52 protein-coding genes (1 of these 52 cut by a window edge) are annotated in these 56,869 nt (G+C 72.7%); 35 read left to right on the plus strand and 17 right to left on the minus strand.

The genetic code is table 11. From position 1 onward, the window contains the following. Positions 1-1,253: serine/threonine-protein kinase (locus KBY32_RS35470; RefSeq protein WP_247689814.1), on the minus strand; the 1,253-nt coding region annotated here is incomplete at its 3' end. A 231-nt stretch (positions 1,254-1,484) separates the two neighbouring features. Here KBY32_RS35470 and KBY32_RS21580 point away from each other — a divergent pair. Further along, on the plus strand, positions 1,485-2,204 hold the full coding sequence (locus KBY32_RS21580; protein ID WP_210981241.1) for a hypothetical protein: 720 nt from the start codon (positions 1,485-1,487) through the stop codon (positions 2,202-2,204). Between the two features lie 77 nt (positions 2,205-2,281). On the opposite strand, the gene KBY32_RS21585 is transcribed toward KBY32_RS21580, so the two are convergent. Further along, positions 2,282-2,863, minus strand: coding sequence for a biotin transporter BioY (locus KBY32_RS21585; RefSeq protein ID WP_210981242.1), 582 nt, complete (start codon positions 2,861-2,863; stop codon positions 2,282-2,284). A gap of 464 nt (positions 2,864-3,327) precedes the next feature. Between KBY32_RS21585 and KBY32_RS21590 the strand changes: the two genes are divergently transcribed. From KBY32_RS21590 to KBY32_RS21625, 8 genes are all read left to right on the plus strand, one after another. Then, positions 3,328-4,566 carry an ROK family transcriptional regulator gene (locus tag KBY32_RS21590; RefSeq protein WP_210981243.1) on the plus strand — a complete coding sequence of 413 codons (1,239 nt, stop codon included), beginning with the start codon at positions 3,328-3,330 and terminating at the stop codon, positions 4,564-4,566. A gap of 225 nt (positions 4,567-4,791) precedes the next feature. Continuing rightward, positions 4,792-5,856 (plus strand): ABC transporter substrate-binding protein, encoded by a 1,065-nt coding sequence (locus tag KBY32_RS21595; RefSeq protein ID WP_210981244.1) that lies wholly within the window; start codon positions 4,792-4,794, stop codon positions 5,854-5,856. A gap of 5 nt (positions 5,857-5,861) precedes the next feature. Continuing rightward, positions 5,862-6,701: an ABC transporter permease gene (locus KBY32_RS21600; protein WP_210981245.1), complete on the plus strand. Its 840-nt coding sequence runs from the start codon at positions 5,862-5,864 to the stop codon at positions 6,699-6,701. Then, complete coding sequence (locus KBY32_RS21605; RefSeq protein ID WP_115508649.1) at positions 6,677-7,390, plus strand: ABC transporter ATP-binding protein; 714 nt, start codon at positions 6,677-6,679, stop codon at positions 7,388-7,390. The genes KBY32_RS21600 and KBY32_RS21605 overlap by 25 nt, the downstream gene beginning before the upstream one ends. Before the next feature lie 50 nt (positions 7,391-7,440). Continuing rightward, on the plus strand, positions 7,441-8,781 hold the full coding sequence (locus KBY32_RS21610; protein ID WP_210981246.1) for an LLM class flavin-dependent oxidoreductase: 1,341 nt from the start codon (positions 7,441-7,443) through the stop codon (positions 8,779-8,781). Between the two features lie 44 nt (positions 8,782-8,825). Then, a complete protein-coding gene (locus tag KBY32_RS21615; RefSeq protein ID WP_115508647.1) occupies positions 8,826-9,722 on the plus strand; it encodes a TauD/TfdA family dioxygenase in 897 nt (298 codons plus the stop codon). A 121-nt stretch (positions 9,723-9,843) separates the two neighbouring features. Further along, a complete protein-coding gene (locus KBY32_RS21620; protein ID WP_210981247.1) occupies positions 9,844-11,235 on the plus strand; it encodes an amino acid permease in 1,392 nt (463 codons plus the stop codon). 105 nt (positions 11,236-11,340) lie between these two features. Continuing rightward, positions 11,341-11,982, plus strand: a complete 642-nt coding sequence (locus KBY32_RS21625) for a superoxide dismutase (protein ID WP_210981248.1) — start codon at positions 11,341-11,343, stop codon at positions 11,980-11,982. A gap of 205 nt (positions 11,983-12,187) precedes the next feature. Here KBY32_RS21625 and KBY32_RS21630 read toward each other — a convergent pair whose 3' ends face one another. Beyond that, complete coding sequence (locus tag KBY32_RS21630; RefSeq protein WP_210981249.1) at positions 12,188-12,838, minus strand: histidine phosphatase family protein; 651 nt, start codon at positions 12,836-12,838, stop codon at positions 12,188-12,190. Next, positions 12,835-14,301 (minus strand): FGGY-family carbohydrate kinase, encoded by a 1,467-nt coding sequence (locus KBY32_RS21635; protein ID WP_210981250.1) that lies wholly within the window; start codon positions 14,299-14,301, stop codon positions 12,835-12,837. Before KBY32_RS21635 ends, KBY32_RS21630 begins: the two co-directional genes overlap by 4 nt. Positions 14,302-14,472: 171 nt before the next feature. Between KBY32_RS21635 and KBY32_RS21640 the strand changes: the two genes are divergently transcribed. Genes KBY32_RS21640 through KBY32_RS21685 form a run of 10 tightly spaced genes read left to right on the plus strand, consistent with a single transcriptional unit; the run spans position 14,473 to position 24,379 of the window. Next, positions 14,473-15,894: a sugar ABC transporter substrate-binding protein gene (locus KBY32_RS21640; protein WP_210981251.1), complete on the plus strand. Its 1,422-nt coding sequence runs from the start codon at positions 14,473-14,475 to the stop codon at positions 15,892-15,894. Between the two features lie 3 nt (positions 15,895-15,897). Further along, on the plus strand, positions 15,898-16,779 hold the full coding sequence (locus KBY32_RS21645; RefSeq protein ID WP_210981252.1) for a carbohydrate ABC transporter permease: 882 nt from the start codon (positions 15,898-15,900) through the stop codon (positions 16,777-16,779). Further along, complete coding sequence (locus KBY32_RS21650) at positions 16,776-17,606, plus strand: carbohydrate ABC transporter permease (RefSeq protein ID WP_055623876.1); 831 nt, start codon at positions 16,776-16,778, stop codon at positions 17,604-17,606. Before KBY32_RS21645 ends, KBY32_RS21650 begins: the two co-directional genes overlap by 4 nt. Further along, a complete protein-coding gene (locus tag KBY32_RS21655; protein ID WP_210981253.1) occupies positions 17,603-18,688 on the plus strand; it encodes an ABC transporter ATP-binding protein in 1,086 nt (361 codons plus the stop codon). Before KBY32_RS21650 ends, KBY32_RS21655 begins: the two co-directional genes overlap by 4 nt. Continuing rightward, positions 18,685-19,509 (plus strand): DeoR/GlpR family DNA-binding transcription regulator, encoded by an 825-nt coding sequence (locus KBY32_RS21660; protein ID WP_210981254.1) that lies wholly within the window; start codon positions 18,685-18,687, stop codon positions 19,507-19,509. Before KBY32_RS21655 ends, KBY32_RS21660 begins: the two co-directional genes overlap by 4 nt. Continuing rightward, a complete protein-coding gene (locus KBY32_RS21665; protein ID WP_210981255.1) occupies positions 19,487-20,566 on the plus strand; it encodes an ABC transporter ATP-binding protein in 1,080 nt (359 codons plus the stop codon). The genes KBY32_RS21660 and KBY32_RS21665 overlap by 23 nt, the downstream gene beginning before the upstream one ends. Continuing rightward, positions 20,563-21,591, plus strand: a complete 1,029-nt coding sequence (locus tag KBY32_RS21670; RefSeq protein ID WP_210981256.1) for a 2-hydroxyacid dehydrogenase — start codon at positions 20,563-20,565, stop codon at positions 21,589-21,591. The genes KBY32_RS21665 and KBY32_RS21670 overlap by 4 nt, the downstream gene beginning before the upstream one ends. Before the next feature lie 20 nt (positions 21,592-21,611). Next, the gene (locus KBY32_RS21675; RefSeq protein ID WP_210981425.1) at positions 21,612-23,036 is read left to right on the plus strand and encodes an FGGY-family carbohydrate kinase; all 1,425 of its coding nucleotides are present in this window, start codon (positions 21,612-21,614) and stop codon (positions 23,034-23,036) included. Between the two features lie 51 nt (positions 23,037-23,087). After that, positions 23,088-24,146: a glycerophosphodiester phosphodiesterase family protein gene (locus tag KBY32_RS21680; RefSeq protein WP_210981257.1), complete on the plus strand. Its 1,059-nt coding sequence runs from the start codon at positions 23,088-23,090 to the stop codon at positions 24,144-24,146. Then, positions 24,146-24,379: a hypothetical protein gene (locus tag KBY32_RS21685; RefSeq protein ID WP_210981258.1), complete on the plus strand. Its 234-nt coding sequence runs from the start codon at positions 24,146-24,148 to the stop codon at positions 24,377-24,379. Before KBY32_RS21680 ends, KBY32_RS21685 begins: the two co-directional genes overlap by 1 nt. 3 nt (positions 24,380-24,382) lie before the next feature. Here KBY32_RS21685 and KBY32_RS21690 read toward each other — a convergent pair whose 3' ends face one another. Further along, entirely contained in the window at positions 24,383-25,021 is a 639-nt protein-coding gene (locus KBY32_RS21690; protein ID WP_108706897.1) for a DsbA family protein, read from the minus strand. Positions 25,022-25,183: 162 nt separating this feature from the next. Between KBY32_RS21690 and pepN (KBY32_RS21695) the strand changes: the two genes are divergently transcribed. Both pepN (KBY32_RS21695) and KBY32_RS21700 read left to right on the plus strand, forming a co-directional pair. Continuing rightward, complete coding sequence (pepN, locus tag KBY32_RS21695; RefSeq protein WP_210981259.1) at positions 25,184-27,766, plus strand: aminopeptidase N; 2,583 nt, start codon at positions 25,184-25,186, stop codon at positions 27,764-27,766. Positions 27,767-27,975: 209 nt separating this feature from the next. Next, positions 27,976-29,028 carry a hypothetical protein gene (locus tag KBY32_RS21700; RefSeq protein WP_210981260.1) on the plus strand — a complete coding sequence of 351 codons (1,053 nt, stop codon included), beginning with the start codon at positions 27,976-27,978 and terminating at the stop codon, positions 29,026-29,028. Positions 29,029-29,107: 79 nt separating this feature from the next. Here KBY32_RS21700 and KBY32_RS21705 read toward each other — a convergent pair whose 3' ends face one another. The 4 genes from KBY32_RS21705 to KBY32_RS21720 form a co-directional block, all read right to left on the minus strand. Next, entirely contained in the window at positions 29,108-30,304 is a 1,197-nt protein-coding gene (locus KBY32_RS21705; protein WP_210981261.1) for a serine hydrolase, read from the minus strand. Positions 30,305-30,410: 106 nt separating this feature from the next. Beyond that, complete coding sequence (locus KBY32_RS21710) at positions 30,411-30,626, minus strand: hypothetical protein (protein ID WP_210981262.1); 216 nt, start codon at positions 30,624-30,626, stop codon at positions 30,411-30,413. Positions 30,627-30,645: 19 nt separating this feature from the next. After that, on the minus strand, positions 30,646-33,021 hold the full coding sequence (locus KBY32_RS21715) for an ATP-binding protein (RefSeq protein ID WP_210981263.1): 2,376 nt from the start codon (positions 33,019-33,021) through the stop codon (positions 30,646-30,648). 167 nt (positions 33,022-33,188) lie between these two features. Continuing rightward, complete coding sequence (locus KBY32_RS21720) at positions 33,189-33,920, minus strand: Crp/Fnr family transcriptional regulator (RefSeq protein ID WP_210981264.1); 732 nt, start codon at positions 33,918-33,920, stop codon at positions 33,189-33,191. A gap of 236 nt (positions 33,921-34,156) precedes the next feature. Between KBY32_RS21720 and KBY32_RS21725 the strand changes: the two genes are divergently transcribed. The 3 genes from KBY32_RS21725 (at position 34,157) to KBY32_RS21735 (ending at position 38,812) form a co-directional block, all read left to right on the plus strand. After that, on the plus strand, positions 34,157-34,888 hold the full coding sequence (locus KBY32_RS21725; protein WP_210981265.1) for a hypothetical protein: 732 nt from the start codon (positions 34,157-34,159) through the stop codon (positions 34,886-34,888). Positions 34,889-34,898: 10 nt separating this feature from the next. Further along, complete coding sequence (locus KBY32_RS21730) at positions 34,899-35,318, plus strand: hypothetical protein (RefSeq protein WP_210981266.1); 420 nt, start codon at positions 34,899-34,901, stop codon at positions 35,316-35,318. Between the two features lie 206 nt (positions 35,319-35,524). After that, positions 35,525-38,812, plus strand: a complete 3,288-nt coding sequence (locus tag KBY32_RS21735; protein ID WP_210981267.1) for a S8 family serine peptidase — start codon at positions 35,525-35,527, stop codon at positions 38,810-38,812. Positions 38,813-38,866: 54 nt separating this feature from the next. Here KBY32_RS21735 and KBY32_RS21740 read toward each other — a convergent pair whose 3' ends face one another. After that, on the minus strand, positions 38,867-39,625 hold the full coding sequence (locus KBY32_RS21740) for a hypothetical protein (RefSeq protein WP_210981268.1): 759 nt from the start codon (positions 39,623-39,625) through the stop codon (positions 38,867-38,869). A gap of 1 nt (position 39,626) precedes the next feature. Further along, the gene (locus KBY32_RS21745) at positions 39,627-40,184 is read right to left on the minus strand and encodes a sigma-70 family RNA polymerase sigma factor (protein WP_370592164.1); all 558 of its coding nucleotides are present in this window, start codon (positions 40,182-40,184) and stop codon (positions 39,627-39,629) included. 339 nt (positions 40,185-40,523) lie between these two features. Here KBY32_RS21745 and KBY32_RS21750 point away from each other — a divergent pair, with 339 nt between their 5' ends. Then, positions 40,524-41,540: an aspartate-semialdehyde dehydrogenase gene (locus tag KBY32_RS21750; protein ID WP_210981269.1), complete on the plus strand. Its 1,017-nt coding sequence runs from the start codon at positions 40,524-40,526 to the stop codon at positions 41,538-41,540. 66 nt (positions 41,541-41,606) lie between these two features. Here the strand turns inward: KBY32_RS21750 and pepN (KBY32_RS21755) are convergent, their stop codons facing one another. After that, positions 41,607-44,186 carry an aminopeptidase N gene (pepN, locus tag KBY32_RS21755; protein ID WP_210981270.1) on the minus strand — a complete coding sequence of 860 codons (2,580 nt, stop codon included), beginning with the start codon at positions 44,184-44,186 and terminating at the stop codon, positions 41,607-41,609. A 112-nt stretch (positions 44,187-44,298) separates the two neighbouring features. Here pepN (KBY32_RS21755) and KBY32_RS21760 point away from each other — a divergent pair, with 112 nt between their 5' ends. Beyond that, positions 44,299-44,772, plus strand: coding sequence for a DUF1203 domain-containing protein (locus tag KBY32_RS21760; RefSeq protein ID WP_210981271.1), 474 nt, complete (start codon positions 44,299-44,301; stop codon positions 44,770-44,772). A 17-nt stretch (positions 44,773-44,789) separates the two neighbouring features. On the opposite strand, the gene KBY32_RS21765 is transcribed toward KBY32_RS21760, so the two are convergent. Next, complete coding sequence (locus KBY32_RS21765; RefSeq protein ID WP_210981272.1) at positions 44,790-46,250, minus strand: FAD-dependent monooxygenase; 1,461 nt, start codon at positions 46,248-46,250, stop codon at positions 44,790-44,792. Positions 46,251-46,412: 162 nt separating this feature from the next. On the opposite strand from KBY32_RS21765, the gene KBY32_RS21770 reads away from it, so the two are divergent. After that, on the plus strand, positions 46,413-46,991 hold the full coding sequence (locus KBY32_RS21770) for a TetR family transcriptional regulator (protein WP_210981273.1): 579 nt from the start codon (positions 46,413-46,415) through the stop codon (positions 46,989-46,991). A gap of 116 nt (positions 46,992-47,107) precedes the next feature. Here the strand turns inward: KBY32_RS21770 and KBY32_RS21775 are convergent, their stop codons facing one another. The 3 genes from KBY32_RS21775 to KBY32_RS21785 are packed head-to-tail and all read right to left on the minus strand — an operon-like array spanning position 47,108 to position 49,803. Further along, positions 47,108-47,383, minus strand: a complete 276-nt coding sequence (locus tag KBY32_RS21775; protein WP_055623897.1) for a hypothetical protein — start codon at positions 47,381-47,383, stop codon at positions 47,108-47,110. Between the two features lie 50 nt (positions 47,384-47,433). Further along, positions 47,434-49,542, minus strand: a complete 2,109-nt coding sequence (malQ, locus tag KBY32_RS21780) for a 4-alpha-glucanotransferase (protein WP_210981274.1) — start codon at positions 49,540-49,542, stop codon at positions 47,434-47,436. Beyond that, a complete protein-coding gene (locus KBY32_RS21785; RefSeq protein WP_055623899.1) occupies positions 49,543-49,803 on the minus strand; it encodes a hypothetical protein in 261 nt (86 codons plus the stop codon). Between the two features lie 176 nt (positions 49,804-49,979). Here KBY32_RS21785 and KBY32_RS21790 point away from each other — a divergent pair, with 176 nt between their 5' ends. From KBY32_RS21790 to KBY32_RS21810, 6 genes are read left to right on the plus strand one after another with little or no spacing between them, the layout of a single operon-like run. After that, positions 49,980-50,579 (plus strand): RNA polymerase sigma factor, encoded by a 600-nt coding sequence (locus KBY32_RS21790; RefSeq protein WP_210981275.1) that lies wholly within the window; start codon positions 49,980-49,982, stop codon positions 50,577-50,579. Continuing rightward, entirely contained in the window at positions 50,576-51,484 is a 909-nt protein-coding gene (locus tag KBY32_RS21795) for a zf-HC2 domain-containing protein (protein ID WP_210981276.1), read from the plus strand. The genes KBY32_RS21790 and KBY32_RS21795 overlap by 4 nt, the downstream gene beginning before the upstream one ends. Positions 51,485-51,526: 42 nt before the next feature. Beyond that, positions 51,527-52,288, plus strand: a complete 762-nt coding sequence (locus tag KBY32_RS21800; RefSeq protein ID WP_247689817.1) for an ABC transporter ATP-binding protein — start codon at positions 51,527-51,529, stop codon at positions 52,286-52,288. After that, complete coding sequence (locus KBY32_RS35475; protein WP_247689818.1) at positions 52,285-52,878, plus strand: hypothetical protein; 594 nt, start codon at positions 52,285-52,287, stop codon at positions 52,876-52,878. The genes KBY32_RS21800 and KBY32_RS35475 overlap by 4 nt, the downstream gene beginning before the upstream one ends. Positions 52,879-52,904: 26 nt before the next feature. Further along, positions 52,905-53,615, plus strand: a complete 711-nt coding sequence (locus tag KBY32_RS35480; RefSeq protein WP_247689885.1) for a hypothetical protein — start codon at positions 52,905-52,907, stop codon at positions 53,613-53,615. Beyond that, positions 53,612-54,211, plus strand: coding sequence for a hypothetical protein (locus tag KBY32_RS21810; RefSeq protein WP_210981277.1), 600 nt, complete (start codon positions 53,612-53,614; stop codon positions 54,209-54,211). Before KBY32_RS35480 ends, KBY32_RS21810 begins: the two co-directional genes overlap by 4 nt. 111 nt (positions 54,212-54,322) lie before the next feature. Here KBY32_RS21810 and KBY32_RS21815 read toward each other — a convergent pair whose 3' ends face one another. Continuing rightward, a complete protein-coding gene (locus tag KBY32_RS21815) occupies positions 54,323-54,859 on the minus strand; it encodes an HNH endonuclease (protein WP_019760491.1) in 537 nt (178 codons plus the stop codon). A 327-nt stretch (positions 54,860-55,186) separates the two neighbouring features. Here KBY32_RS21815 and KBY32_RS21820 point away from each other — a divergent pair, with 327 nt between their 5' ends. Further along, a complete protein-coding gene (locus KBY32_RS21820; RefSeq protein ID WP_210981278.1) occupies positions 55,187-56,281 on the plus strand; it encodes a mechanosensitive ion channel family protein in 1,095 nt (364 codons plus the stop codon). Positions 56,282-56,387: 106 nt separating this feature from the next. Then, positions 56,388-56,869, plus strand: the beginning of a protein-coding gene (locus KBY32_RS21825) for an MFS transporter (RefSeq protein ID WP_210981279.1). Its footprint extends 784 nt past the window's final position; the window shows 482 of its 1,266 coding nt (coding positions 1-482); the start codon lies at positions 56,388-56,390; the stop codon falls past the right edge of the window.

A 56,869-nucleotide genomic window follows, 5' to 3' on the forward strand; every position in this document is an offset into this window, starting at 1 on the left:
GGCGCCGGGGGTGCCGGGGTCGAGGCCTGGTGGTCCGGCTCGGAGTCGGGCGCCCGCCTGGTCGGGACGGCGTCGTGCACGTCGTTCGGCAGGCGGGGGTCGGGGGCCCGGGGGGCGTCCGGGGTGGGCGGTGCGGGTGTGGCCACACCGGATGCGGACTCCGCACCGGGCGGCCCCGGCACAGAGGGCCCCTCGGCGATCGCACCCGGCTCGGGCGCGGGGACTCCGGCCCAGGTCGGCGCCGTACCGGAAGTTTCCGGTGTCTCGGAAGGTACGGCCTCCGGCGCCGGTGGCGCGGCGCCCACCAGACCCTGTCCAGATACGGCGTTCCCCCGCGCCGCGGTATCGGTGCCCTGGCCGCCCGCCTGCTCCAAAGCCGGGTGCGGCGCGGGGGCGAAGCCCTCCGTCGTCGAGAGGGCGGCTGCCTGGGGAGCGTCGGGGCGCGGAGGCGGAACGGCCACGGGGTGGACCGGGACTGTGGGTGTCGGGGGTGGGGAGGCCACCGGGTGCAGGGAGGACTCCAGGGTGTCCAGGGTTGGGCGGGCGGAGGGGTCCTTTTGGAGGAGGGCCGTGAGGATGGGGCGCAAGGGGCCTGCGGTGGACGGGAGTTCGGGCTCCTCGTAGAGGACCGCGTGCAGTGTCGCCAGTGTCGTGTCGCGGGAGAAGGGGGAGCGGCCGGCCAGGGCCGCGCACAGGGTCGCGCCCAGGGACCAGACGTCCGACGGCGGCCCCTGACGGCGCCCGGAGATGCGCTCGGGCGCCATGTAGTCGGGGGAGCCGACCAGCATGCCGACCATCGTGAGCGCCTTGGCGTCCTGGATGGCCGCGATGCCGAAGTCCGTCAGGACCACCCGCCCGCGCCCGCGTGCGGCCTCCGTCTCGACCAGGACGTTCCCCGGCTTGATGTCCCGGTGCAGCACACCGCGCGCGTGCACCTGCCGCAGAGCCGCCACCAGGCCGAGGCCGATCCTGGCGGTCTCGGCGGGGCCCAGCGGGCCGTCCTCCGCCATGATGCGTTCCAGGGAGCGGCCGGCCACCAACTCCATGACGATCCAGAGGTGTTCACCCTCGTCGACGACGTCGTAGACCCGTACGACATGGGGATGGTCGATCCGGGCCGTCGCCCGCGCCTCGCGCAGGGTGCGTTCACGGCGGGTGCGGGTGTCCTCGGGATCGAGGCCGTCTATCCGCATTTCCTTGACGGCGACCAGCCGGTCGAGCATTTCGTCGACCGCCCGCCACACCCGCCCCATTCCCCCCTGGCCGATACTCTCGACCAATCGATAGCGCCCCGTCACCAGTAAACCCGGAACCCCACCGCTTCTCGTATTCCCCGGCAATCCGCTGCACCCCCTCGATGCCGCATCGGACATCCGCCATTGAAACACAATGGTCACACTTCAGGCCGTACCAGCATAGTGCGGAGAAATCTTGTGGTAGCTCTTCAAGTACTGCGAATTCAGGCGCAGGCAAGGGGGACGAACATGAGTTCTCGTCGCACGACGGCCATCGCGGGATCGCTGGTCGCGACATCTTTCTCGGCAGTGATGATTTTCTCGTTCACCGCCAGTGCGGATGACCAGGGACCCGGCAGCAGCAAGGGGGGAAAGGTCATCGACGAGGCACCGGCGGGAGTGAAGCTCACCACCGAACTGCCCGAGAAAATCTCGGTGGACAACAGTTCGCAGAAAACCGGGATCACTGCCACCGTCAAGAACGAAGGGACCAAGGACAGCGGAAAGATCCAGCTATTGGTCGTCGGGTTCGACGGCCTGACGGTCAAGAATGTCGAGGGCTGCTCGGCCATCGACAAGGCCGCCCTCCCCGAGGGCTCGAACAGCGGTTTCGCCTGCCCGCTCGACAATCTCCCCGCGGGAGGGTCGAAGTCGTACGCCGTGGACGCGACGTTCGACGTACGCAAGGAGGGCAAGATCTGCCTGCCCGTCCAGACCGGGGACGGCAAGAAGACGTACTGGCAGCAGGGCCCGGTGCCGTTCGGGACGACCAATCCGTCACCGGACGCCCCGGCCACACCGCTGCTGCTGGGCACGGACAACAAGCCGGTGGCGCCGGGCGCCGACGAACTGCCCAAGACCGGCCTCGCCCGTGACGTCCTGCCGCTGGGCGCGGCCGGGGCGGCCCTGCTCGCGGTGGGCGCGGCCGGCCTGTGGTGGTCGCAGCTGCGGCGGACCCCGCAGGGCTGAGAGGCGGAACGGAAAGGACGAGAGGCTCGCCGGTCGCGTGTGCGCCCGGCGAGCCTCTCGTCCAGGGTGACGTCGCGTCAGCGGTCCAGGAGCTTCCAGGCCGTGGGCAGCGCGCCCATCGCCAGTGCCGCCTTCACCCCGTCGCCCACCAGGAACGGCACCAGGCCGGCCGCGATCGCGGCGGACGCCGACATGCCGGTGGCGAGGGCGAGGTAGGGGACGCCGACGGCGTAGATGATCGCCTCGCCGAGCAGCATCGCGCCGACGGTGCGCAGCGCGGTGCGGTCGGCGCCGCGGCGGGCCAGGGCGCCGACGACGGTGGCGGCCAGGATCATGCCGAGGATGTAGCCGAAGGACGGGGCGGTGGCGCCCGAGGTGCCCTGCGCGAACCACGGCACGCCCGCCATGCCGGCCAGCGCGTACAGCGCGAGCGAGAGGAAGCCGCGGCCGGCGCCGAGCGCGGTGCCGACCAGCAGCACGGCGAGGGTCTGGCCGGTCACCGGGACCGGGGAGCCCGGCACGGGCACGGAGATCTGGGCGGCCAGGCCGGTGAGGGCGGCACCGCCGGCGACGAGCGCGATGTCGCGGACGCGGGAGGCGGGGAGCAGGTCGGCGAGGACCTGTCCGGTGCGTGCGGGGGCTGCGGCGGCGGTGCTCATGGGGACTCCGCGGAGTGAGGGCGGTACGGGACGCTGTGACGCTATCCCAGGGTGTTCCGCTCCCTCACCGTCAGTGGTCGACAAAGGCGGGATCATGGGCTTGGTGGGCTCCGGACAAAGGAGGTGCCGTACACACCGTCCGGGGTGATGCCGGTCACTGAGGCAGGGACGTTCGGCTCACAGGCCGGGGGTCCGGGCCGTCTGTAGGGTTCCACCAATCATGTTGCCCGCGTATGAAGAACCGTCTCGCCCGTCGGTCGCCGTCTGGGCAGCACCGGCGCGCTTTGCTAGCTTCGAACGCATGGTCGCCCAGTCCCGGAACTTCACGTCGCGTCGCCATGTCGACCTGCGACGCGTGGGTGCCGCCGCCTGTCGCCGTCCGGGGTGAGCCGGCCCGGGTGACCCGGCCCGGCTCGCCGTTCTCCACGGCGCAGTGTCGGACCGGATCCCGAGGAAGTTCCCCCATGCCCCGTACCGCGGCACCCATCCTGTCGTCCCCCTCCACCACCCTCTCCTCGTCCCCGATTCCCCGGGTCGCCGACCCGGACCGGCGGCGGACCAGCGCGAGCGTCGTCCTGCGGTCCGTGCTGGAGCACGGGCCCGTGGCGCGCAGCACCATCGCCCGGCTGACCGGGCTGTCCCCGGCGTCGGTGACCGGCCACTGCGCCCGGCTCGCCGGGCTGGGCCTGATCCGTGAGGCGGCCGCGCCCCGGCCGTCCGGCGGGGTCGGGCGCCCGCACGTACCGGTCGACCTGGACGACTCACGGCTGGTGGTCGGCGGGGTGCATGTGGCGGTGCCGTACACCACGGTGGCGCTGCTCGATCTGCGTGGCCGGGTCGTGGCGCACCGGGAGATCCCGCACTCCGGTCCGGCCGATCCGTACGACGTGCTGGACCGGGCCGCCGGGACGCTGGCCGCGCTGCTCGGCGAGCGGCCCGGGGTTAGGCCGCTCGGGGTCGGCTTCGCGGCCGGGGGCTGGGTGGACCGGGCCTCGGGGGCGGTCGTCGAGCATCCGCTGCTGGGCTGGCGGGAGGTGCCGGTGCGCGAGGTGCTCGAAGCGCGTACCGGGCTGCCGGTCCATGTGGACGGGCACGCGCGGGCGTTGGTGAACGCGGAGCGGCTGTTCGGGCGGGCGCGTGGCAGCCGCAGTGTGCTGCACCTGTTCGTGGGCAACGTGGTCGACGCGGCGTTCGCGACGAACGACGAGGTGCACCACGGTCCCCGGTCGCAGGCCGGCGCGATCGCCCATCTGCCGGTGCCCGGCGGCACGGAGCGGTGCGCCTGCGGCCGGACCGGCTGCCTCCAGGCCGAGTTGAGCGAGCGGACGCTGTGCCGCCGGGCGCGGGCGGCCGGCGTCATCGGCGGCTGGAACCCCCGGCATGTGGTGCGCGCGGCCCGGGACGGGGACGCGACGGCCGTACGGCTGCTGACCGAGCGGGCGCGGGCGACCGGCCGGGCGGTGGGGCTGCTGCTCGACGTGCTCAACCCGGAGACCGTCGTCGTCACGGAGATCGGTGTCCTCAGCCGTGAGGACTGTCTCGGGGCGCTGCGCGCGGCGGTGGGCGACGGGCGCGCGGCGTCGGTCGTGCCGTCGGGTTTCCCGGATTCCGTGCTGGCGGTGGCGGGCGGTTCGGTGGCTCTGGACGTGCTCTACCGGGACCCTCTGGGTGTGCCCTCGGGCGTTTCACCTGAGGTTATTTAATTCAGAAACTCCGAATATTGACAGCGATCACCCGCGAACGGGAACATGCTGGTCATGAGCCTGTTCGTGAGCTGTCGCACCCACTGTTGCTGACACGTCGCCGCGTGTGAAGCGCTCATCCTCCCCTGCGTGAATTCTCTTTTCCCGGCCTTTTTCCGGCCCGCTCCCTGAATTCCGCATGCTCTTTTTCCGGTTTCCCTTTCCATCTCCCTCTGGAGTCCTCCCATGCCTTCCTCCCCCGTGTCCGGTGTCGACCGGCGGTTCTTCCTGACCTCGGCGCTCGGTGCCGTGGCCGGTGTCGCGGGCCTCAGCGGCTGCGCCGGCAGCGCGGCCGCCGGCAGTGAGGGCGCCTCGACCGCCCCGCTCGCCGCCAAGGTGCCCGCGGGCACCTCGCTGAAGATCGCCTCGTACCAGGACACCCAGCAACTGCAGCTCAAGCTCGCCAAGTTGGGCGACCCACCCTTCAAGGTGAGCAGTTGGCTGAACATCGGCGCCGGTCCCGACGTCATCAACGCCTTCCGATCCGGCTCGCTGGAGCTGGCCAACAACGCGGGGATCCCGCCGATCCAGGCGTACTACCAGGGCTTCGACGCGAAGATCGTGGCGATCAACATCACCCGTAAGCCGAACTACCTCTTCGCCACCAAGCCCGGCAGCGACATCCGCACGGTCGCGGACTTCAAGGGCAGGCGGCTGGCGTTCTCCCAGGGCCAGGCGCAGGGCGTCGTCCTGCTGCGGGCGCTGAAGAAGGCGGGCCTGAAGTACGACGACGTGGAGCTGGTGCCGCTGACCAGCAACCAGTTCCTCACCGCCCTGCAGTCCGGCCAGGTCGACATCGCCCCGCTCGCCAACAGCCAGGCCCCCGCGTATCTGAAGCAGTACGAGGGCAAGGGCGCCCGCACCATCCCCACCGACGTCGTCGACCTGCTCAGCCTGCTGTGGGCGCCGGTCTCGGTGCTGAACGACAAGGCGAAGGCCGCCGCGGTCGCCGCCTACATCCCGTACTGGGCGAAGGGCCAGGTGTGGGCGTACGAGCACCCGGACGTCTGGAACCGGGAGTTCTACGTCAAGACGCAGAACCTGAGCCTGGCGCAGGCCGAGGCGATCACGGAGCTCGCCAACAAGCCGCTGTTCCCGCCGAACTGGCGCGAGGCCATCGAGTGGGAGCAGGAGACCGCCGATCTGCTCGCGGAGGGCGGCTTCGTGAAGAAGTTCGACGTCGGCGAGCTCTTCGACCACCGCTTCGAGGGCATCGCGGCCAAGGCCGTGTCCGCGGAATACCGGAGGTGACCGCCATGACCACCACGACCGTTCCCGAGGCACCACCCCTCGCCGGGCCGGACCGCCGCGTCCGCCGGCGCCGCCCCCTGACCCCCGGCCGCCGCCTCCCCGCCGCCCGGCTCGCCGGCCCCCTGCTGCTCGTCGTGCTGTGGGCCGCCGCCTCCGCCGCCGGAGCCCTCGACCCCGGCGCGATCCCGGCGCCCTGGACGGTCGTCGAGACCGGCGCCCATCTGTGGACGGACGGGACCCTGCCGGACGACGTGCTGACGTCGTTGCAGCGGGCCGCGACCGGGTTCGTCATCGGGCTCACCGCCGGGGTCGTCCTGGCGCTGGCGTCCGGGCTGACCCGGACCGGGGAGGCGCTGATCGACGGGACGGTCAACCTCAACCGGGCCATCCCGACGCTCGGTCTCATCCCGCTGTTCATCCTGTGGCTGGGCATCGGCGAGACCTTCAAGATCGCGATCATCGCCATCGTCGTCTACATCCCGATCTATCTGAACACCCATGCCGCGCTGTCCGGCATCGACAGCCGCTTCGTGGAACTCGCCGAGGTGCAGGGCCTGAACCGGCTCCGCTTCATCCGGCAGATCGTCGTCCCGGGCGCGCTGCCCGGCTTCTTCGTCGGGCTCCGGCTCGGCGTGACCGGGTCCTGGCTGGGCCTGGTGGTGCTCGAGCAGATCAACGCCACCAGCGGCCTCGGCTATCTGATGTTCCAGGCGCAGAACTACGGCCAGACGGACGTCATCCTCGTCGGGCTCGTCGTCTACGGCATCTTCGGCCTGGTCTCCGACACCGCTGTCCGCCTCATCGAACGGAGGGTGCTGTCGTGGCGCCGCACACTGAGCAGCTGACCCGTCCCGCCGTCCAACTGCGCGGCTTGACCAGGTCGTTCGACGGACGGACGGTCCTCGACGGCATCGACCTCGATCTGCCCGCCGGCCAGTTCACGGCGCTGCTGGGGCACAGCGGCTCCGGGAAGAGCACGCTGCTGCGGGCCGTCGCGGGCCTGGACCACGAGGTCACCGGCAGTGGACAACTCACCGCCCCCGAGCGGGTTTCCGTGGTCTTCCAGGACTCCCGGCTGCTGCCCTGGCGCCGGGTCCTGGACAACGTCCTCCTCGGCCTCGACGGCAAGGACGCGGCGGAGCGGGGCCGCCAAGCCCTCGCCGAGGTCGGTCTGGAGGGCAGGGAACGGGCCTGGCCGAACGAGCTGTCCGGCGGTGAGGCGCAGCGGGCCGCGCTCGCCCGGTCCCTGGTGCGCGAGCCGGAACTGCTGCTCGCGGACGAGCCGTTCGGGGCGCTGGACGCGCTGACCCGGATCAAGATGCACAACCTGCTGCGGGAGCTGTGGGAGCGCCACCGCCCGTCCGTCCTGCTCGTCACCCACGACGTCGACGAGGCGATCGTGCTCGCCGACCGGGTGCTCGTCCTGGAGCACGGCCGGATTGCGCTCGACGTGACGATCGACCGCGACACACCCCGGTCGGCGTACCGGGAACGGCTGCTCGCGGCGCTCGGCGTGACCGAGGACCCGAGGTGACCACCGGCTCCCACGATCGCGCCCCCTTCTCCCCCCGACCGAGGACTCCCATGACCCGACAGCTCCATCTGAACGCCTTCCTCATGAACACCGGCCACCACGAGGCCTCCTGGCGGCTCCCGGAGAGCGATCCGTACGCGCATGTCGACCTCGCGCACTACGTACGGCTGGCGCGGACCGCCGAGCGCGGCACCTTCGACTCACTGTTCCTCGCCGACGGCCCGCAGCTGTGGAGCAATCTCGCGCAGCGGCCCGCCGGCGCCCTGGAGCCGCTGACGCTGCTGACCGCGCTGGCGACGGCCACCGAGCACATCGGGCTGATCGCCACCGCGTCCACGTCCTACAACTCGCCGTACAACCTGGCCCGCAAGTTCGCCTCGCTGGACATCGTCAGCGGCGGCCGGGCCGGCTGGAACATCGTCACCACCGCCGGTGCCGAGGCCGCCCGGAACTTCGGCCTGGACGCCGAGCCCGCGCACGCCGAACGGTACGCCCGGGCCGCCGAGTTCCTGGACGTCGCCCAGAAGCTGTGGGACAGCTGGGAGGACGACGCGATCGTCGCCGACAAGGCGGCCGGGGTGTGGGGCGACGACGCGAAGATCCATCCGCCGCGGCACCGGGGGACGTACTTCCAGGTCCAGGGGGCGCTCAACGTGCCGCGCACCCCGCAGGGCTACCCGCTGCTCGTGCAGGCCGGGTCCAGCGAGGACGGCAAGCGCTTCGCCGCGCGCTACGCGGAGGCCGTGTTCACCGCGCAGCAGACCATCGAGGACGCGCGGGCCTTCTACGCCGACCTGAAGGCCCGTACGGCCGAGGCGGGCCGGGACCCCGACCACATCAAGGTGCTGCCGGGCATCGTCCCGGTGATCGGCTCCACGGAGGCCGAGGCGCGGGACGCCGAGCAGGTGCTGGAGGACCACATCGTGCACACGCACGGGGTGGCCCGGCTGGAGAGCCTGCTGCAGCTGGAGCCCGGCTCCCTGGAGCTGGACGCCCCCCTGCCCGCCGACCTGCCGTCCGAGGACGCCGTCGAGGGCGCCAAGAGCCGGTACACGCTGGTCGTGGAGCTGGCCCGGCGCGAACGCCTCACGGTCCGGCAGCTGATCGGGCGGCTCGGCGGCGGGCGCGGCCACCTCACCTTCGCCGGCACCCCGGAGCAGGTCGCCGACGCCATCGAGACGTGGTTCACGCAGGGAGCGGCCGACGGCTTCAACATCATGCCGCCGGTGCTGCCGTCCGGTCTGGATGCCTTCGTCGACCACGTGGTGCCGATCCTGCGCGAGCGCGGTCTGCTGCGCACCGCGTACGGGCCGCGCCGGACGCTGCGCGAGCGGTACGGCCTGCCGCGCCCCGCCAACCAGTACACCGTCCGCGAGAACGCCCTCGTCTGAGTCACCCGAGTCCCCCGAGTCACCCCTACCGAAAGGACACGCCCGTGTCAGGCATCGAGATCCAGAAGGTCACCGCGCACATCGGAGCCCGTGTGTCCGGCGTCGACATCTCCCGGCCGCTCGACGGGGAGACCGTCGCCGCGCTGCGCGAGGCCCTCAACACTCACAAGGCGCTCGTGTTCGACGACGTGAACCTGGACGACGCCACCCACCAGGACTTCGTCCGTCACTTCGGCGACGTCACCACCGCCCATCCGACGGTCTCCTCGATCGCCGGCGCCCCGAACGTGCTGCCCGTGGACAGCGAGCGGGGCCGTGCCGCCAACCACTGGCACACCGACGTCACCTTCGTCCTCAACCCGCCGCAGGCCACGACCCTGCGCAGCATCACCCTCCCGCCGTACGGCGGCGAGACGCTGATCGCCAACGCGGCGGCCGCCTACCGCCAGCTGCCCGAACCGCTCCGGAATCTGGCGGACACCCTGTGGGCGGAGCACACCAACGACTACGACTACGCGGTGCCGGACGAGGAGATCGACGAGCGGCAGGCCGCCCAGCGCGCCCAATTCACGTCGATCACGTACCGCACGGTCCACCCGGTGGTGCGGGTCCACCCGCTGACCGGGGAGCGCGGTCTGTTCATCGGCGGGTTCGCCCAGCGGATCGTGGGTCTGTCGCCGGGCGAGTCCCGCAAGATCCTCGACCTGCTGCAGGCGTACGTCACCCGGCCGGAAAACATCCTGCGCCACCGCTGGTCGGAGAACCAGCTGGTCGTCTTCGACAACCGCATCACCCAGCACTACGCGGTCGACAACTACGACGGTCTGCCGCGCCGGCTGCACCGGGTGACCGTCGCCGGTGACGTGCCGGCCGGGATCGAGGGGAAGGAGAGCTACTCGATCGAGGGGGACGCGTCGCACTACACGCCGGTCGCCGCGTGACACAGGGATCACACAGGGTGCGGCCGGTGTCCGCATAGTGGGCAGCCTCTCCTCCTGAGCGGAGAGGCTGCCCATGCTGTGGGGGTTTTTTGCCCTCTCACGCATTGGACGAGCCGCGCCCATGCAGAACAGCACCACCGAGTCGACGCCCGCGAAGGCGGCCGACGCCCCCCTGTCCCACGGCCTCAAACAGCGCCATCTGTCGATGATCGCCCTCGGCGGTGTCATCGGCGCCGGGCTGTTCGTCGGGTCCGGTGCGGGCATCGCCGCCGCCGGACCGTCGATCGTCGTCGCCTATGTCGTCTCCGGCCTCCTCGTCATGCTGGTGATGCGGATGCTCGGCGAGATGTCGGCCGCGTATCCCTCCTCCGGTTCCTTCTCCGCGCACGCCGAGCGGGCGATCGGCCCCTGGGCGGGGTTCACCGCCGGCTGGTCCTTCTGGGTCCTGCTGTGCACGGCCGTCGGGCTGGAGGGCATCGGCGCGGCGAAGATCGTCACCGGCTGGCTGCCCGGCACCCCGGAGTGGGCGTGGGTGGCCCTGTTCATGGTGGTGTTCTGCGGCGCGAACCTGGCCGCGGTGAAGAACTTCGGCGAGTTCGAGTTCTGGTTCGCCGCGCTGAAGGTCGGCGCGATCGCGCTGTTCCTGGTGCTGGGCGGGCTGGCCATCGCCGGTCTGCTGCCCGGCACCGACGCGCCCGGGACCGCACACCTCACCGGTGAGGGCGGCTTCCTGCCGAACGGCACCGAGGGACTGATCATCGGCCTGCTGGCGTCGGTGTTCGCCTACGGCGGCATGGAGACCGTCACCATCGCCGCGGCCGAGTCGGAGGACCCGGTCAGCGGGGTGGCGCGCGCGGTGCGCACCGCCATGTGGCGGATCGCCCTGTTCTACATCGGCTCGATGGCGGTCGTGGTCACCCTGGTCCCCTGGGACTCCGCCGCGGTCGTCGAGAAGGGCCCGTACGTGGCCACCCTCGACCGGCTGGGCATCCCCGGCGCCGGGCAGCTGATGAACGTGGTGGTCCTGGTCGCCCTGCTGAGCGCCATGAACGCCAACATCTACGGCTCCTCGCGGATCGCCTACTCCCTGGTCCAGCGCGGCCAGGGCCCGGCGGGGCTGGGCAAGGTCGCGGGCGGTGTGCCGAGGATCGCGGTGCTCGCGTCGTCCGTCTTCGGCTTCGTGTGCGTCGTCCTGTCGTACTGGCGTCCCGACGACGTCTTCCCGTGGCTGCTGAACATGATCGGCGCGGTGATCCTGGTCGTCTGGATCTTCATCGCGGTGTCCCAGCTGCGGCTGCGCCAGCGTCTGGAGCGTGAGTCGCCGGAGAAGCTGGTCGTGCGCATGTGGGCGTTCCCGGTGCTGACGTGGGTGGCCCTGGCCGGGATGGCAGCGATCTTCGTGCTGATGGCCCGCGAGGCCGACACGCGGGTGCAGCTGTACTCGACCGGCGCGATGACCCTGGTCCTGGCGGCCGTCGGCTACGCCTGGCAGCGCTCGCGCGCCCGGAGCTGACCGGTCCGCTCCCCCGGCGAAGCCCCCGTGTGATCCACACGGGGGCTTTTTGCTGTTAGCTTGTTATTGCAAGCTACTTGCAACAAGAGAGCCGAGGGGACCTCCATGCCCGTCTACACACTCCCTGACCTGCCCTACGACTACGCCGCGCTCGCGCCCGTGATCAGCCCCGAGATCATCGAGCTGCACCACGACAAGCACCACGCGGCGTACGTCAAGGGAGCCAACGACACGCTGGAGCAGCTGGCCGAGGCGCGGGACAAGGAGGCGTGGGGGTCGATCAACGGGCTGGAGAAGAGCCTGGCCTTCCATCTGTCCGGGCACATCCTGCACAGCATCTACTGGCGGAACATGTCCGGCGACGGCGGCGGTGAGCCGCTGGAGAAGGACGGCGTGGGCGAGCTCGCCGACGCCCTCGCAGAATCCTTCGGCTCCTTCGCCCACTTCAAGGCCCAGCTGTCCAAGGCGGCCGCGACCACACAGGGCTCGGGCTGGGGCGTGCTCGCGTACGAGCCGCTGAGCGGCCGGCTGATCGTCGAGCAGGTCTACGACCACCAGGGCAACGTCGGCCAGGGCGCCACCCCGATCCTGGTCTTCGACGCCTGGGAGCACGCCTTCTATCTGCAATACCGCAACCAGAAGGTGGACTTCATCGAGGCGATGTGGCAGGTCGTGAACTGGCAGGACGTCGCCGCCCGCTACACGGCCGCCCGCTCCCGCACGGACGCGCTGCTGCTGGCCCCCTGATCCCGTGAGTCGTCCTGCCTCGTGATCGTCTTCTCACCGCTCACGCAGGGCAGGCGGAAGAAACGGAGGCCCCCGCGAGGACGTGACTCGCGGGGGCTTTCCGGCGTCAGAGGCACCAGGGGTTGCGGGCGAGCCCGCCGTGCCGGCCGATCGGACGGAGTGCCCCGCGCCGGGCTCCGGGCGCCACAACGGCAGTCGATCTCCGTCATGGGGTCATCGTGCTCCGCAGGTCCGGTTCGCAGGGGACGTTCAGGGAGAGAAGTGCCGCCTGTCCCTGCGGAGTCAGGCGTAGTTCGGTGAGGGCCGTGTTGCGCAGGCGTGGGAGTACGCGGCGGTACTCGCGGGGCGGGATCGAGAGCAGGGTGCACAGGACCAGCCGCAGCAGGGTGTTGTGGGCGACCACGAGCACCCGTTCGCCGGGGTGGGCGGTGGCGATCTCCCGCAAGGCGGTGACTCCGCGACGGGCGGCGGCCGTCGGGTCCTCGGCGTCCGGGAACGGGTGGGCCACCGGGTCGGCGCGGTACGCCTCCGCGGCGGCCGGGTGCTCGGCGGCGAACTCGGCGAGCGTACGGCCCTCCAGGACGCCGAAGTCGCATTCGCGCAGGCCCGGTTCGCGGTGCGGGGTGAGGCCGAGGGCGCGGCAGGCGGGCTCGGCGGTGACGACGGCCCGGGACAGCGGCGAGGTCCAGACGGCGTCGACCGGGTGGGCGGCGGCCCATCGGCCCAGTGCCTCGGCCTGGGCGCGCCCGGTGTCGGTGAGGGGCACGTCGCTGATCCCGGCGTAGCGGTTCTCGGCGTGCCAGATCGTCTGCCCGTGCCGGGCCAGGAGCAGCGTCGTGCTCGAGCTCGTCGTCATGAGTCGGCAGTATCCCCGTCGTCGAGGCGGGCGTGTGCGTGCGCAGCGACCGGTGGCGGGAGCCAGCCGCGGGCCATCAGTTCGTCGACCAGGCGGGCGTAGGGCTCGGCGAAGCGGGCGGTGCGGCCGGGGCGGGGCTCTACGGGCGGGCCGAGTCGGACCATGGCCTCGGCGGCGTCCGTGAGCGCCGGCGCCGCGCCCGTGCCGTACGCCGCCAGCGCGGCCATGCCCTGGGCCGGTTCGGTCTGCCGGGGCACCCGGGCGGGCCGGCCGAGGACGTCGGCGCGCAGCTGGTTCCAGTACGGGCTGCGGGCGGCGCCGCCGGTGAAGGTGAGCGGGCCGTCGACGGGGGCGCCGAGGTGGTGCAGATAGTCCAGGCAGAGGCGTTCGGCGAAGGCGACGCCCTGGAGGAGCCCGGCCCACAGGTCGGCGTCGGACTCCGGTTCGCCGAGGACGAGCGAGGTGGCGCCGGGGGCCAGGAACGGGAACCGCTCGCCGGGTGACACCAGCGGGTAGGTGACGGCGCCGGAGGGCTCGTGGGCGGCGGCCCGCTCGTCCATGACGGCGGGGTCGGCGCCGGGGAACGCGGCGGTGAGGACGCCCGCGCCCACGCTGGAGGCGCCGCCGGGCAGCCAGCTGCCGTCGGGGGCACGGTGGTTGTAGACCACGCCGGACGGGTCGCGGACCGGGGTGAGGGAGGCGCCCTTGAGGACGAGCGTCGTGCCGAGTACCGAGTTCCAGGCGCCGGGGCGCAGCGCGGCGGAGGCGATCTGGGCCGCGCAGCCGTCGGTCATACCGGCGATGACGGGGGTGCCGGCGGGGATGCCGGTGGCGTCGGCGGCGGACGTGGACACCTCACCGAGCCGGGTGCCGGGCGGCACGACGTCCGGGACGGCTTCGTCGGGCAGGCCGAGCCGGGCCAGCGCGTCCGGCCAGGCGCCGCGCTCCAGGTCGTAGCCGGTCTTCAGGGCGTGGCTGGAGTCGGCCGGGGGCAGCGCGCCGGTGAGGAGCAGGACCATCAGGTCCGGCTGGTGGGTGATGCGGCCCGGCCCGTGGGTCTCGGTCAGCCACAGCGCCTTGGGCAGCGCCCAGGTGTCCTGCACGGCGAGCCCGGCGGCGCGCGCCCGCGCCGCCTGCTGCGTCGCGCGGGCGTCGTCGTACATGAGCGAGGGGCTCGTCGGGTGGCCGGCGCCGTCGGTGAGCAGCACGGTGCCGGAGGTCCCGCAGAGCGCGAGCCCGCCGATCGGGGTGCCGGTCCGGCCGCGCAGGGCGGCGCGGGTGGCGGCGCACAGGCCGTCCCACCAGGACGCCGGGTCCTGTTCGTGCCGTACGCCGTCGCGCCGGCCGGCCAGCGGCGCCGAGCCGCTGCCGAGGACCGTGCCGTCCCCGGTGACCAGCAGGGCGCGCACGCTCTGGGTGCCCAGGTCGATCCCGAGCCAGGCCGCCTCGTCCCGGTCCGCCATCCGGCCTCCCGCACAGTTGGAAACGTTAACTTCTCACTCTGCACCGATATTTTCCCGTGCGCGAGGGATTGACGCCCAACTTCCGTGGTTCCACCCTCTGTTAACGAGTCGACTCGCCGTGTTGCAACCCCTCGCACCCGGATGGCCCGAGCCCCCACGTGGAGGTCACGGATGGACACGCACGCGCACGACCGCCGGCGCTTCCTGGCGCTGGGCGCCGCCCTGGCCGCCACCCCGCTGCTGAGCGCCTGCGGGACCGGTTTCGGCGGCGGGGACGACAAGAGCGACGGCTCGGCGGCGGACGACGTCACCGGCTCCTTCGACTGGAAGCGGGAGAAGGGCACGACCGTCAAGGCGCTGCTGAACAAGCACCCGTACACGGACGCCCTGATCGCCGACCTGAAGTCGTTCACCGAGAAGACCGGGATCAAGGTCGAGTACGACGTCTTCCCCGAGGACAACTACTTCGACAAGCTCACCGTCGACCTGTCCAGCGGACGCGCCTCCTACGACGTCTTCATGCTGGGCGCGTACATGGTGTGGCAGTACGGGCCGCCCGGCTGGCTGGAGGACCTCGGCCCCTGGATGCGCAACTCCTCGGCCACAGCGGCCGAATGGGACCAGGCCGACTTCTTCCCCAACCTCCTCCAGGCCGACCAGTGGTCCCTCAAGGCGGGCGCCCCGCTCGGGCAGGGCGGGCAGTACGCGCTGCCGTGGGGCTGGGAGACCAACGTCGTCGCCTACAACACGGAGGTCTTCAAGAAGCTGGGCCTCAGGCCCGCCGAGACCTTCGACGAGCTGCGGGACATCGCCGGGACCATCAAGCGGAAGGCGCCGGGCGCCGGGTTCGACGGCATGTACGGGATCGCCGTGCGCGGCTCGCGGAGCTGGGCGACGATCCACCCCGGCTTCATGACGATGTACGCGCGCAACGGCCTGAAGGACTTCACGGTCGAGGGCGGAAAACTCACCCCGGCGATGAACAGCCCCGAGGCCGTCGCGTTCACCCGGGACTGGGCCGGCATGGTCAAACAGGGCGGCCCGCCGTCGTGGACGTCGTACACCTGGTACCAGTGCTCCAGCGATCTGGGCGCGAGGAAGGCCGGGATGCTGTTCGACGCGGACACCGCCGCCTACTTCCAGGCGGTCGAGGGGGCGAGCCCGGCCTCCGGGAAGATCGCCTTCCACCCCGGTCCGAAGGGGCCGGACGGCTCGCTGGCCACGAACATGTGGATCTGGTCGCTCGGTATGAACGCCAGGAGCAAGCGCAAGAGCGCGAGCTGGCTCTTCCTGCAGTGGGCGACCGGCAAGGAGCATCTGCGCAGGAGCGCGATCACGCACAACCACATCGACCCGGTGCGCAGGTCGATCGCCGACGACCCGGCGTACAAGGACAAGATGAAGCATCTGCCGGGCTTCATCGAGACGTTCGAGACGGTCGTCGACCAGACGAAGATCCAGTTCACCCCGCAGGAGCAGTTCTTCGACGCCACCACCAGCTGGGCGGCGGCCCTCCAGGAGATCTACGGCGGCGAGAACGCCAAGTCGGTGCTGAACGGCCTGGCGGGCGACCTCGCCGACAAGGTGGGCTAGCCGATGGGATGGCGGCCCGCCCTGCGCCCGTACCTCCTGATCGTCCCCGCCCTGCTGCTGACCTGCGGGATCCTGTACCCGTTCGGGCTCGGCCTGTACTACACGCTGTTCGACTTCTCGGCGAGCAAGCCGCAGCCGGACCTGGTGCGGCTGGAGAACTACACGACCGTCTTCACCCAGGAGGCGTTCTGGAACTCCGCCTGGGTGACGGTCCTGTACGCGGTCGGCGCCGCCGCCGTCGAGACGGTCCTCGGGGTGTCCGTCGCCCTGCTGCTGCACCGGTCGTCGGTCATCGGGCGGGTGCTGGAGAAGATCCTGATCCTGCCGCTGATGATCGCCCCGGTGATCGCGGCGATCATCTGGAAGCTGATGCTCCAGCCGTCGGTCGGGGTGGTGAACCATCTGCTGCGGCCCTTCGGGCTGGGTGGTGTGCAGTGGACGGACACCCCGACCGGGGCCCTGCTGTCGTCCATCGCCGTGGACGTCTGGGTCTACACCCCGTTCGTGGCGATCCTCGCGCTCGCCGGACTGCGCTCCCTGCCCACCTCGCCGTTCGAGGCGGCGGCCGTCGACGGGGCCGGCTGGTGGTACACCTTCCGCCGGCTGACCCTGCCGATGCTGTGGCCGTACGTCCTGGTGGCGGTGATCTTCCGGTTCATGGACTCGCTGAAGGTGTTCGACATCATCTACGCCCTCACGGAGGGCGGGCCGGGCGACTCCACCGTCGTCCTGCAGATCCGGGCCTACCTGGAGGCGATCCGCTTCCAGCGCTACTCGTTCGGCATCAGCTACACGATCGTGCTGTGGGCCGTGGTGTACCTCGCGGCGATGGTGCTGGTGAAGCACCTCGGGAAGATCCAGCGGAAGGCGGCGGAGGCGAAATGACCCTGCGCAGGCGCCTGTTGGGGTGGCTGGCGGACGCCGCCCTGATCCTCTACTTCGTCTTCGCGCTGTTCCCGATCGCCTGGATGGTGATCCTGTCGCTGAAGCCGGCCAATCAGCTGTTCTCCACCTACTTCTCCTTCTCCCCCACCCTCGACGGCTATCGCACGGTCCTCGGCGACAGCGAGGGCATCCCGTTCGTGCGGTTCTTCGTCAACAGCCTGGTGGTGTCGGTGGGCGCGGTGCTCCTGTCGCTCCTCGTGGGACTGCCGGCGGCGTACGCGTCGGCGCGCTGGCGGTTCAAGGGCTCGGAGAACCTGATGTTCACGCTGCTGTCGTTCCGGTTCGCGCCCGAACTCACCGTGATCATCCCGCTGTTCGTGCTCTACCAGAAGCTCGGGCTGTTCGACACGTACGTCGGCATGGTGTGGGTGCTCCAGCTCGTCACGCTGCCGCTGATCGTGTGGATCATGCGCTCGTACTTCGCCGACCTCACGCCCGAGCTGGAACAGGCGGCTTTGCTCGACGGCTACAGCCGCAAGCAGGCGTTCGTGAAGGTGGCGCTGCCGCTGGTCAAGCCGGGGGTGGCGGCCGTGTCGCTGCTGGCGTTCATCTTCGCCTGGAACAACTTCGTCTTCCCGCTCATCCTGACCTCCAGCGAGGCCCAGACGGTGACCGTCGGAGCGCTGTCCTTCCTGGGCGGCGACCGGCCCAAGTACAACCTGACGGCCGCCGCCGCGCTCGTCTCCGTCGTACCGCCGCTGCTGCTGGCGCTGACCATCCAGCGGTATCTGGTGCGGGGGCTGTCGTTCGGGGCGGTGAAGTCGTGATCCGGCTGCGCGGTGTCTCCAAGGCGTTCGGCGCGGTCCGGGCGCTCGACGGGCTCGACCTGGACGTGCGGGAGGGCGAGTTCTTCTGTCTGCTCGGCCCGTCCGGCGCCGGGAAGACCACCACGCTGAAGACCGTCGCCGGGCTGGAGGTCCCCGACGCCGGGACCGTCGAGCTCGACGGGAAGGACCAGCGCGGTGTCGAGCCGTACGACCGGGGCGTGGCCATGTGCTTCGAGAGCTACGCCCTGTACCCGCACAAGTCGGTGTACGACAACCTCGCCTTCCCGCTCCGCTCGCCGCGCCACCGCCTCCCCGCGTCCCGCGCGCGCCAGCGGATCGGGGAGGTGGCCGAACTCCTGGGGATCGCGGGCCTGCTGGACCGGTCGGTCGGGCAGCTGTCCAACGGGCAGCGCCAGCGGGTCGCCCTCGGCCGGGTCCTGGTCCGCCCCGCCCGCGCCTTCCTGCTGGACGAGCCGCTCTCCCACCTCGACGCCAAGCTGCGCCAGCAGATGCGGGCCGAGCTGAAGGCGATCGGGTCGGTGCGCCGCACCACCACGCTGTACGTCACCCATGACTCGGTGGAGGCCCTGGCCCTCGGCGACCGGATCGGGGTGATCCGGGACGGGCGGATCGTGCAGACCGGGACCCGGGAGGAGATCTGGTACCGGCCCCACGACACGGAGGTCGCGCGGGCGTTCGGCCGGCCCCGGATCAACCTGCTGCCGGGCACGGTGACGCCCGGCGGCGGCTTCCGGTCCGCGGACGGGGCGGTCGAGCTGGCCCTGGGGGCGCGGGCGGCGCCCGGCACCGACGTGCTGGTCGGTGCCCGGCCCCGCGATCTGGCGCTGGGCGAAGGCCCCGGGCACACGCTCACCGGCACGGTGTACGTCACCGAGGTGCTGGGCCGGTCGGTGGAGGTCACCGTGCGGCTCGGCGCACAGCATGTGGCGCTCGTCGTCCCGCGCGGCGAGGCGGCCGGTCTGCGGCCCGACGATCCGGTACGACTGTCGGTCCGGCCTGAGAACCTGCTGCTGTTCGAGGCCGACCGGCCGGAGCGTCCAGGACGAAGGATCGGACCATGAACCACGCACAGCAGGGCCCCGCCGCCCGTCAGGCCGCGATGGCCGAGCAGGTCCTCGCCGACGGGTCGGCGACCGCCGCCGACCTCGCCGAGCGGTTCGGGGTGAGCCTGATGACCATCCACCGGGACCTGGACGAGCTCGAACGGCAGGGCATCGTGCGCAAGTTCCGGGGTGGCGTCACCGCGCAGCCCTCCGGCGTGTTCGAGTCCAATGTGCAGTACCGGCTGAAGACCATGCGCGCCGAGAAGGCCGCCCTCGCCGACCGGGCCCTGCGGCTCGTCGAGCCCGGCATGGCGATCATGCTGGACGACTCCACGACCACCCTGGAGATAGCCCGCGGGCTGCGGCTGGGCGAGATCACCCCGCTGACGGTCGTCACCAACTTCCTGGAGGCCATCAACCTGCTCGCCGACCAGCGCGGCATCCGGCTGATGGCCCTCGGCGGCGACTACGACCCGCTGCACTCGTCGTTCCTCGGCGTGTCCTGCGTGGAGGCGATCGAACAGCTGCGCGTCGACGTCTGCTTCACGTCCACGTCGGCCGTGCGCGGCGGCTACGCCTACCACCAGGAGCAGCACATCGTGTCGGTGAAGCGCGCGATGCTCGGCGCGGCCGCGCGCAACGTCCTGCTGATCGACCACACCAAGCTCGCCCGCGCCGCCCTGCACCGGGTGGTCCCGCTGTCCCGCTTCGATCTGCTGCTGGTGGACGACGGGGCGTCGCCGGAGGCCCTGCGGGACCTGGACGAGCACAAGGTCCGCTACGAGGTGTGCACTTCACCCGCGACGAGGGGCGGCGATGACCGAGCTGGAGCTACGTGATCTGCGCAAGACCTACCGGGCGCGGGGCCGTCCGCCCGTGGACGCCGTCCGCGGCATCGACCTGGCCCTGCGCTCCGGTGAACTCCTCGGCCTGCTCGGCCCGTCGGGCTGCGGGAAGTCCACCACACTGCGGATGATCGCCGGTCTGGAGACGGTGACCGGCGGGGACATCCTGGTCGGCGGCGCCTCGGTGGCCGGCCTCCCCGCGCGGCGGCGCAACATCGGGGTCGCCTTCGAGAACTACGCCCTGTACCCGCCGCTGACGGTCGCGGAGAATCTGGCGTTCGGTCTGCGGGCCCGCAAGGGCGCCGACCGGGCGGACGTGGCCCACAGGGTGAAGGAGATCGCCGAACGCGTCGATCTGACCGGGGTGCTCGACGCCCGTCCGGCCGGGCTGTCCAGCGGCCAGAAGCAGCGGGTGTCCCTGGCCCGCGCGCTGATCCGCGAACCGGACGTGCTGCTCCTCGACGAACCCCTCTCGCACCTCGACGCCGCCCAGCGCGACACCACCCGCCGTGAACTCAAGCGCATCCAGCGCGACCTCGGCCATACGACCATCCTCGTCACCCACGACCAGGAGGAGGCCCTGTCGCTGGCCGACCGGATCGCCGTGATGAAGGACGGCGTGATCCAGCAGCTCGGCACCCCGTACGAGATCTACGACAGCCCCGCCACCGTCTTCGTCGCGGACTTCGTCGGCGAACCCGCCATCAACCTGCTGCCCGGCACGGTGACCGCCGACGGCCGGGCCCGGCTGTCGGACACCGCCTGGCTCGCGCTGCCGGTGCCGGTCGAGGCGGGCCGCGAGGTGGTGGTCGGCATCCGCCCCGAGGACCTGGCGCTCGGCGGCGAGGACGGCCTCGCCGCCCGGGTCGTCGCCCATGAGCCGCTGCTGGAGTCGGGCCTCGCCACCCTCGCCCTCGACGGCGTCGAGCAGCCCCTGGTGGTCCTCACCGGGCCCGAGGTGCGGCTCGCCCACGACGACCGCGTCCATGTCACCGCCGATCCCCGCCTCACCCATGTCTTCGACGCCGAGACAGGAGACTCCCTGCGATGACCCACGGGAACCGTGTGCGTGTGGTGGCCGCCGGCGACCACTTCATCCTGCCGTCCCTGATCCGCGAGGCCCTCGCCCGGGAGGCCGACTGCGAGACGACCGAAGTGACCCTCGGCTGGCCGCTGGAGCCGTTCGGCCCGGTGGCCGAGGTGACGGAGGCCAGCGACGCCGAGGACGAGCTGATCGCCGCGCTCGCCGGCGCCGAGGTGCTGGTCACCCAGATGGGCCCGGTGACCGAACGGGTCCTGGCCGCCTGCCCCGCCCTGCGGCTGGTCGTGGTGTGCCGGGGCGGCCCGGTCAACGTCAACCTGGACGCGGCGAAACGGCACGACGTCCGCGTCTGCTACGCGCCGGGCCGCAACGCCGCCGCGACCGCCGAGTTCACCGTCGGGCTGCTGCTGTCCGCGCTGCGCCGCATCCCGCAGGCCCACGACCTGCTCGCCCGGCGGGGCAGCTGGGAGGGGGCGACCTACTACACGTACGCGCACAGCGGTCTGGAGCTGGAGGATCTGCCGGTCGGCCTGGTCGGCTACGGGGCCGTCGGCAGCCGGGTGGCCCGGGCGCTGTGCGCGTTCGGCGCGCGGGTGCTGGTCCACGATCCGTATGTGCGGGGCGAGATCCACGGTCTGCGGGTCGCCTCGCTCGACGAGCTGCTGCGCGCCTCGCGGGCGATCACCCTGCACGCCCGGCTCACCGACGAGACCCGCGGGCTGCTCGGCGCCCGGGAGCTGGCCCTGCTGCCCCGGGGCGCGGTCGTGGTGAACGCGGCGCGCGGCCCGCTCCTGGACGAGGACGCGCTGTGCGACGCGCTGGAGAGCGGGCAGGTGTCGGCGGCGGCCCTGGACACGTACGCGACCGAGCCGCTGCCCGCCGGGTCCCGGCTGCGCGCGCTCACCGACCGGGTGGTGCTCACCCCGCATCTGGGCGGCGCGTCCCGGGCGGTGGCGGAGAAGGCGGCGGCGATCGCCGCGGCGGAGGTGGGGCGCTGGGTGCGCGGCGAGCCGCTGGCGCACTGCCTGACGTGACGGGACGCGAGGAGGTCGGCATGTACGTCGGTATCGATGTGGGCACGTCCATGGTGAAGGCGGCGGCCTTCGACGGGACGGGACGCGAACGGGCGGTCGCCTCCCGCCCGGTGGGCCTCTCCCTGCGCGACGGGGTCGTCGAACAGGACATGGACGAGGTGTACGGGGCGGTCGTCGCCGTCCTGGACGAGGTGACCGCCCAGGTCGCGGAGCCGGTCGAGCTGGCCGGGCTCACCGGTCAGGGCGACGGGGTGTGGCTGGTCGACGGGCAGGGGCGGCCGGTGCGGCAGGCGGCGTCCTGGATGGACGGCCGGGCGCACGAGCTGGTCGACCGCTGGCTGGCGGACGGCACCGTCGAGGCGGTGTTCCGGCGCACCGGCGGCGCGATGTTCCCGGGCTCCCCGGGGCCGCTGCTGGCCTGGCTGGACGCCCATGAGCCGGAGGCCCTGGACGCGGCGGCCGTCGCCCTCTATTGCAAGGACATGGTGTTCCGGCGGCTGACGGGCGCGGCGGCGACCACGGACGTGTCGGACGCGTCGATGCCGTTCCTCGACCCGCTGACCCGCGGGTACGACGACAAGGTGGTGGAGCTGCTCGGGCTCACCCACCGGCGCGGTCTGCTCGCCCCGGTCAGCGACCCGGTGGCGACGGCCCCGGCGCTCGGTGAGGGGCTGCCCGCCGGCACCCGGGTCGTGAACGGGCCGTACGACCTTCCGGCCTGTGCGCTGGGCGCGGGGGCGACCGCGCCCGGCGACGGTCTGCTGATCGTCGGGACGTGTCTGGCCGCGCTGGTCGCCACCACCGAACTGGACCTCGCCGGTGAACCGGCCGGCCTGTACATCGGCACCGACCGGCCCGGGCACTGGCTGCGGGCGATGCCGGCGATGGTCGGCACGGCGGCCCTGGACTGGGTGCTGACGACGACCGGGGTGCGGCACGACGAGGTCGACGGGCTGCTGGCCGCGACCCCGCCCGGGGCGCACGGCGTGCGGGTCCTGCCGTACTTCGCGCCGTCCGGCGAACGGGCGCCGTTCGTCGAACCCCGGCTGCGCGCCGAACTGACCGGTGTCTCCCTGGAGTCGACGCCCGCCGATCTGATCCGGGCGACCTGTGAGGGCATCGGGTTCGCGGCCCGGCACTGTCTGGCGGCGGCCGGGCTCACCGGCACCCTGGCCGTCTGCGGCGGCGGCACCCGAAGCCCCGCCTGGATGCGGCTGCTGGCGGACGTCCTCGGGCGGCCGCTGCGGGTCGTCGAGGGCGAGGTGGGCGCGCGGGGCGCGGTGATCGCGGCGGCCGGGCGGTGCGGCGTGCCGCTGGACACGGCGGCCTGGACCCGGCCCACGGCGGTCGTCGAACCCGACGCGGACCGCGCCGCGTACTACGCGCGGGCCTACGAGGAGCACCTGGAACGGCTGGAGCGGGCCCGGCAGCGGGCGCGCGCCTGACTCCTTCCTTTCAACAGCTCGGCAACTCCCCTACCAGGAAAGGGATCTCCCATGCCTGTGAGACGTCGATCGCTGCTGCTCGCCGCGGCCGCCGGCCCGGCGGTGGCCGCCGTGCCCGCACAAGCCGCCTCCGCCGCGCCGGCGCATCCGCGCCGGCCCCTGGTCATCGGCCATCGCGGCGCGGCCGGCTGGCGTCCCGAGCACACGGCGGCCTCGTACACGTACGCCGTGCGGGCCGGGGCCGACTGGATCGAGCCGGACCTGGTGCCGACGAAGGACCATGTGCTGGTGGCCCGGCACGAGAACGAGATCTCCGGGACCACGGACGTGGCCGCGCACCCGGAGTTCGCGGACCGCCGGACGACGAAGACGGTGGACGGGCGGGCGGTGACCGGCTGGTTCACGGAGGACTTCACACTGGCGGAGCTGAAGACGCTGCGGGCGGTCGAGCGGCTGCCGCAGGTCCGCAACCGCAACACCGTCTTCGACGGGCGCGAGGAGGTGCCCACCTTCCAGGAGGTGGTCGACCTGGCGCGCCGCCTGTCGAAGGAGCACGGCCGGACGATCGCCGTCTTCCCCGAGACCAAGCACCCGACCTACTTCCGCTCGATCGGGCTGCCGCTGGAGCCGAAGCTGGTGGAGGCGGTGCGGCGCAACCGGCTGGGCCGGCGCGAGTGCGTGGTGCAGTCCTTCGAGCCGACGAGCCTGAAGCGGGTGGCCGCCGAGCGGCTGGGGCTGGAACTGTGGCAGGCGCTGGGCACCACGGGCGGGCCGTACGACCTGGTGTCGGCCGGGGACCCGACGACGTACCGGGACATGATGACACCGGCCGGGCTGGCCCGGATCGCCGAGTATGCCCGGTGGATCGGGCCCGACAAGTCCTCGCTGGTGGGGACGTCCCTGCTCGCGGACGCGCACGCGGCGGGGCTGCGGGTCGGGGCGTACACCTTCCGCGCGGAGAACCAGTTCCTGCCGGCGGAGCTGCGCCGGGGAACCGGACCGAACGATTTCGGGGACGCCTTCGCCGAGTACGCGCTGTACTACGGGCAGGGGGTCGACGCGGTGGTGACCGACTTCCCGGATCTGGCGGTGATGGCGAGGAGGGGTTGATGAGGACCCGCAGACTGGACTGCCCGACCTGCGGCACCATGCAGATCTTCCGGTTCCTCGAGAAGGACGAGAAGGCGTGGGTGCGGGAGAAGGAGGGGCCGAACTTCTACGTGGACAACCTGTGGCGGTGCACCGCCAAGGGCTGTCTGACGTACTACCCGCACATGAACAAGGGCGGCTACGGCCGCCTCCCCGAGAAGTTCCACGAGGAGGAGACCGCCGCCGACGGGTGAGCCCTACAGGTTGCTGAAGTCCGGGCCCTTCGTCCGGGTCCGCTTGATCTCGTAGAAGCCCGGCACGGAGGCCACGGCGAGGGTGCCGTCCCACAGCTTGGCGGCGTCCTCGCCCTTCGGGGCGGGGGTGACGACGGGGCCGAAGAAGGCGATCTGCTCGCCGTCGTCGCCGGGGACGGCGATGACCGGGGTGCCGACCTCCTGGCCGACCTTGTCGATGCCCTCCTTGTGGGAGGCACGCAGCTGCGGCTCGTAGGGGGTGTCGTCCCAGTGCTCCAGGAGGGAGTCCGGCAGCCCGGCGTCCTTCAGGGCGGCGGCGACGGTCTCCCGGCCGGGGCCCTCGCCCTTGTTGTGGATGCGGGTGCCGAGCGCCGTGTAGAGGTCGCCGAGGACGTCGGGGCCGTGCTCCTCCTGGGCGGCGATGACGACGCGGACGGGACCCCACGCCTTGGTGGCGAGCATGTCGCGGTACTCCTCGGGCAGCTCGTCGAGCTTGTCCTCGTTGAGCACCGCGAGGCTCATCACATGCCAGCGGACCTCGATGTCACGGACCTTCTCCACCTCCAGGACCCAGCGGGAGGTCATCCAGGCCCAGGGGCACAGCGGGTCGAACCAGAAGTCGACGGGGGTCTTGTCCGACATGTCTCTCCTCAGGAGGAAACGTTTTCCACGGGAACAACCCCGGTCCGCCCGCCCATTCCCGGCTGCCCCGCGTCAGGGGCGCATGGCAGGATCGGTCCTGTTCAGCCGTAGCCGTAGCCGTATCTGATGCGGTCGTACCAATGACACAAGGGAGTGCCACGCGTGCCCGGTGAGAATCTGTCCCGCGACGAGGCCCGGGAGCGGGCCGCCCTGCTGGCCGTCGACGGGTACGAGGTGTCCCTCGACGTACGGTCCGCCCTCGGCGAGGGCGACGGGGACGGTGCGCCGCGCACCTTCCGCTCGGTCACCACGATCCGTTTCCGCTGCGCCGAGCCCGGCGCGTCGAGCTTCGCGGATCTGATCGCGCCGAGTGTGACGTCCGTCTCCCTCAATGGGCGCGACCTCGACCCGAGCGAGGTCTTCGACGGCTCGCGGATCGCCCTGGAGGACCTGGCCGCCGAGAACGAGCTGGTCGTCGACGCCCAGTGCGCGTACTCGCGGACCGGCGAGGGCCTGCACCGCTTCGTCGACCCGGAGGACGGCGAGGTCTACCTCTACACGCAGTACGAGCCGGCCGACTCGCGCCGCGTCTTCGCCAACTTCGAGCAGCCCGACCTCAAGGCGCCGTTCCGGTTCGAGGTGCGGGCGCCCGAGCAGTGGACGGTGTGGAGCAACGGCGCGGGTGAACTCACGGACGGCGTCTGGCGGTTCGCGGAGACCAAGCCGATCTCGACGTACATCACCTGTGTGGTGGCGGGCCCGTACCACTATGTGACGGACTCCTACACGCGTGAGCTCCCCGACGGCGGCCGGCTGGAGATCCCGCTGGGCGCCATGTGCCGCAAGGGCCTCGCCCCGCACTTCGACGCCGACGACGTCTTCCTGATCACCAAGCAGGGGCTGGACTTCTTCCACGACCACTTCGACTACCCGTATCCGTTCGGGAAGTACGACCAGGCGTTCGTGCCCGAGTACAACCTGGGCGCGATGGAGAACCCCGGCCTGGTGACCTTCCGGGAGGAGTACATCTTCCGCGGGAAGGTGACGCGGGCGTCGTACGAGGGCCGCGCCAACACGATCCTGCACGAGATGGCGCACATGTGGTTCGGCGACCTGGTCACCATGGAGTGGTGGGACGACCTGTGGCTGAAGGAGTCCTTCGCGGACTTCATGGGCGCCTTCGCCAACGTCGGCGCGACCCGCTTCAAGGACGCCTGGATCACCTTCGCCAACCGCCGCAAGGCCTGGGCGTACCGCGCGGACCAGCTGCCCTCCACGCACCCGATCACGGCCGACATCCGTGACCTGGAGGACGCCAAGCTCAACTTCGACGGCATCACGTACGCCAAGGGCGCGAGCGTGCTCAAGCAGCTGGTGGCGTACGTAGGCCAGGACGCCTTCCTGGAGGGCGCCCGCCGCTACTTCAAGCGGCACGCGTACGGCAACACACGGCTCGGTGATCTGCTGGCGGTGCTGGAGGAGACCAGCGGGCGGGACATGGGCGCCTGGGCGCGCTCCTGGCTGCAGACGGCGGGCGTGAACGCGCTGACTCCGCAGGTGCTGCTGGACGCCGAAGGCCGGATCGACGAGCTGGCCGTGCTGCAGGAGGCCGCCGAGTCGCACCCCGAGCTGCGGCCGCACCGGGTGGCGGTGGGCTTGTACCGGCGGGGCGCGGACGGCGCCCTGGAGCGGTACGCGCGCGCCGAGGCGGACGTCGACGGGCCGCGGACGGTGGTGGCGGAACTGGCCGGTGCCGAGGCGCCGGACCTGGTGCTGGTCAACGACGACGACCTGACGTACTGCAAGACCCGGTTCGACGAGACGTCGCTGGCCACGCTGCGGGAGGCGCTGGGCGAGCTGACCGACCCGCTGGCGCGTGCCCTGTGCTGGTCGGCGCTGTGGAACATGACACGGGACGCGCTGCTGCCGGCCCGGGAGTTCATCGGCCTGGTGCTGCGCTTCGGTGGCCGTGAGTCGGACATCGGCGTGCTGCAGATGCTGCACGCGTGGGCCGACTCGGCGCTGACGCACTACGTGGCGCCCGAGTGGCGCGAGCGCGGTGCGCGGCTGCTGACCGAGGGCGCCTCGGAGCAGCTGTACGCGGCCGGGCCGGGCAGCGAGCAGCAGCTGGCGTGGGCGCGGTTCTTCGCCCGGGTGACGGACGAGCGGGGCCTGGAGCTGCTGTCGGGTCTGCTGGACGGCAAGGCGACCGTCGAGGGTCTCGTGGTGGACCAGGAGCTGCGCTGGGCGTTCCTCGAGCCGCTGGCCGCGCACGGTGTGGTCGGCGAGTCGGAGCTGGCGGACGAACTGGCCCGCGACGACACGGCGTCCGGCAAGCGCCATCAGGTGCGCTGTCTGGCGGCGCGGCCGTCGGAGGCGGTCAAGGCGCAGGCGTGGGCGCAGGTCGTGGAGTCGGACGCGCTGTCCAACGCGCTGGTCGAGGCGACCATCGGCGGGTTCGCGCAGGCGTCGCAGCGGGAGCTGCTCGCGCCGTACACGGAGAAGTACTTCGCGGCGATCGACCGGGTCTGGCGGGAGCGGTCCATCCAGATCGGCATGGACGTGGTCCGGGGCCTGTTCCCGGCGCTCCAGCAGTCGCGGGCCACGCTGGACGCGACGGACGCGTGGCTCGCGGCCCACGAGGACGCGGCGCCTGCGCTGCGGCGGCTGGTGCTGGAGTCGCGGGACGATCTGGCACGGGCACTGCGGGCGCAGGCGTGCGACGCGGCGGCGTCAACCGACTGACACCTTTGGCCAACGATCACGGCGGTCCGTGACCGTTACGGAATTCAGGCAATAGCAGCCGTAACCCCTGGTCCCACCCGAACGGACCAGGGGTTTTCCGTCTCTAGTCGGCATCCGAACACCCGTCCTTTAGCGCGGTGTTGTCCGCATTTGTCGACGGGCGTGTAACAGCGGTTAAAGCGCTCATCGGACGCGGAAGCCTCCGGGTCATGAACCACAACACCCCGCTCTCCCCCCTCTCCCCCCGCCCCCTGCACCACCTCTCCGAGGTCCACCGCCGCGTCATGACGGCCGCCCGCCTCAAGGCCCACGGGGTCTCCGCCGCCGAGACCGACGAGCAGTGCCGGCCCGGCGGCCCCTGGCAGCAGCTGCTGCCCGGCGTCTACCTGCTGCACCCCGGGCCGCCCACCAGCGAGGAGCGGCTGCACGCGGTGCTGATGTACGCCGTGCGGGAGCGGTCGCCCGGGGTGCCCGCCCAGCCCAGTGACGGCGAGGCGCCCGCCTATGCCGAGGCGATGATCACCGGGCTCGCGGCGCTGACCCTGCACGGTTTCTCGGTGACCCCGCCGCTCACCGCGCTGGACACCGTCGACGTCCTGGTGCCGCGGCTGCGCCGGCTGCGCTCCACGGGCTGCGCCCGCATCGTGCGCACCGCCGCGCTGCCCACGCCGCAGCAGGTGACGGGGCTGCCGGTGGCGCCGGTGCCGCGCGCGCTGGCGGACGCGGTGGCGGAGCTGAAGGACGGCCGGACGGTCCGCCGGCTGCTCACCGAGGCCGTGCGCGGCGGCCACTGCGAACCGGCCGCGGTCGTACGGGAGCTGACGCAGGCGAAGCTGCTGAACCGCCCGCACGTCGTGGACGCCGTGGACTCCCTGCTCGCCGAGGGCCGGGCCCGCGCGGAGGACCTGCTCTACCGGATGGTCCGCGAGCACGGCTTGCCCGACCCGGTGTGGAACGTGGACCTGCGGCTGCCCGGCGGCCCCCACCTGGGCGGGCTCGACGCGTTCTGGCCGGAGCACTCGGTGGCGGTCGAGCTGGACACCCGCGCGCCCCGCCAGGGCGACCGGAGCGACGACGACTCCCAGTGGTCCGAGTACGCCCGCAAGCGGGAGACGCTGGAACGCCTGGGCATCACGGTCGTCCACATCACCCCGAAGAAGCTGCGGCACGGCATGGAGCAGCAGGCGGCGGTGGTCCGTACGGCCCTGATGGCGGCGGTCGACCGCGACCCTGCCGCGTACGTCGTGGTCCTGCCCCGCTAGTGACGCAGCGGGGCGCGGATCAGGGGGTGTCGGGGGGAACAGAGGGGCCGCGCGGCGTCGGCGGCCCCTCCTCGGCGGGTCAGCGCAGGGCGGGGCCCCGCCGGGTGGCGGACGCCGTACCGGTGTCCTTGCCGGTGTCCTTGCCGCAGAACTCGGCCTCGGTGAGCGCCCCCGGGTCGCCCGCCCAGTCGCCGTTGAGGTTGAGGGTCAGCGCGTGCCGGCCGTCCCGGGTGACGGACGCCTGGGACGTCGAGCCGTGGATGCCCCCGCCGTGGCCCCAGACCGTGACACCGCAGGAGAGCTCGACGCTCATCAGGCCCAGCCCGTACCCGATGCCCTCGGCGGCGGGCACGGTCGTGGTCATCTCGTTCAGCTGCTCGCGCGGGAGGAGCCGGCCGCGCAGCAGGGCCGTGTAGAAGCGGTCGAGGTCCTTGTTGTCGGAGATCATCTCGCCGGCCGCGTAGGCGATCGACGGGTTGAGTTCGGTGACGTCGTACGTCGGTCCCGTCGCCGTGTCCGCCAGCTTGGAGTACGCCCGGCTGCTGGGCCGGGGCATCGTGGCGCGGGTGCCGGGGACGGAGGTGGCCGTCAGCTTGAGCGGGCGGATGATGCGCCGGTCGATCTCCTTGCCGTACGGGCGGCCCGTGACCTTCTCGATGACCAGGCCCGCGAGGACGTAGTTGGTGTTGGAGTAACTCCACGACGTGCCGGGCGCGAACGAGGGCTCGTGCGTCATGGCGACGGCGACCAGTTCCCTCGGCTTCCTGGTGTCGTAGCGGTGCTCGAAGAAGCCATCCTTGGCGAAGTGGTCGCGTACGAAGCCGGGGTCGGCGGTGTAGTCGTAGACGCCGCTGGTGTGGTTGAGGAGTTGGCGCAGGGTGATGCGGCGTCCGTCGTGGCCGTTGCCCCGGACGAGGCCGGGCAGCCACTCGTCCACCGTGTCGTCCAGCGACAGCCGTCCCTCGGCCTCCAGCTGGAGCAGCACGGTCGCGACGAACGACTTGGTGATGCTGCCGACCCGGTAACGGTCGTCCGCCGAGCGCGGTTCGTCCGTGCCGATCCGGCCGACGCCGGGCGTCGCCGACCAGGTGCCGTGCTGGTCCCTCGCCCGGACGGTCACGCCGGGCACCCCCGCCTCGACCGCGGCCTGGGCCGCCGCACGGGTGGCCTCGTGCCCGGTGGTGGGCGGCGCCGCGACGGCCGGTGCGGCGAGGGCGGCCGACAGGGCCACCGCCGTGGCCGCCACGAGGGCCGCGCGGGTCGTCCGTACGTTCATGTCTCTCCCCCTTCGTGCGCTCACGTCGAGCGCGGTCGGGGGGAGAGACCGGGCGGATGCGGCGGAAGTTGACCCGGGTGACGGGGGTTGGGCGTGTTTCGGTCAGTCAGTCCTCCGCCGGCTCCTCGTCCGCGGTGTCGTGGTGGACGTGGATGTCACCGTTGGCGGCGGCGTAGACGGTGCCGTCGTCGCGGGCGGTGTTGGTCTGGGTCGGCTCGGCGGGGCCGGTGACCTTGACGTGAATGTTGTCCCCGGCGACGACGGGGCCGGAGGCGTTGTGGCCGATGTGGATCTCGTTGTGGCTGGGGGGCGTGTTCGGCATGAGGGCTCCGGGGGTCTGGTCAGGAGGCGCGGGTCAGGGTGAAGGGGGTGCAGGTGTAGCAGGTCACTCCCTCGCGGACGGTCCACGCCATCTCCCGTGTCACGGAGGCGGTGTCACCGTCCTCGCCGATGGTGATGGTGGTGCGGACCTGGCCGAGCACCTCGCCGCACGAGCCGCTGGACATGTCGTACGCCGGTGCCGTGGCACTGTAGGTGTCGCCCCCGCCGCTGAACTCGGCCGTGACCGTGTCACCGCACACGTCCCTGGCCCTGGCCGTGTACCGCCCGGCTCCCGCCTCGACGAACTCGATCCCGCCGCCCTCGCTGCTCCACCAGACGCCCGCCAGACCGGTCGGCTCGGGTTCCGGCTCGGGTTCCGGCTCGGGGGTCGGGTCGCCGAACCCGGCGTCCATCGTGGTGGACCCGGAAACCGGGGTGGCCGAGCGGGACTCGGAGCCGTCCTGGCTCTGCTGGACGGCGACGACGGCGATGGTGAGGGCCGCGATCACCGCGGCCACCTTGAGTGCCGTGGCGACGGCGGCCGACACCCCCGCCACGGGCGCGCCGCCGGTGACGACGGCACCGCCGAGGTCGGCGGCACCGGGCGGCGGCGCCAGGGACCCGGCGCCCGGCGTGGGATCGACGGGCATACCGGACACTCCGGGGTCCGACGGCACCGTCGGCATGTCGAGCGTGGCGCGGCCCGGGTCGGTGGGCATGGAGGCGCCCGTCTCCGGCGGCGGAGCCGGTTCTGGTGAAGGTGTGCCGGGAGCGGTGCCGGCGGTCGGGTCCTGGAGGGGCCCCGGATCCGTGCCCGAGGAGCTGAGGTCCGAGGAGCCGAGATCCGAAGCGCCGCCCTCGGGAGCGTTCGCGGGCCCCTCCCCCGGCCCGTCGGGCGACCCGGCGTCAGGCGACCCGGCCCCGGCCCCCGGCTCCTGCGGGACATACTGCTGGGCGTTCGCCGCCGCGTCCGCGCCCTGGGTGTCGCCCAGTTGGCGCCAGAGGATGCCCGCCTCCGCGAGCAGGACGGCGGCGAGGACCCGGTTGCCGGTGAGGACGGCGCGGACGCCACGCTCGTGCGTGAAGTACGCCTCGGCCTGCCGGTCCCCCGCGCGCTGCGCGGCCGGCAGCCCCTGGTCCAGGAGTCGCCCCCAGACACCGAAGCGCAGCGACCGGGCGAGGGCGGGTGAGGCCGCGCGGACGACCCGGACGGCGAGGTCCGCCCGCCCCGACTGCTCGGCCAGCTCCGCCAGCACCTCCAGCGCCCGGGCGTGCCCGGCGACCTGGGCCGCCGGCGTCTCCGGCCGCGCGGCCCAGTCCGCGAAGTACCCGCACAGCCGCTCCAGCGCGTACGGCCGAAGCCCCTGGCGCTCCCGCAGCGCCGCGACGACACCGTCCGCCACGCGGTACCCCAGCTCCGTCTCCTCGGCCAGTCCGAGTCCCGCGAGGCCCGCGCAGAGCGCGGCGGCGTCCGGGGTCCCGCTCAGGGCGCCGATGTGCTCGGGGTCCAGTTCGGCGTCGCGGAAGGTGCCGAGCAGATGCAGGGCGCGCAGCGAGGGCTCGTCGAGCCGGTCGAACAGGGGGTGGAGGAGTTCCCGTACCGCTCCGGGCCGGGGCAGTCCGGCCGCGGGGTCCAGCCGGGCGACGGCGGCCGCGCGGAGCAGCAGCAGCGGTGTGCCGGCGGCGGCCTCCCACAGGGCGGTGACGAGGTCGGGGTCGCCGGGCCCTCCCAGTTCGCGGGTCAGCAGCTCGGCGGCGGCGTCCCGGGTGACGCCCTCGACGTGGTGCGCCCTGCCGTCGGTGCCCTGCAGCACCTCCTCGCGCCCGGCGAAGACGAACAGCGCGTCGGGGGCCGCGTCCATGACGGTGCGCAGCTGCTCGGCGGTGTAGTCGGCGTTGTCGACGTAGACGGTCGCCTCGACGCCCTCCATGAGCTGCGGCAGCTCACCCCGGGAGGGGGCGTAGCCGCCGGTGCTGTGGCAGGCCTCGAAGATGTCCTGCGCCAGGTCCTCGGGTTCGCGGCGCGCGGCGTCGAGGAACACCACCCCGTCGCCGCCGGCGTCCAGGGTGCGGGCCGCGTACCGCAGCAGCGCGGACTTGCCGACGCCGGGCGGCCCCCACAGCTGGACGGATTCACCCGCGTGCAGCGCGGCCGCGATCGCGGCGAGGTCGGCGTCCCGGCCGAGGGGCGTGCCCTGCCGGCGTGGGAGCAGGCGGATGCGGTCCCGGCGTCTGGGGCGGGGCCGCCGGCCGTCCATGAGGACCGTCACCGTGGAGCCGTGCTGTGCGTCGACGACGACGTTGTAGTTGCCGGCGATCACCGGTCCCGTGGCGTCCCCGTCGATGTCGACGCGGTTCCCGGTCCGTGTCCCGTCGTCCTCGCCCGTGTCCGCCATGGTCACCCCGTGGTCTCTCGTGATCGTGTCCGTCGGTGCGGGCGTCACGCTAACCAGGGCGGCGGACCGGCTCACCGTCCAATTACGGTTTTGCGAAGGGCCCCTCCATCTTCACCACCCGTCGCACACATCCGGATCCAACTCATCTGCCTCACAAGGGAGTTCACTCACTCGTTCGGGTGAGTGAAGGCGGTCAGGCGTGCGAGGGAGTCGACGCGTATCGAACGGTAGCCCGTGGTGATGACCCCGTCGTTGCGCAGCCGGCGCAGCGCCTTCTGCACGCTCGGCTCGGAGGCGCCGGCCAGCGTGGCGAGTTCGGGCTGGGTGATCGGCCAGCGCAGTACCGCCCCGTCACCGTCCCGTTCGCCGTACGTCATCACGAGGTGGTGCAGGACCCGGGCGAGCCGGGTGGCCGCGTCGCAGCCGACGAAGTTGACGCGATGGGTGTTGGCGGCGCGCAGTTTGGCCACGACGGACTGGTGGACCGCGTGCGCGATCCCGGGCCGCTCCCGCAGGCAGCGCAGGAACTCCGCGCGGGACACGGTCCGCGTGCCGACGGGCCCGCAGGTGGTCACCGTGGCCGAGCGGGGTCCGCCGTCCAGGGCGGCGAGTTCGCCGAGCAGATCGCCGCGCATCCGGACGGCCAGCAGGGCGGCCCGGTCGTCGTCGGCGTGGCCGGTGACCTTGACCAGGCCGTCGAGCAGGATCAGCACATGGTCGGTGCGCTCGGCCTCCCGCATGAGCACCCGGTCGGCCGGGTGCCGCACCGGGACGCCGAGGGCGAGCAGATGGGCGCGGTCGGCCGGTCCGAGCCGGCCCACCGGGCTGGTCGCCGGCCACTCGCCCGCGCCGGACTGCCGGTGCCCGTGCCGTGCGCGGCCCGTCCCGCTGCTCCCCATGACCCCACCTCTCCCCGCTCCGGCCGCGTCGCCCGGGTCCAGTGTGCTGCGGCGGGCCCGGCGGCGCCGGCCACTCGGGCCCGGTGCTCACACGGTTCCCACCGAACCCTGTATTCCTACGCGTTGTCCGCGCGGCGCAGCGGGCACAGTGGGGCGAGGGGAGCCGGCGCGGCGCGGAGCTCCACCGCCGTGTTCCGCGCCGCGCCACCCCGCCGTCGTACGCGAGGAAGGGCCGTATGGAGACGCAGTGGGAGTACCGGGCCGTCCTGGCCGTCGACATCGAGAAGTCGTCCGGGCGGGGGAACACGGCGCTGGTGCGCAACCGCGCGACGCTCCGGGAGCTGCTGCGGACGGCGTTCGGCCGCAGCGGTGTCGACTGGGAGGCGTGCGCCCGGCACGACCTGGGCGACGGCCTGCGGGTGACGGCGCCCGCCGGGACGCGCAAGGCCCCGCTGGTGCATCCGCTGGTGGCCGAGCTGGCGGGGCTGCTGCGCGCCCACAACGCCGGGGACCGGGACCCGGCGACGCGGATCCGGGTCCGGATGGCGCTGCACGCCGGGGAGGTCGGGCTGACGGCGGACGGCGACGTGGTCGGGGCGCCGCTGGAGACGCTGGCCCGGCTGCTGGACGCCCCGCCGCTGCGCACGGCCCTGGAGCAGGCACCGCGGTCCGTGCCGCTCGCGCTGCTGATGTCGCGGCACGTGTACGACGACACCGTCCGGCACGGCTACGAGGGCATCGACGCGGACACCTTCCACGAGGTGGGCTTCACCGTGAAGGAGCTCACCGCGGACGCCTGGCTGCACACCCCCGGGTGGACACCCCCACGGGAGCCGAAGGGGAAGGCGCGCACGCGCGACCGGGCCGCGCCCGGCGCCGTCACCATGCGCAACAAGGCGTCGGGCAACGGCGTGATCAACGCCGCGCAGAACGGCGACCTGCACGTCCGGATCACCAGGCACCCGTGAAGGAGCGGTCATGAGCGACGAGTTGACCCTGCTGGCCCAGGCCGGCGCCGCCGCGCTGGTCACGGCGATGGCCACCGACGCGTGGCAGGAGACCCGGGACACCGTCGCCGGGCTGTTCCGCCGGGGCCGCCGGTCCGCGGTGGCCACCCAGCTCGACGGCGGGGCCGAGCTGGTCCGGGACTCCGCCGTCCCCGACGAGGTGCGCCGGGCGCTGTACGGGTACTGGGCGCAGGAGCTGGCGGCGCTGCTGCGACAGGACCCGTCGTGCCGGGCCGCCCTCGCCGGGCTGGCCGTCGACTTGCCGGCCGGGGCTCCCGGGGACCGCCCGGCGCGGCAGACGAACACCGCCCGGGACCGGGGGACGGTGTACGCAGTGCAGCACGGAACACTGCACGTCAACGGCCCGGAGAAGCAGGCCGCCGAGGACTGACGCGGGGCCCGTCGAAGGGGCCTGGACCCGCGGTGCGGCTTGCCCCGATTCAGGGCTGATCTCCCGCAAAGTCGTAGGGGGTTTTCCCCATCAGTCCATTTCGATTCGGTCAACTCTTCCCTATCGCCCTTCCCTTGCATAAGGCTGTGCGATCGTCCGGGATCACATTCCGGACCCCGATGCTCCTTTACCTCCAAGGGATGCCGATGATCAACAGCCCCCAGCGCGAACCGAAGCCGGGCGCGAGACGCGCGGCGCGCATAGCCGTGGCCGCCGGCCTGGTCGCCGCGCTCTCCGCGGCAGGGCCGATACCCGCGGCCGTCGCTGCGGACAGCGCTCCCGCGACGGCGGACCCGAGTGTGAAGTCCGCGCACGACAAGCTCGGTTCGGACGACGCCGACCGCCTCGCCGAGGCCAAGGCGAGCGGCGAGAAGTACGTCACGATGATGGTCGCGACCGCCCCCGGCCAGACCGAGAAGGTCGCCGCGGAGCTGGACGCGGTCGGCTCCGTCGGCCAGAGCTACGACAAGCTCGGCTACGTCCGGGCGACGGTCCCCACCCGCAAGGCGGACGCGGCCATCTCGGCCGCGACCAAGCTCTCCTCCGTGCACGGCATCGACCTGCGCCAGGAGATCCCCCTGGACGACCCGGCCGTCTCGACGAAGAAGTCGACGGCCTCGGCGACCACGTACTCCGGTCCCTCGAAGAAGACCCCCGCGGAGAACCCCTACAACCCGTCCTTCGAGACGGGCGCCGTCGACTTCGTGAAGAAGAACCCGAAGGCGGACGGCCGCGGCGTCACCATCGGCATCCTGGACTCGGGCGTCGACCTGGGCCACCCCGCGCTGCAGAAGACCACCACCGGCGAGCGCAAGATCGTCGACTGGGTCACCGCCACCGACCCGATCGTCGACAGCGACCGCACCTGGCGCCCGATGACGACCTCCGTCTCCGGCCCCTCCTTCACCTACGGCGGCAAGACCTGGAAGGCGCCCGCCGGTTCGTACCAGGTGAGCACCTTCGCGGAGTCGTACACCACCGGCGGTGACGCGGCGGGCGACGCCAACCGCGACGGCGACACGACCGACGTCTGGGGCGTCCTGTACGACGCCGCGAACGGCACGGTCCGCGTCGACCTGAACAACAACGGCGACTTCGGTGACGACACCCCGATGAAGCCGTACAAGGACGGTTACCAGATCGGGTACTTCGGCACCGACGACCCGTCGACCGACGTCGTGGAGCGGCAGCCGTTCGTCGTGCAGATCCGCAAGGACGTGCCGATGGACCCGTACGGCGGCGACTGGGTCGGCAAGAAGGTCGACTTCGTCAACATCGGTGTCATCGAGTCCGAGCACGGCACGCACGTCGCCGGCATCACCGCCGCGAACGGCCTGTTCGGCGGCAAGATGAACGGCGCGGCGCCCGGCGCCAAGCTGGTCGCCTCCCGTGCCTGCACCTGGACCGGCGGCTGCACCAACGTGGCGCTCACCGAGGGCATGATCGACCTCGTCGTCAACCGCGGCGTCGACATCGTCAACATGTCCATCGGCGGCCTCCCGGCGCTGAACGACGGCAACAACGCGCGCGCCGAGCTCTACACGCGCCTCATCGACACCTACGGCGTCCAGCTGGTGATCTCCGCGGGCAACTCCGGCCCCGGCGCGAACACCATCGGCGACCCGGGTCTGGCCGACAAGGTCATCTCGGTCGGCGCGACCATCTCCAAGGACACCTGGGCCGCCAACTACGGCTCTGTCGTGGAGAAGAAGTACGCGATGATGCCGTTCTCCTCGCGCGGCCCGCGTGAGGACGGCGGCTTCACCCCGACGCTCTCCGCGCCGGGTGCCTCGATCAACACCACGCAGACCTGGCTGCCGGGCGGCCCGGTCGCCGAGGCGGGCTACAAGCTGCCGGCCGGCTACTCGATGCTGCAGGGCACCTCGATGGCCTCCCCGCAGGCCGCCGGCGCGTCCGCGCTACTGCTGAGCGCCGCGAAGCAGAAGGGCATCGACCTGACGCCCGCGAAGCTGCGCACCGCGCTGACCTCGACCGCCGACCACATCAAGGGTGTGCAGGCGTACGAGGAGGGTGCCGGCCTCATCAACATCGTGGACGCCTGGAAGTCCATCCGTAACGGCGCCACCGCCCACGAGTACACGGTGAAGGCGCCGGTCGACACCGCGATCGACCAGTTCCTGAAGACGCCGGGCTACGGCACCGGCATCTACGACCGCGAGGGCGGCCTCAAGACCGGGCAGAAGAAGACGTACGACGTCACCCTCACCCGGACGTCCGGCGCGGACAAGGCGATCCGCCACGAGCTGCACCTGGAGAACAACGCCGGGGGCACCTTCAAGATCGTCGGTTCGGACGAGGTCAGCCTCGGCCTGAACAAGCCGGTCACCGTGAAGATCTCCGCCAAGCCGTCCTCGGCCGGCCTGAAGAGCGCGATCCTCGAGGTCGACGACCCGCGTACCGAGGGCATCGACAAGCTGGTCCTCAACACGGTCGTGGTCTCGGCGCCGCTGAAGTACACGCAGGCGGCGTCCGGTTCGGTGCAGCGCAACAGCACCGCGTCCTACTTCGTGACCGTGCCCGAGGGCGCCAAGTCGCTGGAGGTCGCGATGAGCGGCCTGAAGGACAAGAGCCAGACCCGGTTCATCGCCATCCACCCCTACGGCGTCCCGGCGGACAACACCGGCACCCCGTACTGCTACAACAACTACCTCGACGGCAACGGCTGCAAGCCGGACGTGCGCGCGTACGCCGACCCGCAGCCCGGCGTCTGGGAGATCGAGGTCGAGGCGCGCCGCACCTCGCCGCTGCTCGACAACCCGTACAAGCTGGACGTCACCGTCCTCGGCGCGGCCTTCGACCCGGAGACCGTGACCATCCCCGAGGCCAAGGTCGGCACGCCGGCCACCGCCTCCTGGAAGGTGACGAACAAGTACGCCGCGATCGACGGCAAGCTGGCCGGCGGTCCGCTGGGCTCCTCGAAGTCGGCGCGTCCGTCGATCACCGAGGGCGTCACGCAGACCACCACGGTCGACGTGCCCGAGGGCGCCGCGTCGCTGGACGTCTCCATCGGCAACGTCTCCGACACGGCCGCCGACCTCGACCTGGCCGTCTACGACGCGTCCGGCACCAAGGTCGCCAGCTCCGCGGACGGCGACTCCGAGGAGGCCGTCTCCATCCCGAAGCCGGCCGCCGGCACGTACACCATCGAGGTGGACGGCTACTCGGTGCCGAGCGGCACGACGGCGTACGACTACCTGGACGTGTTCTTCTCCGCCTCCCTCGGCACCGTCAAGGTGGACGAGTCGGCGCCGGTGAAGCTCGCGACGGGCGAGTCGGTCACGGTCGACGCCACGGTCACCGCGGCCGCCGAGGCCCCGGCCGGCCGTGAGTTCTTCGGCCAGGTCCAGCTGCTGAACGCGCGCGGCACCGCCGCGGGCGTGGCCAGCGTGAAGATCGAGAAGGTCACCCCGTAACCACGGGCGGGACCATGGGGGCGGGCGTCCGGTCGGGCGCCCGCCCCTTCGTCGTCATCCGCAGGTCAGCTCGCGGGCCTCGGGCAGCGAGGCGGTGACCATCACCCGCTCGAGCGCGATCTGGCGCTCGCCGACCGCCCAGAAGTCGGGCTGGTCCGCTCCGCGCGGGACGCCGACGAGCACGGGGTCGCCGGCACGGATGCCGGGGACGACGTTCTCGTCCACCACGAAGACCTGCTCCTCGTCGGGCTTGCTCCCCTTCGCGTCCTCTTCCGGGACTTCCGGGAGGTAGACGCGGGTCAGGCTCAGGGTGATCCGCAGCGTGGTCGTCCCGGGAAGCCGTTCGACGGCCGTGGCCTCGCCCTCGGCGACCAGCCGGGAGCAGGCCAGATAGCGGGCGCTGCCGAAGGCCACACCGCCGGCGTCGGACTGCTTCTCGGCGGACGAGCCGGCGTCCAGGCTCGAGCTGTCGGCGGCACCGGTCCCGCCGCCGGACATCAGCCAGCCCATGCCGGCCATCACGGAGGCCGCGGCGGCCACCGCGAGGCCGCCGAGGGCCAGGGAGAACGCCCGGCGCCTCGGCCGGGGGGACGGGCGGACGGACCGCGCGGGTTCGGGGGCGGGGGTCGTCGCTGGGGGCGGCTCGGCGAGCGCGTGGCCGATGAGGCCGAGCTGTTCGCGCAGCACCTCCAGGTCGGCCTCGGCGGCCCGGTGCTCGGCCAGGAAGGCGGCGTCCTCGCGGGCGCCGGGCGGCAGCGGTTCGCCGGTGATCGCGGTCATCAGGGCGTCGGCCCCGTCGTGTTCGGTGGACACGTCACACCACCTCGTCCTCGTGCAGGCGGGTCCGCAGCGTCCGGACCGCCGTGTGCAGCCTGCTCTTGACCGTGCCCTCGGGGATGCCGAGCTCCTCGGCGATCCCGCGCACCGGCAGATCGGCGTAGAAGCGCAGGACGACCACCTGGCGCAGGATGTCGGGCAGCTCGTCCAGGCCCCGGGCGACGGCGAGGGAGAGCACGCTGGTCTCCTCGCCGGAGGGGTGCGCCACGGGCTGGCGCAGCGCGGAGAGCCGCTCGCCGAGGCGTTCCTGCCGCTTACGGGCCCGGTGCCAGTCCATGGCCAGGTTGGAGGCGACGACCGCCGCCCACGCGGAGACGTCGCGCGGCGCCTCCTGGCCGCCGGCGGCCCGCTCCAGCAGCCGCAGACGGACCTGCTGCACCCCGTCCGGCAGGTCCGCCTGCGGCACCCCGCCCAGTGCGAGCACCGCCCGCACCCGGCGTTCCTGGGCCGCGTCCAGCGGGTCGTCCAGAACGTCGACGTCCCGGACGGCACCGCCCCCCTGTCCGCGGCGGGCCTTTCTGCGCAGCACAGCCACCCCTCCCCTCGCCGTGTGGTGCCTATGACGCGGGGAGGCACCGAAACGTTCGGCGCGGTCCCCCGTTTTCCCTGCACCGAACAGAGGCGTACGTCACACCTTCGCGTAGCGGAGGGGGCGGTGGGCAGGCGAGCTTGCGGCGCGGGGCCGCCTCCGGGCCGGTTCTTCCAGCTCAGCACGGGTGTGAGCGAAACAACTGGAGCCGGGCGGCGGTCCCGCGGCGTCCCATGTCGTGGGCATCCTGGGCAAAGAATTGGACAGGTCGCCCGAGGTCGGACGCATGATGGAAAGGCCTCGGCCATGCAGCAGAGACAGACAAGCCACTCAGAAGGAGTCGCCGTGAGGGTCGGAATCGTCGGAGCCACCGGTCAGGTCGGCACGGTCATGCGCAGCATCCTCAAGGAGCGCGACTTCCCGGTCACGGAGCTGCGCCTGTTCGCCTCGGCCCGTTCGGCGGGGACGGTCCTGGACGGCGTGACGGTGGAGGACGCGGCGACGGCCGACTACTCCGGCCTGGACATCGTGCTGTTCTCGGCGGGCGGCTCGACCTCGAAGGCGCTCGCGCCGAAGGTCGCCTCCCAGGGCGCCGTGGTGATCGACAACTCCTCCGCGTGGCGCCGTGACCCCGAGGTCCCGCTGGTCGTCTCCGAGGTGAACCCGCACGCCATCGCGGACCGCCCCAAGGGCATCATCGCCAACCCGAACTGCACCACGATGGCCGCGATGCCGGTGCTGCGGCCGCTGCACGCCGAGGCGGGCCTGACGGCCCTGGTGGTCGCCACCTACCAGGCGGTGTCCGGCTCCGGTCTCGCCGGCGTGGACGAGCTGTTCGAGCAGGTCAAGAAGGTCGGCAACGACGCCCCGAAGCTGACCCACGACGGTTCGGCGGCGGAGTTCCCCGCACCGAACAAGTACGTGGCGCCGATCGCGTACAACGTGCTGCCGATGGCCGGCTCGCTCGTCGACGACGGCCTGAACGAGACCGACGAGGAGCAGAAGCTCCGCCACGAGTCCCGCAAGATCCTGGAGATCCCCGAGCTGAAGGTCTCCGGCACCTGTGTGCGCGTCCCGGTCTTCTCCGGCCACTCGCTGCAGGTCAACGCCCGCTTCGAGCGCCCGATCAGCGTGGAGCGCGCCAAGGAGCTGCTGGCGGGCGCGCCCGGCGTGGCCCTCACCGACGTCCCCACCCCGCTGCAGGCGGCCGGCCAGGACCCGTCGTACGTCGGCCGGATCCGGCAGGACGAGACGGTCGAGCACGGTCTCGCGCTGTTCCTGTCCAACGACAACCTCCGCAAGGGCGCCGCGCTGAACGCGGTGCAGATCGCGGAGCTGGTGGCGGCCGAGCTGAAGGCCTGACCACCGCGCGGAAGCGGAAAGGGGCGCCCACCGGTTCGGTGGGCGCCCCTTCGGCGTCGCGGGGAGCTACTCCTGTCCGGCGGCCGCGTCGGCGGCCTGGGCCTTGAGCGCCCGCTCCACACCGGAGCGGGACTCCAGGACCAGACGGCGCAGCGCCGCGTTGGGCTGCGCCTCCGCCAGCCAGGCGTCGGTGCGGCGCAGGGTCTCCTCGGAGACCTGGAGCGCCGGGTAGAGGCCGACCGCGATCTGCTGGGCGATCTCGTGCGAACGGGACTCCCAGATGTCCTTGACGACCGCGAAGTACCGCTCCGTGTACGGGGCGAGCAGCTCGCGCTGGTCGGTCTGGACGAAGCCCGCGATGACCGCCTCCTGGACGGCGTTCGGGAGCTTGTCGGACTCGATGACGGACGCCCAGGCCTCGGCCTTGGCCTCGGCGGTCGGGCGGGCGGCGCGGGCGGTGGCGGCGTGGCGCTCACCGGCGGCCGTACGGTCCCGCTCGTACTCGGCGGCGATCTCCGACTCGTCGTAGCGGCCCACGGCGGCCAGACGCTGGACGAACGCCCAGCGCAGCTCCGTGTCGACGGTCAGGCCCTCGATGGTCTGGGAGCCGTCCAGCAGGGCCTCCAGCAGGTCCAGCTGCTCCGGGGTGCGGGCGGTGGCCGCGAAGGCGCGCGCCCAGGCCAGCTGGTGGTCGCTGCCCGGCTCGGCCGCGCGCAGATGGGCCAGGGTGGCGTCCGTCCAGCGGTGGAGCAGGGCCTCGCGGGCGGCCGGGGCGGCGTACAGGTCGATGGCCAGCTTGACCTGGCGCTGCAGCGACTGCACCACGCCGATGTCGGACTCCTTGCCGATGCCCGACAGGACGAGGGAGAGGTAGTCGCGGGTGGCGAGCTCGCCGTCGCGGGTCATGTCCCAGGACGACGCCCAGCACAGGGCGCGGGCGAGCGAGGACTCGAAGTCGCCGAGGTGCTCGGTGACGAAGGCGAGGGACTGCTCGTCCAGGCGGACCTTGGCGTACGACAGGTCGTCGTCGTTGAGCAGGACGACCTGCGGGCGGGGCGTGCCGGTGAGCTGCGGCACGGCGGTCAGCTCGCCGTCGACGTCCAGCTCGAGGCGCTGGTCGCGGCGGAGCTTGCCGATGGCCTCGTCCAGGTTGTAGAGGCCGACCGCGATGCGGTGCGGGCGCAGGGTGGGCTCGCCCTTGGCGCCGGCGGGCAGCGCGGGGGCCTCCTGGCGGATGGCGAAGGAGGTGATCGTGCCGCTGTCGTCGGTCTCGATCTCGGGGCGCAGGATGTTGATGCCGGCCGTCTCCAGCCATGCCTTCGACCAGGTCTTCAGATCGCGTCCGGAGGTCTCCTCCAGGGCGCCGAGCAGGTCGGACAGGCGGGTGTTGCCGAAGGCGTGCCGCTTGAAGTAGGCCTGCACGCCCCGGAAGAACTCGTCCTGCCCGACGTAGGAGACGAGCTGCTTGAGGACGGAGGCGCCCTTGGCGTAGGTGATGCCGTCGAAGTTGACGAGGACGTCGTCCAGGTCGCGGATCTCGGCCATGATCGGGTGCGTGGAGGGCAGCTGGTCCTGCCGGTACGCCCAGGTCTTCATCTGGTTGGCGAACGTCGTCCACGCGTGCGGCCAGCGGGTGCCGGGGGCGTGCGCCTGGCAGGCGATGGAGGTGTAGGTGGCGAACGACTCGTTCAGCCACAGGTCGTTCCACCACTCCATGGTGACCAGGTCGCCGAACCACATGTGGGCCAGCTCGTGCAGGATGGTCTCGGCGCGGCCCAGGTACGCCGCGTCGGTCACCTTGGAGCGGAAGACGTACTGGTCGCGGATGGTCACCGCGCCCGCGTTCTCCATGGCGCCCGCGTTGAACTCGGGGACGAACAGCTGGTCGTACTTCTCGAACGGGTACGCGTAGTCGAACTTCTCCTGGAACCAGTCGAAGCCCTGCCGGGTCACCTCGAAGATGGCGTCCGCGTCGAGGTACTCGGCGAGGGACGGGCGGCAGTAGATGCCGAGCGGCACGGACTGCCCGTCCTTCTCGTACACGCTGTGCACCGAGTGGTACGGGCCGGCGATCAGCGCGGTGATGTACGTCGAGATCCGCGGCGTCGGCGCGAACGTCCAGACGTTGTCCTTCGGTTCGGGCGTCGGCGAGTTGGACACGACCGTCCAGCCCTCGGGCACCTTCACGGTGAACTGGAAGGTGGCCTTCAGGTCGGGCTGCTCGAACGACGCGAAGACGCGCCGGGCGTCGGGCACCTCGAACTGGGTGTACAGGTAGACCTGCTGGTCGACGGGGTCGACGAAGCGGTGCAGGCCCTCGCCGGTGTTGGTGTACGCGCAGTCGGCGACGACGCGCAGGACGTTGCGTCCCTGGAGCAGGCCCGGCAGGGTGATGCGGGAGTCCTCGAAGACCTCGCCCGGGTCGAGCCGGTCTCCGTTCAGGGTCACCTCGTGGACGGTCGGTGCCACGAGGTCGATGAAGGAGTCGGCGCCGTTCTCCGCGACGTCGAAGCGCACCGTCGTGACGGACCGGTACGTGCCACCCTCTGGCGCCCCGGAGAGGTCGAGATCGATCTCGTACGAGTCCACGGTGAGCAGCTTCGCCCGCTGCTGTGCCTCTTCGCGGGTCAGGTTTGTGCCAGGCACGCGGTCATCTCCTCGATATGTGTGGGTTCGGTCATCCTTCCATGGGACCTGACCGGAACGCGATGTCCATGACCCGCCGGTGGGCGGGGTCCGCGCGCGTGAGGCTGGGCCCATGACGACCCATCTCGTACATGCCATCGGTCCGGCGGTCCTGAAGGAGTTGCGCTCCACTGACGACGCGGGACGCCGGATGGTTCCCGTGACGGACGACGAGGGCGGGGCGCCGCTGCGCTGCTGCCTGCGCCGCAGCCGGCCCGGTGAGCGTGTCGCCCTCGTCTCGTACGCCCCGCTGCGCCGCTGGGCGGCCGGCGCGGGCGTCGATCCGGGGGCCTACGACGAACAGGGCCCCGTCTTCGTGCACGCCGAGGAGTGCGACGGCCCGGCCGGCGACGGCCCGCCCTTCGACGGGGCGCACCGGGTGGTGCGCCGCTACTCGGCGGAGGGGCGGATCCTCGGCGGCCGGCTGGTGGAGCCGGGTGGCCTGGAGGCGGCGTTCGCGCAGGCGTTCGCCGATCCGGCCGTGGAGTTCGTCCAGGTGCGGGCCGTGGAGTACGGCTGCTTCCTGTACGAGGTGCGCGGGGGCTGAGCCGGCGGCGGACACGGTCAGCCCAGGTGGGCCTTGAGGGCCGCCTCGACGGCCGCCGGGTCGGCGTCGTCCGCCGCCCAGGCCGCGTATCCGTCGGGCCGGACCAGGACGGTGGTGCGGCTGCCGTCCGCCCACTGCTCGCGGCGCACCAGGCCGTCCCGCCCGGCGTCCGCCCGCTCCCCGGTCGCCGGGGTGACCAGGACGAACCCCCGGTCGCGCAGGGCCTCATAGAGGCGGCCACCGCCGAGGAGGGCCGCGTCCGGCACCCTGTCGCCGGTCAGGGGGTGGGCGCCGCGCGGGGCGGGGTAGCGGTAGCCGATGCCCGAGATCTGGGCCAGGGCCTTGGTGCGGACCGGGCGGACGGCACGGCCGACGGCGGAGACCACGGCCCGCACGACGCGCAGCGCCGGGGTCTGGGCGCGGGCGAGCCGGACCAGTCCGCCGCTGCTGCGCAGCACGGCCTCGCCGACCGGGTGGCGCTCGGCGTGGTAGCTGTCGAGCAGCCCCTCGGGCGCCCGGCCCCGCACGGCCGCCGCCAGCTTCCAGCCGAGGTTCGCGGCGTCCTGGAGCCCGGTGTTCATACCCTGGCCGCCGGCCGGCGAGTGCACGTGCGCGGCGTCGCCGGCGAGGAAGACCCGCCCCACCCGGTACTGGGGGACCTGCCGTTCGTCGCTGTGGAACCGGGAGAGCCAGCGGGCGTCGTGCATGCCGTGGTCGGTGCCGAGCGCCCGCCGGGTGACCTCCCTGACCTCCTCCAGGTCGAGCGGGACGTCGTCGGGCACCTCGTGCCGGCGGTCCCAGCCCATCACGCGGTACCAGCCGTCGCCGAAGGAGGCGATCATCGCGAAGGTCCCGCCGGTGCCGTCGACGGTGAGCACGCCCGCGGGCGGCTCGGCGAGGCGGACGTCGGCGAGGAAGAGGGACTTGATGACGGAGGTGCCGGGGAAGGGCAGGCCGAGCGCGTCGCGCACGGCGCTGCGGTGCCCGTCGGTGCCGACGACATAGGCGGCGCGGAGGGTGGCGTCGGTGCCCTCCGGGGTGCGCACGTCCACGTCGACGCCGGTCGCGTCCTGCCGCAGCCCGGTGACCTCGTGCTCGTACCGGAAGTCGACGCCGAGGTCGCGGGCCCGCCGCTCCAGCAGCCGCTCGACCTCGTACTGCGGGGTGACGAGGAGGAAGGGGAAGCGGGACGGGAGGGTGCCGAGGTCGAGGGTGAGCCGGCGGAAGAGGCGCAGGCCGGTGATGGTGGTGCCGGTGGCGATCAGGTCGTCGGCGAGGCCCCGGGCGTCGAGCTGCTCCAGGGTGCGGGCGTGGACGCCGAAGGCGCGGGAGAGGTTGCTGATCGTGTGCGGGCGGCGCTCCAGGACGGTGACGGGGACGCCGGCGGCGGCGAGGTCGCCGGCGAGGAGCAGGCCGGTGGGACCGGAGCCGACGACGATCACGGTGTCGCGGGTGCTGTCGGTGCGGTTGCCGCTCATGCGAGACCCTCCGGAACGATGTCAACGACCGTTGGCCAACATTTGTGGGTCAACACCCGTGGGTCAACAACTGTTGGTCAACGCTTGTTGGCAACACTAGAACCGGGTGCCTGGCGATGTCAACGCTTGTTGGCCCACGCATGTTGGCCTACGGTTGTTGATATGAACCAGAGCAGGTCCCGCACCCCCCGCCGCTCCGACGCCACCCGCACGGCGATCCTCGACGCGGCCCGCGAGCGCTTCGCGGCCGACGGCTACGACCGCGCCACCATCCGCGCCATCGCCCGCGACGCGAACATCGACCCCTCGATGGTGATGCGCTACTACGGCAACAAGGAAGGTCTCTTCGCGGCGGCCGTGGCGATCGACCTGAAGCTGCCGGACCCGGCGTCCCTGAGCCCCGACCGGGCCGGGCAGGCCCTGGTGACCCACTTCCTGACGATGTGGGAGCGAAACGAGGTGCTCACGGCCCTGCTCCGGGTCGGCGCGACCAACGAGGCGGGCGCCGAGCGGATGCAGGGCATCTTCGCGGACCAGCTGCTTCCGCTGGCCCTGCGGGTGTGCCCCGACCCCGAACAGGCCCCGGCCCGGGCCGCGCTGGCGTCCTCACAGCTGCTCGGCCTGGCCCTCACCCGCTATGTGCTGCGCTTCCCGCCCGCGGTGGCGCTGGCCCCCGAGGAGATCGTGGCCTGGCTGGCGCCGACGGTGCAGCGGTACCTCACCGCGCCGCACCCGGCGTAGAAGCGGAACCACCGGCGCACGCACGAGGGCGCCGGTCCCGCCGGGCGTACGCACACGCGTACACGGAACGGGACCGGCGCCCTCGACAGCGCGCGGCGGACTCGGAAGAGCTCGCGTCAGGCCTTCGCGTCGGCCTTGGTGGTGATGTTGGAGCTGGTCGGGTCCTTCTTCTTGTGCGACTTGTCCAGCACCATGACCAGGCCCGCGATGACCGCGAAGATCACGATCGGGGCGATCACGTACAGGGAGAGCGTCTCGATGACGCTCAGGCCCTGACCGGGGTCGTCGCCGTCGTCGCGCGTGAGCGCGAGGGCGGGGGACGACATCAGCAGCATCATCAGCGTCGTACCGGAGGCCAGGGCGCCGGCGCGCAGGGCGTTCTTCTTGTCCACGGGCCCAAAAGTACCGAACCCCGCCGGGCGCCGCGCGCCCGGGGGTGCCGTCAGGAGCGGGCCGCCTCCTCGCGGAGCACCTCCAGCAGCGCGCGGACCCGGGGCGAGGCCGTCAGCTCCTCCAGCGTCACCGGCCGCCCGTCCGCGTCGGCGACGGGCAGCCGCCAGTTGGGGTACTCGTCGGAGGTCCCCGGCAGGTTCTGGGGGCGCCGGTCGCCGACGCCGTCCGGCAGCCAGACGCCCACCATCCGGGCCGGGGTGCGCAGCAGGAACCGGTGCACGGCCCGGATGTCGGCCTCCTCGCCGCCCTCGCCGTCCGTGAGCCCGAGCCCGGACAGCACGTCCCGCCACTCGGCGGTGTCGGCCGCGGCCTCCGCGCGCTCCTCGGCCAGCGGGCGGGTGGACAGGCCGAGCCGGTCGCGCAGTTCGACGTGCTCGCCGGTGAGACGGGCCGCGGTGGGCGGCAGATCGTGGGTGGTGGCGGTGGCCAGGCAGTCGGCGCGCCAGGACTGCGGGGGCAGTGGGCGGCCGTCGCCCTCCCAGTCCCGCTCGAACCACAGCACGGAGGTGCCGAGCACCCCGCGCGCCCGCAGCCGCTCCCGTACGCCGGGCTCCACGGTGCCGAGGTCCTCGCCGATGACCACGGCACCGGCCCGGGACGCCTCCAGTACCAGGACGGCGAGCATCGCCTCGGCGTCGTAGCGGACGTACGTCCCCTCGGTCGGCGGCCGACCCTCGGGCACCCACCACAGCCGGAACAGGCCCATGACGTGGTCGATGCGCAGGGCGCCCGCGTAGCCGAACAGGGCCCGCAGCAGCATCCGGTAGGGCGCGTAGCCGGACGCGGCCAGCCGGTCCGGGCGCCACGGCGGCAGCCCCCAGTCCTGGCCGCGCGCGTTGAAGGCGTCCGGCGGCGCGCCGACCGACATCCCGGCCGCGAAGAACTCCTGCTGCGCCCAGGCGTCCGCGCCGTCCGGGTGCACCCCGACTGCCAGGTCGTGGACGATCCCGACGGGCATCCCCGCCTCCCGCGCGGTCCGCTGGGCGGCGGTCAGCTGGGTGTCGGTGAGCCAGGCGAGCCGGCGGTGGAGGTCGACGCGGTCGCGCAGCGCGTGCCGCGCCCGGGCGGTCTCCTCGGACCTCGGGTCCCGTAGCCCCCGCGGCCAGCGCCGCCAGGCCGGTCCGTGGACCTCGGCGAGCGCGCACCAGGTGGCGTGGTCCTCCAGGGCCTGCCCCTCGCGTGCGAGGAAGGCGTCGTACGCCGCCCGACGGGCGGGGTCGAGCGGCACCTCCAGGACGAGTTCCAGGGCCGCGCGCTTGGCCTCCCAGACGGCGTCCCGGTCGATCAGCGCGCCCTTCTCCAGGACCCCCTCGCGCAGCCGCGCCGCCCGCTCCAGCAGGGCGTCCAGGCGTGCGCGGTCCTCGACCCGGGCGAACTCGGGGACGTCCTCGACCCGCAGATGGACGGGGTCGGGGAAGCGCCGGGAGGAGGGCCGGTAGGGGGACGGGTCGGTGGGCGGTCCGGGCACGGCCGCGTGCAGCGGGTTGACCTGCACGAACCCGGCGCCGAGCGTGCGCCCCGCCCAGTCGGCCAGGCCGGCCAGGTCACCGAGGTCGCCCATGCCCCAGGAGCGCCGGGACAGCAGGGAGTAGAGCTGGACGAGGAGGCCGTACGTCCGTCCGGGGGGTGCGGGCAGCCGGGGCGGGGCGACGACGAGGTGGCTGTGAGCGGTGCGGCCGTCGGGCGCGGTCGCGGTCAGCCGGTGCACGCCGGGGGGCAGCCGGGCGGTGCCGTCGCGGGTCTCGCCGTCCTCGGTGGTGACGGTCAGCCGGGTGCCGGGCGGCAGCGCGGCGAGGGCGGTGCCCGGGGGCTCGCCGGACCAGGAGACGACGGTCGGGGGGAGCAGGCGCTCGCGCAGTTCGCGTTCGCGGGCGGTCAGGGCGGCGGCGACCGCGGCGGGCGTACTCGCGTCGACGCCGAGGGCGGTCAGCGCGCGGGTGAGTGCGGTGGCGGAGGCCGTGACCGCACGGTCGGGGGACGGCCGGTAGGAGACGGCGACGCCGTGCAGGGCGGCGAGCCGGGACAGATCGTCGGAGGGCGGGTCCTGGGGCTGCCCGGACCCTTCGGCAGGGGTGTCGGCCGACCGCGTCTGTGTCATCTACGGCCTCGGGGCGCTCATGTCCATGTCCATACCGGTGTCCATACCCGGATCCACGTCCATGTCCCAGTAGGCGGCCTCACTCGTCAGGGGCACGGCGTCGGCGAGCGGCGGTTCGCTGGTGAGGGGTTCGGCGTCGGGGAGCGGGGGTTCGCTGGTGAGGGGGGAGGCGGCGCAGGCACCCTCCGCGCTGAAGACGCAGGCGTACGTCTCGTGGTCGAAGGGCGCCTCAGGTTTGGACGGGGCCGATGCGATGGGCACGGGCTTCTCCTCGGGTCTCGGTCGACGGCGGATCACCGCAGCCCTACCCAAAGGGCGGGAGGGCAGACGTCTTCGGTCCGACAACGTGCCCTGCGTCACATTCCGTTCGGACGGCCGGACGGTGAACCGGAACCGCCGGGGCCGTCGATAGACGGGGTGTGAGACTGTTCCGCCCCATGGGGGGCCAGCGGGAGAAGGACGAGGGGGACGCCGCCCTGCTCCGGGCCGTCGCGGCCGGCGACCCGGCGGCGATGGGCGCCCTGTACGACCGGCACGCGGGCTGGCTGCACGCCCGGCTGACCCGGCGCTGCGCGGACCCCGAGGTGGTGCGCGAGGTCCTCCAGGACACCTTCGTCACCGTGTGGCGGTCGGCGGGGGCGCACCGGGGCGAGGAGGCGGGCGGCTGGCTGTGGACGATCGCGGCCCGCCGGCTGATCGACGCGCGCCGCGCCCAGGAGCGGGCCGGGCGGCTGGAGACCACCCCGATCGACACGACCAGGACCGGCACCGGAACGGCCCCGTCAGCGCCCTCCGCGGAGGAGAGGGTGCTGACGGGGCTGGAGTACGGCGACGTCGGCACCGCCCTGGACCGGATCTCCCCGGAGCTGCGGGAGGTGCTGCGCGCCACGGTCGTCGACGGGCTGACCACCCGTGAGACGGCCCGGCTGCTCGGCATCCCGGAGGGCACCGTCAAGACCCGGGCGAGGCGTGCCCGCGCCGAACTGCGCGCCGCGCTCGCCCAGTTGACCCCGTCCCCGATGGGAGGCCCGGCATGACCGCCTGGCACGCACCCGAGGCGCTGATCGCGCGCTACGCCGACGGGTCGCTGCCCGACGCCGACGCCTGGTCCCTGGAGAAGCACCTGGAGTCCTGCGCCTCCTGCGCGGGCCGGGTCTCGGGGGCGGTGCGGGCCACGGCGGCGGGGGCGGTCCTGGCGGACGTCCGCGACGCCGTCCTGGCCGCCGCCACACCCGCACCGGCCGAAGCCACTCCACAGGACCTACGCCATGCCGTCCCGGCGGCCGCCACACCCGCACCGGCCGAAGCCCCGCCGCCGCGCACCCCCCGTCTCCTGTGGGCCGCCGCCCCCGCCGTGCGCGGCGCCTGGCTGCCCGCCGTCCTGCTCGTCGCGCTCGGCGCCGTCCTGCTCGCGCATGTCGCCGGCTTCTCGGGGGCCCGTCCCCTGCTGCTGGCCGTCGCGCCGGTCGTCCCGGTCGCCGGGGTGGCCCTGTCCTACGGCCGGCACGCCGACCCGCTGCACGAACTGGCCGCGTCCACCCCGTCGGCGGGGCTGCGCCTGGTGCTGACCCGCACCGCGGTGGTGCTGGCGGTGAGCCTGCCGCTGCTGACCCTCGCCGGGCTGGTGCTGCCGTCCCCGGGCGGGCCCGGTGCCGCAGCCTGGCTGCTGCCCGGACTCACCCTGACGCTGGCCGCGCTCGCCCTCGGCGGCTGGCTGGGGCTGCGCACGGCGACGGCGGTGACCGGCGGCGGCTGGCTGTGCGCCGTCCTGGCCCCGGCGCTCGCGACCCCCGACGGCGCGGTCGCCCGGCATCTCTCGGACCAGCTCTCCGCCTATGTGGGCGGCGCCGCCACCCAGGGCGGCTGGGCGGCGGCAGCGGCCCTGTGCGCGGTCCTGCTGGCGGCCCGGCGCACGGCGTACGACCGCCTCGAACGCTTCTGACAGACACCACTTCCCGGTAAGTACGTACGTACTGGAGTCCCCTTGACCACCATCCAGGTGGCCGGTCTGCATGTCCGGCACCGCAAGACCGTCGCCCTGCACTCCCTCGACCTCGACCTCGGCCGCGGTGTGCACGGGCTGCTCGGCCCGAACGGCGCGGGCAAGACCTCGCTGATCCGTGTGCTCGCCACGGTGGCCGCGCCGAGCGGCGGCCGGGTGCGGATGCTCGGCGAGGACGTCGCCGACCCGCGCGGACGCACCGAGGTCCGCCGCAGGCTCGGCTATCTGCCGCAGGAGTTCGGCTACTACCCCGGCTTCACCGTGCGCGAGTTCGTCGCCTACATGGCCTGGCTGAAGGAGATGCCGGCCGCCGTGACCCCGGCCGCCGTGGAGCGTGCCGTGGCCCGGGTCGGTCTCGCCGACCGGATCGACGCGAAGATCAAGACGCTGTCCGGGGGCATGGTCCGCCGGGTCGGCATCGCGCAGGCCATCGTCAACGACCCCGCCGTCCTGCTCCTGGACGAGCCGACCGCGGGCCTCGACCCGGAGCAGCGTGTGGAGTTCCGCGAACTGCTGCGCGAACTCGGCGTCCACGCCACGGTCGTGGTCTCCACGCATCTCGTGGAGGACGTGGCCGCGGCCTGCACGGAGGTCACGCTCATCGCGGGGGGCCGGCTCGCCTATCGCGGCACCCCCGAGGCGCTGACCGCCCTCGGCGCCACCGCGGACGGCGTCGGCGACCACCCCATCGAGCGCGGCTACACGGCCGCCCTGCGCGCCCACCGCGAGGTGGCGGCCCGATGACGCTCCTCGCCGAACGGAAGCCCGCGAGCACCACCGGGGCCGGCCCTCTCCGCCCTGAGTTCCTGCGCGGTTTCGCCCCGCTCGCCGGCGCCGCGATCCTGCTCACCCTGCTGGTCGCCCTGGCCGTACCGGCCGACAGCTGGCAGGGCGGCTGGGCGGAGACCCGGGACCGGACGCACGCCGCCGCGGTCCTGCTCGGTATCCCGCTGGCGCTGGCCGCGGGCTGCTGGCAGGGCGGGCGGGAGCGCCGGCGCGGTACCGGCGACCTGCTGGAGACCGCCGTACGCGGTGCGCTCCCCCGCTTCCTCGCGTCGGCGGTGCCCGTCGCCCTGTGGGTGGCCGTCGGGCAGCTGGCCGCCGCCGGGTGCGTGCTGCTGGCCACCTGGTACTGCGCCACCGGGGACAGCCCCTATCCGGCCGTGCCGCTGGCCGACTCCCTCCTCCTCGGCAGCGCGGCGCTCGCGGGCCACGCGGTGGGCCGGGCCGTGCGCTGGCGGCTGGCGGCGCCGCTGCTGGCGACGGCGCGTACGCCGTCCTCGGCTTCCTGTCCTACGACCGCACCGAGGCCTACGCCCGGCTCTCCCCGCTGATCGACGCCTCCGTCACCAGGGTCACCGTGTGGTGGCAGCCCTGGGTGTCGGTGGTGTGGGTGGGCGGGCTCGCCCTGGCCGCGGTGCTGGCCCTCGCCGCCCGCCGCCGGGCCACCGCCCTGGTGCCGCTGGCCTGCGCGACGGCCGCCGCGGTCGCGCTCGTCCAGGCCGACGGCCTGACCCGCCCCAATCCGGTGGCCCAGCGGCAGGTCTGCGACACCACCACGACCCCGCAGGTGTGCGTGAACGAGCGGTACGAGAGGCTGCTGCCGCAGATCACCGAGGCCCTGTCCGGGCTGACGGGCCGCCTGGAGGGCGTGGACAACCTCCCCGTCCGCTTCGAGGACCACCCGGGCCGCCCCCGCGCCGGCGAGGTCGAGCTCCCGGGGGTCACCCCGCTCGGCTGGTCGGTCGTACGCGGGAAGCTCGCCGATCCGCGGCAGTACGCCTGGGAGGCGGGGATGGCCCTGCTCAGCCGCGTCGAATGCGACGACACGGACCCCGTCGTCGACCGCACGGACGCGGCCGTGGAGCACTATCTGGCGCCGAGCCCGGTGGAGAAGCACTTCGACGAGCTGGACGCCAGGGGGGGCGAGGCCCACCGCGCCGAGCTGAAGGCCAGAAAGCGGGCCCGCGCCCGCCTGCTGGCGATGGCGGAGGACGAGCGCCGGGCCTGGCTGTCGGAGTACTTCAGGACGGCGGCCGACTGCGACCCGAAGGGGGTGCCCGCCCTGTGAGCGCCACCGGACCCGTCCTCTACGCCCGCTCCCGCGCCCTCCCGCAGACGGTCGCCGCGCTCGCCGCGACCACCCTGCTCGCCGTCTGGGCCGCCCACGCCCTGGACTCCTACCTCGACCCGGAACGCAGGGTGCCGGTGGTGGCCCTGGCCCCGCTGGTGGCCGCGACGGCGATCGGCACCAGCCTGCACTCGGCCTCCGACGAACTGGACCGCACGGCGGTACGCCCCTGGTGGCGCCGCCGGCTGATCCACCTCTTCGCTCTGACGGCCCTGGCCGGGGCCCTGCTGCCGCTGGCGGTCCTGTCCGGCGCGCAGACCTTCGGCGCGCCCGCCATGGTCCGCAACGTCCTGGGCTGCGTCGGCCTGACGGCGGGCGCGGCGGTGCTCCTGGGCGCGCGGCTGAGCTGGCTGCCGGTGTTCGCCTACGTCAGCGCGATGTACCTGGGGATCTCGGGCCTGCGGGGCACCGCGCTGCCCGTCTGGGCATGGCTGCTGGAGCCCGGTGCCGGCCCGGGCGCGTGGGTGACGGCCGCGGTGCTGTTCACCGTGGGGGGCGGCGCGTACGCGGTGAAGGGGGCGCGCGGGACTCCCTGAGGGCGGAAGCCCCTGAGAGCGGGACCCCTGAGGGCGAATGCCCCAGGGAGCCGCGCCCCCAGCACCCGTGTGCGGGGCACCCCGCACCGCGATACGCGAAGGCCCGGAACGTCAGGCGGAAATGCCGTCGATCCGGGCCAAGGCGTCGTCCGCCCCATACGGTTGCAAGTACGGCAACCAGCGCGGGTCACGATGCCCGGTGCCGATGATGCGCCAGGCCAGACCGGTCGGCGGAGCCGGTTTGTGCCGCAGCCGCCAGCCGATCTCGAACAGATGGCGGTCGGCCTTCACGTGGTTGCAGCGGCGGCAGGACGCCACCACGTTGTCCCAGACGTGCTTGCCCCCGCGGCTGCGCGGGATGACGTGGTCGACGCTGGTTGCGACGCCACCGCAGTACATGCACCGGCCCCCGTCGCGCGCGAAGAGCGCCCTGCGGGTGAGAGGAACGGGCCCCCGGTAGGGGACGCGCACGAATCGCTTGAGCCGGACCACGCTGGGGGCGGGGACGGTGACGGTTGCGCTGTGCAGATAGGCGCCGGACTCCTCGAGGCATACGGCCTTGTTCTCGAGGACGAGGACGAGCGCGCGGCGGAGCGGTACGACGCCGAGCGGCTCGTACGACGCGTTGAGGACCAGGACATGCGGCACGGATGCCTCCTTGGGCGTCGGCGGCGCGTGGCTCGCGCCGGGACGATCTGTAGTCAGTTTCCCCTCATGCCTGGTGATGGCGCCACCATGTCCCGGTAACGGGCTGGGAGTGTTTTCGACCACATCTGATGCATCCCCAGGGAGATGAACTGTTCATCCCACCAGTTCATCCCCACGTGGGGCCGGTTCCTCCCCCGAACATGGGGACGATGTGCACACGATGCCCCGATAGTGTGGTGGGTCTGCCCCGCCGGTGACCTATTCGTGACCTTGACCGACCTTGAGCACCTGCCGGTGGGGCGGACCGCTGCACTGGAGGTACCCGCTGTGACCCTGCCCGCCGTCCTGCCGGCCGCCGACGCGACCCCGTCGCCGGTCCCCTCGGAGACGACGACCCCGGCGGTCCCCACCATCCGGGACGCCCACGAGAGCGCGGCCGAGGCCGCCACCTGGGTCGAGCAGAACTGGTCGACCTGGCTGGCGATCGGACTGCGCGTCCTGCTGATCGTGGTCATAGCGGCGATCCTGAGAGTCTTCGTGCGCCGCGCGATCACCAAGCTCATCGACCGTATGAGCCGCACCGCGTCGGCCGTCGACGGCACGGCCCTGGGCGGTCTGCTGGTCAACGCCGAGCGCCGCCGGCAGCGGTCGCAGGCGATCGGCTCGGTGCTGCGCTCGGTGGCCAGCTTCCTGATCATCGGCACGGCCGCCCTGATGGTCCTGGGCACCTTCGAGATCAACCTGGCCCCGCTCCTGGCGTCCGCCGGTGTCGCGGGCGTCGCGATCGGCTTCGGCGCCCGCAACCTGGTCACCGACTTCCTGTCCGGCGTCTTCATGATCCTGGAGGACCAGTACGGCGTCGGCGACACGATCGACGCGGGCGTGGCCTCCGGCGAGGTCATCGAGGTCGGTCTGCGGGTGACGAAGCTGCGCGGCGAGGGCGGCGAGATCTGGTACGTCCGCAACGGCGAGGTCAAGCGCATCGGCAACCTCTCGCAGGGCTGGTCGACGGCCGGTGTGGACGTCACGGTCGCCGCCGACGAGGACCTCGACAAGATCAAGGCCACCCTCGACGAGGTCGCCGAGAAGATGACCAAGGAGGAGCCGTGGAACGAGCTCCTCTGGGGCCCGATCGAGGTGCTGGGCCTGGACAGCGTGTCGCTGGACTCGATGGTGGTCCGGCTGTCCGCGAAGACCATGCCGGGCAAGTCCCTGACCGTGGAGCGCGAGCTGCGCTGGCGGGTCAAGCGCGCCTTCGACGCCGCCGACATCCCGATCATCGGCCGTCCGGCACCGGCCGTGGACGACGCGCCCGCACCCGACCCCACCGCCGCGGTGGCGGCCCCCTCGGCCTACGCCAGCGCCACCTCCCCGCAGTCCCAGGCGGCCACCCCGCTGACGCCGCCCAGCGTGACCAAGTAGCGGCCCCTGGCCCGGTCCCGCCGCGACGGCCCGCCGGTTTGCCCCGGCGGACCGGACTGGCTTGGATGCCGGGGGCGACGGAGGGCGGGCGGGGACGGTGACGACGGTGGGCGAGCGGTCCCTGGGGCGGCGTTTCCGCTGGCTGTGGGCCGCGTACGCGGTGAGCACGTTCGGCACGCGGCTCGCCTTCGACGCGTTCGCGCTGATCGCGGTCCTCGCGCTGCACGCCGGGCCGACCGAGGTGGCGCTGCTGGCGGCCTCGGGCCTCGCCGTGGGCGCGGTGCTCGCGGTGCCGCTGGGCGCCTGGGTGGAGTTCCGCCCGAAGCGGCCGGTGATGGTCGCGGCGGATCTGCTGCGCTGCGCGGCGCTGCTGAGCGTGCCCGTGGCGTTCGCGCTGGACGCGCTGAGCCTGGGCCAGCTGCTGGTGGTGTCGGTGGTGACCGCCGCGGCGGACATCACGTTCGGCGCGGCGAGCGGGGCGTTCCTGAAGTCCCTGCTGCCGCCGGAGGACCTGCTCGCGGCCAACGGCCGGTTCGAGGCGACGGTCTGGACGGCCACCGCGCTGGGCCCGCCGCTGGGCGGGGTGGC

It is taken from the genome of Streptomyces sp. RK62 (genome assembly GCF_018070255.1).
GTDB lineage: Bacteria > Actinomycetota > Actinomycetes > Streptomycetales > Streptomycetaceae > Streptomyces > Streptomyces nigra.

Coding starts and splice junctions, on each gene's coding strand:
- KBY32_RS21580 (WP_210981241.1), top strand. CDS start 1,485: ATGAGTTCTCGTCGCACGACGGCCATCGCGGGATCGCTGGTCGCGACA.
- KBY32_RS21585 (WP_210981242.1), bottom strand. CDS start 2,863: ATGAGCACCGCCGCCGCAGCCCCCGCACGCACCGGACAGGTCCTCGCC.
- KBY32_RS21590 (WP_210981243.1), top strand. CDS start 3,328: ATGCCCCGTACCGCGGCACCCATCCTGTCGTCCCCCTCCACCACCCTC.
- KBY32_RS21595 (WP_210981244.1), top strand. CDS start 4,792: ATGCCTTCCTCCCCCGTGTCCGGTGTCGACCGGCGGTTCTTCCTGACC.
- KBY32_RS21600 (WP_210981245.1), top strand. CDS start 5,862: ATGACCACCACGACCGTTCCCGAGGCACCACCCCTCGCCGGGCCGGAC.
- KBY32_RS21610 (WP_210981246.1), top strand. CDS start 7,441: ATGACCCGACAGCTCCATCTGAACGCCTTCCTCATGAACACCGGCCAC.
- KBY32_RS21620 (WP_210981247.1), top strand. CDS start 9,844: ATGCAGAACAGCACCACCGAGTCGACGCCCGCGAAGGCGGCCGACGCC.
- KBY32_RS21625 (WP_210981248.1), top strand. CDS start 11,341: ATGCCCGTCTACACACTCCCTGACCTGCCCTACGACTACGCCGCGCTC.
- KBY32_RS21630 (WP_210981249.1), bottom strand. CDS start 12,838: ATGACGACGAGCTCGAGCACGACGCTGCTCCTGGCCCGGCACGGGCAG.
- KBY32_RS21635 (WP_210981250.1), bottom strand. CDS start 14,301: ATGGCGGACCGGGACGAGGCGGCCTGGCTCGGGATCGACCTGGGCACC.
- KBY32_RS21640 (WP_210981251.1), top strand. CDS start 14,473: ATGGACACGCACGCGCACGACCGCCGGCGCTTCCTGGCGCTGGGCGCC.
- KBY32_RS21645 (WP_210981252.1), top strand. CDS start 15,898: ATGGGATGGCGGCCCGCCCTGCGCCCGTACCTCCTGATCGTCCCCGCC.
- KBY32_RS21650 (WP_055623876.1), top strand. CDS start 16,776: ATGACCCTGCGCAGGCGCCTGTTGGGGTGGCTGGCGGACGCCGCCCTG.
- KBY32_RS21660 (WP_210981254.1), top strand. CDS start 18,685: ATGAACCACGCACAGCAGGGCCCCGCCGCCCGTCAGGCCGCGATGGCC.
- KBY32_RS21665 (WP_210981255.1), top strand. CDS start 19,487: ATGACCGAGCTGGAGCTACGTGATCTGCGCAAGACCTACCGGGCGCGG.
- KBY32_RS21670 (WP_210981256.1), top strand. CDS start 20,563: ATGACCCACGGGAACCGTGTGCGTGTGGTGGCCGCCGGCGACCACTTC.
- KBY32_RS21675 (WP_210981425.1), top strand. CDS start 21,612: ATGTACGTCGGTATCGATGTGGGCACGTCCATGGTGAAGGCGGCGGCC.
- KBY32_RS21680 (WP_210981257.1), top strand. CDS start 23,088: ATGCCTGTGAGACGTCGATCGCTGCTGCTCGCCGCGGCCGCCGGCCCG.
- KBY32_RS21685 (WP_210981258.1), top strand. CDS start 24,146: ATGAGGACCCGCAGACTGGACTGCCCGACCTGCGGCACCATGCAGATC.
- KBY32_RS21690 (WP_108706897.1), bottom strand. CDS start 25,021: ATGTCGGACAAGACCCCCGTCGACTTCTGGTTCGACCCGCTGTGCCCC.
- KBY32_RS21700 (WP_210981260.1), top strand. CDS start 27,976: ATGAACCACAACACCCCGCTCTCCCCCCTCTCCCCCCGCCCCCTGCAC.
- KBY32_RS21705 (WP_210981261.1), bottom strand. CDS start 30,304: ATGAACGTACGGACGACCCGCGCGGCCCTCGTGGCGGCCACGGCGGTG.
- KBY32_RS21710 (WP_210981262.1), bottom strand. CDS start 30,626: ATGCCGAACACGCCCCCCAGCCACAACGAGATCCACATCGGCCACAAC.
- KBY32_RS21715 (WP_210981263.1), bottom strand. CDS start 33,021: ATGGCGGACACGGGCGAGGACGACGGGACACGGACCGGGAACCGCGTC.
- KBY32_RS21720 (WP_210981264.1), bottom strand. CDS start 33,920: ATGGGGAGCAGCGGGACGGGCCGCGCACGGCACGGGCACCGGCAGTCC.
- KBY32_RS21725 (WP_210981265.1), top strand. CDS start 34,157: ATGGAGACGCAGTGGGAGTACCGGGCCGTCCTGGCCGTCGACATCGAG.
- KBY32_RS21730 (WP_210981266.1), top strand. CDS start 34,899: ATGAGCGACGAGTTGACCCTGCTGGCCCAGGCCGGCGCCGCCGCGCTG.
- KBY32_RS21735 (WP_210981267.1), top strand. CDS start 35,525: ATGATCAACAGCCCCCAGCGCGAACCGAAGCCGGGCGCGAGACGCGCG.
- KBY32_RS21760 (WP_210981271.1), top strand. CDS start 44,299: ATGACGACCCATCTCGTACATGCCATCGGTCCGGCGGTCCTGAAGGAG.
- KBY32_RS21765 (WP_210981272.1), bottom strand. CDS start 46,250: ATGAGCGGCAACCGCACCGACAGCACCCGCGACACCGTGATCGTCGTC.
- KBY32_RS21770 (WP_210981273.1), top strand. CDS start 46,413: ATGAACCAGAGCAGGTCCCGCACCCCCCGCCGCTCCGACGCCACCCGC.
- malQ (WP_210981274.1), bottom strand. CDS start 49,542: ATGACACAGACGCGGTCGGCCGACACCCCTGCCGAAGGGTCCGGGCAG.
- KBY32_RS21790 (WP_210981275.1), top strand. CDS start 49,980: ATGGGGGGCCAGCGGGAGAAGGACGAGGGGGACGCCGCCCTGCTCCGG.
- KBY32_RS21795 (WP_210981276.1), top strand. CDS start 50,576: ATGACCGCCTGGCACGCACCCGAGGCGCTGATCGCGCGCTACGCCGAC.
- KBY32_RS35475 (WP_247689818.1), top strand. CDS start 52,285: ATGACGCTCCTCGCCGAACGGAAGCCCGCGAGCACCACCGGGGCCGGC.